49 protein-coding genes and 1 pseudogene (2 of these 50 cut by a window edge) are annotated in these 55831 nt (G+C 70.8%); 22 read left to right on the top strand and 28 right to left on the bottom strand.

All coding sequences use genetic code 11. The annotated features are described in order from the left end of the window. The 6 genes from AB0I43_RS35465 to AB0I43_RS35440 form a co-directional block, all read right to left on the bottom strand. A protein-coding gene (locus AB0I43_RS35465) for an RNA polymerase sigma-70 factor (RefSeq protein WP_356976052.1) crosses the window boundary here: on the bottom strand, positions 1–266 show its 5' portion. The gene continues 631 nt to the left of window position 1, outside the view; only the first 266 of its 897 coding nucleotides appear in the window; its start codon is at positions 264–266; its stop codon lies beyond the left edge, outside the window. A gap of 67 nt (positions 267–333) precedes the next feature. Then, entirely contained in the window at positions 334–714 is a 381-nt protein-coding gene (locus AB0I43_RS35460) for a DoxX family protein (RefSeq protein ID WP_356976051.1), read from the bottom strand. An 89-nt stretch (positions 715–803) separates the two neighbouring features. Beyond that, on the bottom strand, positions 804–1658 hold the full coding sequence (locus AB0I43_RS35455) for an ESX secretion-associated protein EspG (protein WP_356976050.1): 855 nt from the start codon (positions 1656–1658) through the stop codon (positions 804–806). A 29-nt stretch (positions 1659–1687) separates the two neighbouring features. Then, positions 1688–2983 (bottom strand): WXG100 family type VII secretion target, encoded by a 1296-nt coding sequence (locus AB0I43_RS35450; RefSeq protein WP_356976049.1) that lies wholly within the window; start codon positions 2981–2983, stop codon positions 1688–1690. Beyond that, positions 2976–3353: a hypothetical protein gene (locus AB0I43_RS35445; RefSeq protein ID WP_356976048.1), complete on the bottom strand. Its 378-nt coding sequence runs from the start codon at positions 3351–3353 to the stop codon at positions 2976–2978. Before AB0I43_RS35445 ends, AB0I43_RS35450 begins: the two co-directional genes overlap by 8 nt. A 23-nt stretch (positions 3354–3376) precedes the next feature. Beyond that, a complete protein-coding gene (locus AB0I43_RS35440) occupies positions 3377–4111 on the bottom strand; it encodes an alpha/beta fold hydrolase (protein WP_356976047.1) in 735 nt (244 codons plus the stop codon). A gap of 98 nt (positions 4112–4209) precedes the next feature. Here AB0I43_RS35440 and AB0I43_RS35435 point away from each other — a divergent pair, with 98 nt between their 5' ends. After that, positions 4210–5109 (top strand): hypothetical protein, encoded by a 900-nt coding sequence (locus AB0I43_RS35435; protein ID WP_356976046.1) that lies wholly within the window; start codon positions 4210–4212, stop codon positions 5107–5109. Between the two features lie 305 nt (positions 5110–5414). Continuing rightward, positions 5415–5978: a transglycosylase SLT domain-containing protein gene (locus AB0I43_RS35430; protein WP_356976044.1), complete on the top strand. Its 564-nt coding sequence runs from the start codon at positions 5415–5417 to the stop codon at positions 5976–5978. On the opposite strand, the gene AB0I43_RS35425 is transcribed toward AB0I43_RS35430, so the two are convergent. Then, positions 5972–6937 (bottom strand): YafY family protein, encoded by a 966-nt coding sequence (locus tag AB0I43_RS35425; protein ID WP_356976042.1) that lies wholly within the window; start codon positions 6935–6937, stop codon positions 5972–5974. The genes AB0I43_RS35430 and AB0I43_RS35425 overlap by 7 nt on opposite strands. 62 nt (positions 6938–6999) lie before the next feature. Here AB0I43_RS35425 and AB0I43_RS35420 point away from each other — a divergent pair, with 62 nt between their 5' ends. Beyond that, positions 7000–8142, top strand: coding sequence for an epoxide hydrolase (locus AB0I43_RS35420; RefSeq protein WP_356976040.1), 1143 nt, complete (start codon positions 7000–7002; stop codon positions 8140–8142). Between the two features lies 1 nt (position 8143). Here AB0I43_RS35420 and AB0I43_RS35415 read toward each other — a convergent pair whose 3' ends face one another. After that, positions 8144–8950 (bottom strand): hypothetical protein, encoded by an 807-nt coding sequence (locus AB0I43_RS35415; protein ID WP_356976038.1) that lies wholly within the window; start codon positions 8948–8950, stop codon positions 8144–8146. 164 nt (positions 8951–9114) lie between these two features. Between AB0I43_RS35415 and AB0I43_RS35410 the strand changes: the two genes are divergently transcribed. Then, positions 9115–10287, top strand: a complete 1173-nt coding sequence (locus tag AB0I43_RS35410) for an acyl-CoA dehydrogenase family protein (RefSeq protein WP_356976036.1) — start codon at positions 9115–9117, stop codon at positions 10285–10287. Between the two features lie 9 nt (positions 10288–10296). Continuing rightward, on the top strand, positions 10297–11415 hold the full coding sequence (locus AB0I43_RS35405; RefSeq protein ID WP_356976034.1) for an acyl-CoA dehydrogenase family protein: 1119 nt from the start codon (positions 10297–10299) through the stop codon (positions 11413–11415). Positions 11416–11462: 47 nt separating this feature from the next. Here the strand turns inward: AB0I43_RS35405 and AB0I43_RS35400 are convergent, their stop codons facing one another. After that, positions 11463–12113, bottom strand: a complete 651-nt coding sequence (locus AB0I43_RS35400; protein WP_356976032.1) for a hypothetical protein — start codon at positions 12111–12113, stop codon at positions 11463–11465. 309 nt (positions 12114–12422) lie between these two features. On the opposite strand from AB0I43_RS35400, the gene AB0I43_RS35395 reads away from it, so the two are divergent. Further along, entirely contained in the window at positions 12423–12713 is a 291-nt protein-coding gene (locus AB0I43_RS35395; protein ID WP_357433434.1) for a hypothetical protein, read from the top strand. Between the two features lie 58 nt (positions 12714–12771). Further along, a complete protein-coding gene (locus AB0I43_RS35390) occupies positions 12772–13626 on the top strand; it encodes a GNAT family N-acetyltransferase (RefSeq protein WP_356976028.1) in 855 nt (284 codons plus the stop codon). A gap of 1 nt (position 13627) precedes the next feature. Here AB0I43_RS35390 and AB0I43_RS35385 read toward each other — a convergent pair whose 3' ends face one another. The 4 genes from AB0I43_RS35385 to AB0I43_RS35370 form a co-directional block, all read right to left on the bottom strand. Further along, positions 13628–14539, bottom strand: coding sequence for a hydroxymethylglutaryl-CoA lyase (locus AB0I43_RS35385; RefSeq protein ID WP_357433432.1), 912 nt, complete (start codon positions 14537–14539; stop codon positions 13628–13630). A 249-nt stretch (positions 14540–14788) separates the two neighbouring features. Beyond that, positions 14789–16003, bottom strand: coding sequence for a CaiB/BaiF CoA-transferase family protein (locus AB0I43_RS35380; RefSeq protein WP_357433447.1), 1215 nt, complete (start codon positions 16001–16003; stop codon positions 14789–14791). Positions 16004–16163: 160 nt separating this feature from the next. After that, positions 16164–17093 (bottom strand): TauD/TfdA family dioxygenase, encoded by a 930-nt coding sequence (locus tag AB0I43_RS35375; protein WP_357433430.1) that lies wholly within the window; start codon positions 17091–17093, stop codon positions 16164–16166. Between the two features lie 92 nt (positions 17094–17185). Beyond that, on the bottom strand, positions 17186–17956 hold the full coding sequence (locus AB0I43_RS35370; RefSeq protein WP_356976022.1) for a deoxyribonuclease IV: 771 nt from the start codon (positions 17954–17956) through the stop codon (positions 17186–17188). 133 nt (positions 17957–18089) lie between these two features. On the opposite strand from AB0I43_RS35370, the gene AB0I43_RS35365 reads away from it, so the two are divergent. Further along, positions 18090–19733, top strand: a complete 1644-nt coding sequence (locus AB0I43_RS35365; RefSeq protein WP_357433428.1) for a protein kinase — start codon at positions 18090–18092, stop codon at positions 19731–19733. Positions 19734–19920: 187 nt separating this feature from the next. Next, a complete protein-coding gene (locus AB0I43_RS35360; protein WP_357433426.1) occupies positions 19921–21702 on the top strand; it encodes a protein kinase in 1782 nt (593 codons plus the stop codon). 3 nt (positions 21703–21705) lie between these two features. Here the strand turns inward: AB0I43_RS35360 and AB0I43_RS35355 are convergent, their stop codons facing one another. After that, entirely contained in the window at positions 21706–22191 is a 486-nt protein-coding gene (locus AB0I43_RS35355; protein ID WP_356976016.1) for a glutathione peroxidase, read from the bottom strand. A gap of 163 nt (positions 22192–22354) precedes the next feature. On the opposite strand from AB0I43_RS35355, the gene AB0I43_RS35350 reads away from it, so the two are divergent. Both AB0I43_RS35350 and AB0I43_RS35345 read left to right on the top strand, forming a co-directional pair. Beyond that, positions 22355–23131, top strand: a complete 777-nt coding sequence (locus AB0I43_RS35350; protein WP_357433424.1) for an ABC transporter ATP-binding protein — start codon at positions 22355–22357, stop codon at positions 23129–23131. 56 nt (positions 23132–23187) lie between these two features. Then, positions 23188–25746 carry an FtsX-like permease family protein gene (locus tag AB0I43_RS35345; protein ID WP_357433422.1) on the top strand — a complete coding sequence of 853 codons (2559 nt, stop codon included), beginning with the start codon at positions 23188–23190 and terminating at the stop codon, positions 25744–25746. A gap of 45 nt (positions 25747–25791) precedes the next feature. On the opposite strand, the gene AB0I43_RS35340 is transcribed toward AB0I43_RS35345, so the two are convergent. The 5 genes and pseudogenes from AB0I43_RS35340 to AB0I43_RS35320 form a co-directional block, all read right to left on the bottom strand. After that, positions 25792–27843 (bottom strand): ADP-ribosylglycohydrolase family protein, encoded by a 2052-nt coding sequence (locus AB0I43_RS35340; RefSeq protein ID WP_357433420.1) that lies wholly within the window; start codon positions 27841–27843, stop codon positions 25792–25794. Positions 27844–28254: 411 nt separating this feature from the next. Then, positions 28255–29379: pseudogene (locus AB0I43_RS35335) on the bottom strand (VWA domain-containing protein); the annotation flags it as partial. A gap of 210 nt (positions 29380–29589) precedes the next feature. Continuing rightward, positions 29590–31884: a DUF5682 family protein gene (locus AB0I43_RS35330; protein WP_356976006.1), complete on the bottom strand. Its 2295-nt coding sequence runs from the start codon at positions 31882–31884 to the stop codon at positions 29590–29592. Then, the gene (locus tag AB0I43_RS35325; protein WP_356976004.1) at positions 31881–32981 is read right to left on the bottom strand and encodes an AAA family ATPase; all 1101 of its coding nucleotides are present in this window, start codon (positions 32979–32981) and stop codon (positions 31881–31883) included. Before AB0I43_RS35325 ends, AB0I43_RS35330 begins: the two co-directional genes overlap by 4 nt. After that, complete coding sequence (locus AB0I43_RS35320) at positions 32978–35782, bottom strand: DUF5691 domain-containing protein (RefSeq protein ID WP_357433418.1); 2805 nt, start codon at positions 35780–35782, stop codon at positions 32978–32980. The genes AB0I43_RS35325 and AB0I43_RS35320 overlap by 4 nt, the downstream gene beginning before the upstream one ends. Before the next feature lie 395 nt (positions 35783–36177). Between AB0I43_RS35320 and AB0I43_RS35315 the strand changes: the two genes are divergently transcribed. Together AB0I43_RS35315 and AB0I43_RS35310 are read left to right on the top strand one after the other, a co-directional pair. Next, on the top strand, positions 36178–38595 hold the full coding sequence (locus tag AB0I43_RS35315; RefSeq protein ID WP_356976000.1) for an AAA family ATPase: 2418 nt from the start codon (positions 36178–36180) through the stop codon (positions 38593–38595). Beyond that, the gene (locus tag AB0I43_RS35310) at positions 38580–39035 is read left to right on the top strand and encodes a hypothetical protein (RefSeq protein WP_356975998.1); all 456 of its coding nucleotides are present in this window, start codon (positions 38580–38582) and stop codon (positions 39033–39035) included. The genes AB0I43_RS35315 and AB0I43_RS35310 overlap by 16 nt, the downstream gene beginning before the upstream one ends. A gap of 1 nt (position 39036) precedes the next feature. Here the strand turns inward: AB0I43_RS35310 and AB0I43_RS35305 are convergent, their stop codons facing one another. Next, entirely contained in the window at positions 39037–39612 is a 576-nt protein-coding gene (locus tag AB0I43_RS35305; RefSeq protein WP_357433416.1) for an ATP-dependent Clp protease proteolytic subunit, read from the bottom strand. A 134-nt stretch (positions 39613–39746) separates the two neighbouring features. On the opposite strand from AB0I43_RS35305, the gene AB0I43_RS35300 reads away from it, so the two are divergent. Beyond that, on the top strand, positions 39747–40136 hold the full coding sequence (locus tag AB0I43_RS35300) for a YchJ family protein (RefSeq protein WP_357433414.1): 390 nt from the start codon (positions 39747–39749) through the stop codon (positions 40134–40136). A 39-nt stretch (positions 40137–40175) separates the two neighbouring features. Continuing rightward, positions 40176–41480: a cytochrome P450 gene (locus AB0I43_RS35295; protein WP_357433412.1), complete on the top strand. Its 1305-nt coding sequence runs from the start codon at positions 40176–40178 to the stop codon at positions 41478–41480. Here AB0I43_RS35295 and AB0I43_RS35290 read toward each other — a convergent pair. After that, a complete protein-coding gene (locus AB0I43_RS35290; protein WP_357433410.1) occupies positions 41473–43056 on the bottom strand; it encodes a carboxylesterase/lipase family protein in 1584 nt (527 codons plus the stop codon). The two genes, AB0I43_RS35295 and AB0I43_RS35290, sit on opposite strands and share 8 nt — an antisense overlap. A gap of 184 nt (positions 43057–43240) precedes the next feature. Here AB0I43_RS35290 and AB0I43_RS35285 point away from each other — a divergent pair, with 184 nt between their 5' ends. Further along, positions 43241–43465 carry a zinc ribbon domain-containing protein gene (locus tag AB0I43_RS35285; RefSeq protein WP_357433408.1) on the top strand — a complete coding sequence of 75 codons (225 nt, stop codon included), beginning with the start codon at positions 43241–43243 and terminating at the stop codon, positions 43463–43465. Here the strand turns inward: AB0I43_RS35285 and AB0I43_RS35280 are convergent. The 5 genes from AB0I43_RS35280 to AB0I43_RS35260 all read right to left on the bottom strand — a co-directional run bounded on the left by AB0I43_RS35280 (position 43462) and on the right by AB0I43_RS35260 (position 48233). After that, positions 43462–44334, bottom strand: a complete 873-nt coding sequence (locus AB0I43_RS35280) for an NAD(P)-binding domain-containing protein (protein WP_357433406.1) — start codon at positions 44332–44334, stop codon at positions 43462–43464. The two genes, AB0I43_RS35285 and AB0I43_RS35280, sit on opposite strands and share 4 nt — an antisense overlap. 52 nt (positions 44335–44386) lie before the next feature. Further along, positions 44387–44662: a SelT/SelW/SelH family protein gene (locus AB0I43_RS35275; protein ID WP_357433404.1), complete on the bottom strand. Its 276-nt coding sequence runs from the start codon at positions 44660–44662 to the stop codon at positions 44387–44389. 14 nt (positions 44663–44676) lie between these two features. Then, on the bottom strand, positions 44677–45984 hold the full coding sequence (locus AB0I43_RS35270) for a cytochrome P450 (protein ID WP_357433402.1): 1308 nt from the start codon (positions 45982–45984) through the stop codon (positions 44677–44679). Positions 45985–46100: 116 nt separating this feature from the next. Next, positions 46101–46811: a TIGR03089 family protein gene (locus AB0I43_RS35265; protein ID WP_356975981.1), complete on the bottom strand. Its 711-nt coding sequence runs from the start codon at positions 46809–46811 to the stop codon at positions 46101–46103. Between the two features lie 3 nt (positions 46812–46814). After that, a complete protein-coding gene (locus AB0I43_RS35260; protein ID WP_356976198.1) occupies positions 46815–48233 on the bottom strand; it encodes an LCP family protein in 1419 nt (472 codons plus the stop codon). Between the two features lie 187 nt (positions 48234–48420). Here AB0I43_RS35260 and rfbD point away from each other — a divergent pair, with 187 nt between their 5' ends. The 5 genes from rfbD (at position 48421) to AB0I43_RS35235 (ending at position 52137) form a co-directional block, all read left to right on the top strand. Continuing rightward, positions 48421–49275 (top strand): dTDP-4-dehydrorhamnose reductase, encoded by an 855-nt coding sequence (gene rfbD / locus AB0I43_RS35255; protein WP_357433400.1) that lies wholly within the window; start codon positions 48421–48423, stop codon positions 49273–49275. A gap of 107 nt (positions 49276–49382) precedes the next feature. Continuing rightward, the gene (locus tag AB0I43_RS35250; RefSeq protein ID WP_357433446.1) at positions 49383–50282 is read left to right on the top strand and encodes a glycosyltransferase family 2 protein; all 900 of its coding nucleotides are present in this window, start codon (positions 49383–49385) and stop codon (positions 50280–50282) included. 63 nt (positions 50283–50345) lie between these two features. Continuing rightward, positions 50346–51425, top strand: a complete 1080-nt coding sequence (locus AB0I43_RS35245) for an NDP-sugar synthase (protein WP_356975977.1) — start codon at positions 50346–50348, stop codon at positions 51423–51425. A 23-nt stretch (positions 51426–51448) separates the two neighbouring features. Beyond that, the gene (locus AB0I43_RS35240; RefSeq protein ID WP_356975975.1) at positions 51449–51730 is read left to right on the top strand and encodes a hypothetical protein; all 282 of its coding nucleotides are present in this window, start codon (positions 51449–51451) and stop codon (positions 51728–51730) included. After that, positions 51727–52137: a PIN domain-containing protein gene (locus AB0I43_RS35235; RefSeq protein WP_356975973.1), complete on the top strand. Its 411-nt coding sequence runs from the start codon at positions 51727–51729 to the stop codon at positions 52135–52137. The genes AB0I43_RS35240 and AB0I43_RS35235 overlap by 4 nt, the downstream gene beginning before the upstream one ends. Before the next feature lie 8 nt (positions 52138–52145). Here AB0I43_RS35235 and AB0I43_RS35230 read toward each other — a convergent pair whose 3' ends face one another. Then, complete coding sequence (locus tag AB0I43_RS35230; protein ID WP_356975971.1) at positions 52146–52838, bottom strand: response regulator; 693 nt, start codon at positions 52836–52838, stop codon at positions 52146–52148. Then, positions 52835–54469: a sensor histidine kinase gene (locus AB0I43_RS35225; protein ID WP_356975969.1), complete on the bottom strand. Its 1635-nt coding sequence runs from the start codon at positions 54467–54469 to the stop codon at positions 52835–52837. The genes AB0I43_RS35230 and AB0I43_RS35225 overlap by 4 nt, the downstream gene beginning before the upstream one ends. 131 nt (positions 54470–54600) lie before the next feature. Here AB0I43_RS35225 and AB0I43_RS35220 point away from each other — a divergent pair, with 131 nt between their 5' ends. Next, a protein-coding gene (locus tag AB0I43_RS35220) for a cation:dicarboxylase symporter family transporter (protein ID WP_356975968.1) crosses the window boundary here: on the top strand, positions 54601–55831 show its 5' portion. Its footprint extends 158 nt past the window's final position; 1231 of the gene's 1389 nt are visible here — the first part of the coding sequence; the start codon lies at positions 54601–54603; the stop codon falls past the right edge of the window.

Here is a 55831-nt window from a genome sequence, read left to right as displayed (position 1 = left end):
TCGGGCAACCACGGCCCGACGTAGGACTCCCTGCGGCGCTGCATCGTTCGCAGCCGATTCAGCGCCTGCCGGGAGGTGATCCGCACCAGATAGGCGCGCGCGTCGAGCACCTGCTCCTGGTCGACCTCGGACCAGCGCAGCCAGGTCTCCTGCAAGACGTCCTCCGCGTCGGCGGCGGACCCCAGCATCTCGTAGGCGACCGTGAAGAGCAGATTGCGGTGCGCGACGAAACTTTCGGTCGCCGGGTCGGTGCGGTGCTCGCTCATCGGTGGGTCCTTCTCCGTCGCCGCCGGTGGTGTGCCGCCGGCGGCCTTCATGATCTCAGGCGCCGGATCAGGCGAAGGGTTCGAGGGCGAAGCGGCCCCAGGCGATGAAGACCGCGAGCGCGAGGTAGACCAGGTTCACGGCCACCAGCGGGACCTGGTTGTGCCGGTAGTGGGTGATCATCGCGCCGATCATCAGCAGCACCCAGCAAACCGCGGTGATCGGCACCAGGATCGGCGCGATATCGAGCACTGCGGGCAGGATCAGGCCCGCTGCGGCCAGGAGTTCGAGGATGCCCAGGGTGCGGATGGCACCGGCGCTGAAGCCGGCCGTCCACTCACCGCCCTTGGCGTTGCCGAGCTTTTCCTTGGACAGGAACGTCTTGGTCGATCCGCCGCCGAGTGCGACCAGAGCCAGCAGTCCGGCGGCGATCCACAGTGCGATGTTCATGATGCTCTCCTCTGTTTTCCAGGTTCGGCATCAAGACACCGGCGGTCCGGGTGCTGTGACAAGATGTGAGCCAGGTCACCGCGGCGGCACTACCAGGCCTGGGCGTAGGCGGTGGTCTTCTTCTCCGCCGCGGTGAGCATCGGGCGCAGCGCGTCGCGGAAACCCTCCGCGTCGACGGGGGTGATGTCGACGTCGGCGCCGGTGCGGACGGTGTAGCGGCCGTCGCCGCGGACATCGATCCAGCAGAGCACCCCGAACGGCCGCAGATCACCGTCGGGGCGGCGCAGCGAGACGACGATCTGCCCGATGCCGTCGCGCGGATGATTGAGCAGTTTGCGGATCCGCGCGGGGGTGGTGGGGCCCGAGACCGGCATGGTGACCAGATCGCGGCTGTCCTCGGTGACCTTCGGCAGCGGTGCGCTCAGGCGGGCGAGCGTGCCGGGCTCGTTCTTCGGGAGCATCGAAACGATCCGGGACGCCAGGTTTTTCGGGGTGGTGACGAAGATCCGGAGATCACCGCCGCGATCGTCGGTCTCGCCCGGGCGCTGGGCCGCGACCACGGCGATGTTGCCGGAGACGGCGCCGAGAATGCGGACGGGCCGGGCCGATTCGTCCTCCTCGAGCGCCGCGGCCGCCGGGGCGGGCGCGCCGACGGTGCCGGGCAGCGGTTCCGGCCCGGCCGATCGGACGCGGCCGGACGGTTCGCCGGCGCGGCGCTCGCCGAAGACCTCCACCCGCACCGCGGGGTCGGCGAGCGCGCGCAGCGCGGCCGAGAGTTCGGCGTCGAGCACCTGCTCGCACCACTGCTCGAGCGCGGGCAACTGGGCCGCGCGCTCGGCGGTGTCGCGCGCGGAGAGCCGGACCGCGAGCGGGTAGGGGATGCGGTCGCCGTCGGTGCGGGACCAGGCCAGAGCGAACTGGTCGGGCGTCAATGTCCAGTTCATCGCCGAACTCGCGGGTAACACGGGTGGATTCACTCGAGTTCGGTCCATTCACCGACCACCGGCGGGGTGGTCGGGTCCATCGAGCCGATCAGCTCACGCGGTTCGTCGGCGGGTTCGAGGAAGGTGAGTTCGTCGTCGGTCCAGTGCAATTCGTCATCGTCGTCCTCGTCGTCCGAGGTGGCGGGCGCGGGGCGGGCCGAGACGCCGGAGCCGCCGCGCGGCGAATCGCCACCGGCGGCGAGGGCGCCGCCGAGCATGCCGCCCATCGCGCCCACGCCGGCGCCCGCGACCGCGTCGCCGCTGGTGTCGCGGCGGCGCTCCTCGCGCTTGCGCTCGTCGTCGGCGGCGGCGGTGGAGGTGGCGGCGAAGCCACTGGGCACGGTCGGGGCGGCTGGCGCGGGAGCGACCGGTGCGCCCGCCGGCGCGGCAGCGAGGCGCTCGGGTGCGGCTGCGGCGCTCGGCGTGGTCGGCGCGGCCAGGCCGGCCGGCTGCGTGGTCGCCGCCGCGGGCGTGGTGTCGCCGGGCAGCACGACGCCCGGTAGACCGGCGGCCGACAGCACCGAGGCCGGGGCGGTGGCCCCCGGTTCGGCCGCGGGCTCGGGCGTTTCGGCCCCCGGCACTGCCGCCTCCGGCCGCGCGGCCGCGGGCGCGACCGACACCGGTTGCAGCACCGGCTTTTCCGTCTCGGCGACCGGGGCCGCAATTGCGACGCCCGGTGTGCTCGGCGCGGCGGCCGCGACCGGCGCGCCGACCTCGGCCGCGCCCGGGAACGCGGGCACCGCGACACCGCTCTGGATGAAAGCGTTGGTGTAGACGCTCTCCATCGAGGCCACCACGTCCTGGCGGTCGTTCTCGGTGGACTTCTGCGCGGCCACATTGCTGGTGGCCTGGCTCGGATCCAGCAGCGCCGCACCGAGATCCGGCTGCTGATCGGAGGGCCGCCCGACGGCCGAGCGCAAGGTCTCGGCGGCGTCACCGGCTTGGCCGAGCCGCTGCGCCACCGTGGCCATGACGTCGGCGAGCCGGCTGCCCTGCTGTTCGAAGGCGCGCACGGCCTCGGCGGCGGTCTGCGCCGCGCCGCCGCGCCAGCCGTCGGCGATGGTGGCGCGAATCTCGGTGTGCGCGGCCGTGACCGCGTCGGCCAGCCCGGTCGCGCTCTGCTGCCAGGCCTGACGGCCGGCGTCGAGCACCGTCGGATCCATCAGCTGGATGCTGTCGTGGATCTGCTTGTGCGTGATGTTGTCGAAGATTTCCACGCTGGGCACGTAGTCGGGATCGGTGCGGGTGTGCGGCCAGCGTTCGGTGGTGACCTGGATTTCACGCATCGACGGCTCCCGTGTCGAGTTTGCCGACGACGACCGCGAGATCCTCGTCGCTGCGCTGATAGGCCGCCGCGGCGGCGCGGAAAGTCTGGGCGAGTTCGCGGGCGGCGGTCGCGTACGCCTGTAGTTCGGTCAGCGCCGTGCCGGCCTTGTTCTCGAAACCGGCGCGCAGCGCGGCCCCGGACTCGAAGCCGCCGAAGCCGGGCAGCGTCGTCGCCGCGCGCAGCACCTCGATCTGGCCCTCGACCTGTTCGGCGAGCAATTCGTACCGCTGCGCGCACTTCTCGTGCGCGCCGTCGGCGACCAGCACACCGTCGATCCAGAGTTGACCGTCTTGAACGGCCTGGTTCAAGGTTGTCGTATTCGGCTGCACCGCTTCCCCCTCAGGTTGTCACCTCACCGCCGCGCCGGCCCGGCCACACCCGCCGGCCGGACGACGTCCCGCATCCACTCCGCGATGTCGGCGGCGACCCGCGCGTGCACCGGTTCGTGCAGCAGGTCGTGACCGGCATCGTCGTACTCGACCAAACTTACCCAGTTGTGCCGCGCAGTCCAGTCCCGCATCGCATCGATCGGCGCCCGGCGGTCCTCCACGCCGTGCACGGCGCGGATCGGCAAACCGTGCGGCAACGGTGTCCCCAGTGCTCCGGGGGCCCCGCCGCCGAGGGCGCGCTTGGGCACTCCGGACAGCACCAGCCCCGCCAGCGCCGTCGGCTCCACGCTCGGCGTGAGCGGGCAGTTCGCCTCCACCGCGGACAGATCCGCGGCCGAGGCGGTGTCCGGCACGGCCGCCCCGAGCAGGCCGAGCACGGTGACGGCGCCCAGCGAATGCCCCATCAGCAGCAGCGGCGCCCCGGGTAGTTCGGTGCGCACCACCTCGATCAGCCGCAACGCGTCGGCGACCAGTTCGGCCAGGGTGCCCGGGTTGCGCGGGTCGCCCTCGCTGAGCCCGTGCCCGGCGGTGTCCAGCGCCCACATCTCGATGTCCGCGGCCCGCACCGCGCCGGCGAATCGGTGATAGTGGCCGCTGTGCTGGCCGATACCGGGCAACAACACGAGCGCGGCGGCGTGGCCGGGCACCGGCCAGCGCCGATAGTGCATCCGGCCGCGGTCGCCGTCGAAGAATGGCATGCGTCGATAGTGCCAAAAGCGCTGCGTATCAGGGGAGTTCCCTGGGGAAAACGAAACGGTCTAGAATCCGGCAGGTTCGTGCTGCTGGGAGGATCCGGATGTCTGTGCGCAAGCTCGCCGCCGTTGTCGTTGTGAGCTGCGCCGCGGCCCTGGCCGCCGGGCCGGTGGCGAGCGCGGATCCGGCCGCCATGTGCGCGCCGGCGCGCGCCACCACCGCGCTGCCGGGCGGCACCGCGATGCTGGACTGGTCGGAGAATCTGGGCTACGACGCACGCGGCAATCTTTGGGTCTCGCGGTTGTACCGCAACGAGGTACAGCGCTACGACAACACCGGCCGGCGCACCGCGACGATCTCGGTGGCCTTTCCCGGCGCGGTCCGGCTCGGGCCGGACGGCATGCTCTACGTGGTCTACGGTGACGCGCCGAGCAGCGCGGTGATCCCGGGCGGCGTGGTCCGGTTCGATCCGGACGCCGCCGATCCACGCCCGGAGGTGTTCGTCTCCGGGTTCACCATGCCCAACGGCGCGGCCTTCGACGCGGCGGGCAATCTGTACGTCGCGGCCACCGGGTCGGGCGTCGTCAAGGTCGGCCGCGACGGCGTGGTCGATCAGCAGTGGACGGCGCGGGCCGCGGGCGTCGGGGCCAACGGCATCGTGGTCCACGACGGCACCGGCTACCTGACCACCAACGGCAATCCGCTCGGGCGGGTGCTGAGTTTCCCGCTCGACGCGCCCGAGCGGCGGACCGTGCTGGCGGATCTGTCCACCTCCCTGGGCATTCCGGACTTCGCCGACGATCTGCACCTGGATCGGGACGGCGTCCTCTACGTCGCGACGCTGTCCGGGCAGCTGGTCCGGATCGACACCGTGCGCGGCGGGGTCTGCTCGGTGCTGAGCACCGAGCCGTTGACCGCGGTCGCGCCCGTCCTGGGCCGCGCGGACGAGTTGCTGGCGAGCACCGAGGCCGGCGCCGTACTGCGCATCCGCCTGGCGCGCTGATCCCTGCGCGCTGCGCCCTGCGCTGTCGCGCCCCGGCGGCCGGGTGCGCGGGCAGGTCAGCGGTCCGCAGCACCGTCGGCGAGTGGCGGCAGGTACGCCCGGACTGTCCCGCGATGTGATGCGGATCTCAATTCCCTCTGGGAACCGGCCGCTGAGCGGGCGAGCACGGCCGACGGTTTATCTGTTCATCTGGCGTTCAGTTTATGTTCACCTACCGCGATCAGTCTGTGACCTTCCAAATCAGACCGCGCGTTCGGTTATGGCCGCGGATCCTGAACCACATCTGCCAGGAATCCCGGTTCCCCATGTATTTGCGCACAGTGCTTCCCCTCGCCGTCGCCGCCCTCGTGGCGGTCCCCGGCTACGCCTCCGCCGCCGAGATCGCCGGTGTGCCCGAGTCGCTGCAACAGCCCGCCCAGCAACTGCAACAGCAGGCGCAACAGGCGCAGCAGGGTCTGCCGCAAGACCAGCAGGCCCAGGTCCAGGGGCTGGTCCAGCAATTGCCCGCCCCGCTGGCCGGCATGCTGCCCGCGCCCGAACCGCAGTTCTCCGACGACCTCGACGGCTGGATCCACAACGCGCTCTACATGCTGTCCAAGCACGGCATCCCCGGCAGCTTCGAGGGCATCCACCGCAACATCATCCGGGAGTCCGGCGGCAACCCGCGCGCCATCAACCTGTGGGATTCCAACGCGGCCGCGGGCATTCCGTCCAAGGGGCTGCTGCAGGTCATCGATCCGACCTTCGAGCGCTACCACGTCGAGGGCACCTCCTGGGACATCTACGACCCGGTCGCCAATATCGCCGCCGCCTGCAACTACGCCGCGGCGCGCTACGGCTCGATCGACAACGTCTTCGGCGCCTACTGATTCGACGCGGCAGTCGCGCGGGCGATGCGGGCCGCGATCGCGCGCAGCCCGGCCTCGAGCTCGGCCGGCTCGTGCACCTCGAAGTCGACGCCGAGGGCGAGCAGCCGCTGTGCCAGCCACTCCGGCGCGTCCTCGCGGACGCCGTCGAGGCGGCAGCGGCCGGGCCCCAGCGGCGTGATCTCGCCGGGACTGTCGCCGAGGCGGCCCGTGATCTGTTCCGCGGGCGCGTGCACGGTGACCGAGAAGCGCAGTTCCGGTGTGCCCCAGTCGGTGCGCCGCCCCGCCACGTAGGCGGCGGGGTCGGCCGCGGGCAGCGGCGGGGGAGTGCCGCGCGCCCCGGTCGGTTGCGGCCGTTCGATCCGGTCGACCCGGAAGACCCGCCAGCCCGCGCGGTCCAGATCGTGACCGACCAGGTACCAGCGGCGGCGATGGCTGACCAGGCCGACCGGCTCGACGTGGCGGCGCGCGGCCGAGCCGCCCCGATACTCGAAACGCACGCGCTCCCGGTTGGTCACGGCCGCGGCCAGGGTGGTGAGGATCTCCGGCTCGACGACCGGCCCGTCGTCGGCGGGCAGCGCCACGGCGGTGCCGAGCACCTTGACGCGGCGGCGCAGTTTGGCGGGCAGTACCTGGTCGAGCTTGGCCAGGGCGCGCACCGCGGCCTCGTCGACGCCCGCGATGGACGAGCCCGCGGCGGCCCGCAGGCCGACGGCGATGGCGACCGCCTCCTCGTCGTCCAGCAGCAGCGGGGGCATCGCCTTGCCCGCCGCCAACCGGTAGCCGCCGCTCGCGCCCAGGGTGGCCTCCACCGGATAGCCGAGTTCGCGCAGCCGATCGATATCGCGGCGAACGGTGCGGTCGGTGACGCCCAGGCGCTGGGCCAGCTCGCTGCCCGGCCACTCCCGTGGCGTCTGGAGCAGGGAGAGCAGGCGCAGCAACCGAGCCGGGGTGTCGTTCATGATTTCAGTGTCGCAAAAATCTAGGACCTGATCGGTCCTAGATGGGTCCTACCTTGGGCGTTATGACGAACTCGATCACGCCCTTCCGCATCGACATCCCGCAGGCCGACCTGGACGACCTGCACGAGCGCCTGGCGCGCACCCGCTGGTCGGCCCAGCTGCCGGGGAAGGGCGCCGGCCGCGGCGTCCCGGTCGACTACCTGCGCGAGCTCGCCGACCACTGGCGCACCGAATTCGACTGGCGGGCACAGGAGGCGGCGCTCAACGAGCTGCCGCAGTTCCGCACCGAGATCGACGGTCTGAACGTGCATTTCGTGCACGTGCGGTCCGCGGAGCCGGACGCGCTGCCGCTGCTGCTCACGCACGGCTGGCCGAACAGTTTCGTGGAGTTCACGAAAACCGTCGGGCCGCTGACGGATCCGCGCGCACACGGCCTGGACCCGGCACGGGCGTTCCACGTGGTGATTCCCTCGGTGCCCGGTTTCGCCTTCTCGGACGGTCCAGGGGACGAAGGGATGTCGGCGGCCCGGGTGGCGCGCATGTGGGTGCGGCTGATGGACCGGCTCGGATATGAGCGCTACGGCGTCCAAGGCGGCGACCTCGGGGCCTACGTCGCGCCGGAGATGGCGATCGCGGCCCCGGACCGGGTCGTCGGCGTGCATCTGGACGGCGGCATCGGCCTGCCCACCGCGGCCGACGTACCCACCATGACTCCGGACGAGCGGGCGGAGTGGGAGGTGATGCAGCAGTGGATGTCCGGCGGCGTCGACCACCACGCGCTGCTGGGCGCGGCGCCGCAGACCTTCGCGCACGCCTGGACCGATTCACCGGTCGGGCTGCTGGCCTGGTTCACCCAGAAATTCGACGAGTTCACGCCCCTGGCCGACCGGGCCGAGGACGTCATCGAACGCGACCACCTGCTGACCAATCTCAGCCTGTACTGGTTCACCAACACCCTGGCCTCGTCGTCCTGGCCGATGTACGAGGGTCTGGGCGCCGACGGCGGATTCGGTTGGCCGGTCGGACAGAAGCTGGTGCCGACCGGGGTCTACGCCGGCGGGTCCGCGCTGATGCGCCGGCTGGCCGAGCAGGACAACCACATCGCGCACTGGCCCGAGGGCAACACCGGGAACCACTTCCTGGCGATGGAGGTTCCGGACCAGCATGTCGCCGACATCGGCGCGTTCTTCGCGAAGGTGCGCTGAGCTAGGCGCCCGGCTTGCGCAGGTCCTCGTTCACGGCGGCGGGGGCCTGCGGGGCCGGGATGGCGTCGCCGGAGCCGGAATTCGCGCCGGGATCGGCCGGAGCCTGGGGAGCGGGGGCGTCGCCGGAGCCGGTGTTCACGCCGGGATCGGCGGGGTTCGGTGTGGCGGGGGCGGGTGGCGGCGGGAGGTCGGGCACGGAGAACAGGCCGACCGTCGGGGTCATCACGCAGTTCGCGAAGGGGTAGTTGATGACGCCCCACATCGAGGCGAGCACGGTGCCGGGGCCGGTGTTCACCGTCCGGGTCAGCGAGGGCAGGCCGGTCTCGGTGCGGTCGTCGAGGATGTCGAGGCCGCTGGCGCCGTTGTTGACGTTGACCCAGGCCACCACCAGGCCGGAGTTCAGGGGCAGGCCGGTGTGCGCGGGCGAGGCGCTGAACCGCAGCGACCCGGGGGAGGGGTTCGGCAGCTCGGCGACCCGGGGGCCCTCGGCGTTGGCGGCCGCGATGATCGTGGTGATCGGGCCGTTGCTGCCGCAGCCGAAGGTGGGGGCGGCGTAGGCGAACGGAGTCCAGCCGGGGGTGATGGCGCGCAGCTCCGCGACGTTCACGAGCTTGGTGTACTGGGCCAGCGCGCCGACGCCCGCCTGGGCCGTCGGGTCCGGACCCGCCTTGTCGACCAGCTGGGTCACCGCGCCGTCGATGTCGGGAACGCCGGGTTCGGCGGCCGCCGGATGCGTCGTGGACAGCACCGCGCCGATGCTCAGAGCTGTCACTGCCGCCGTGGCCCGCGCGATCGTGCTGCCGTTCACTCAAACACTCCTCGAAGAGAAAACCCGGGTCCCCACACCCGTCCGCCCAGCAACGTACCAGTTCCGCACCCTCCGCGTGTTGCCCGGACGTGATCCCCCTGACAGCGCACGATTACCAAAGGGTAAGTTCGGCTCGGACGTACGAGACATGGACGGAGTCCTGTATGAAAATATCCCTGTCCCCCGACGAAATCGCCTTCCGCGACGAGCTGCGGCAGTTCTATCGGACCGAGATCCCGGCTGAGATCCGCGACCGTGTGCGCTACGGCCGCGAATTGTCCAAGGAGCAGATCGTCACGGCGAACAAGATCCTCAACGACCACGGACTGGCCGTGCCGAACTGGCCGGTGGAGTGGGGCGGCAAGGACTGGACCCCGATGCAGCGCCACATCTGGCAGGACGAGATGCAGCTGGCCTCGGTACCCGAGCCGCTGACCTTCAACGCGCAGATGGTCGGCCCGGTGATCGCGCACTTCGGCTCCCAGGAGATCAAGGAGCGCTTCCTGCCGCCCACCGCGGCGCTGGACATCTGGTGGTGCCAGGGCTTCTCCGAGCCCGACGCCGGCTCCGATCTGGCCTCCTTGCGCACCACCGCGGTGCGCGACGGCGATTCCTACATCGTCAACGGCCAGAAGATCTGGACCACCCTGGGCCAGTACGCCGACTGGATCTTCTGCCTCGTGCGGACCGATCCCAGCGCGCCGAAGAAGCAGGCCGGCATCTCGTTCCTGCTCTTCGACGTCAAGAGCCCCGGCGTCACCATGCGCCCGATCAAGCTGATCGACGGCGGCTACGAGGTCAACGAGGTCTTCTTCGAGAACGTCCGGGTCCCCGCCGATCAGCTGGTCGGTCAGGAGAACATGGGCTGGACCTACGCCAAGTTCCTGCTCGGCAACGAGCGCACCGGCATCACCGGCGTCGGCCGCACCAAGGTCAAGATCGGCGTCGCGAAAGAGTACGCGCGCCAGACCAAGGCGGGCGCGGGCACGCTGCTCGAGGATCCGCTGTTCGCGGCCCGGGTCGCCGAACTGGAGAACGAGCTGCTGGCCCTGGAACTGACCCAGCTGCGCGTGGTCTCCAATTCCGAAGAGGGCAAGCCGAACCCGGCCTCCTCGGTGCTGAAGCTGCGCGGCTCGGAGTTGCAGCAGGCGGCGACCGAGCTGCTGCTCGACATCGCCGGCCCGGACGCCCTGCCCGTCGACGCCGCGGACATCGCGTCGCCGGAGTGGGCCCAGCACAGCGGCCCCGGCTACCTGAACTACCGCAAGACGACCATCTACGGAGGTTCGAGCGAAGTGCAGCGCTCCATCATTTCCTCCACGATCCTGGGATTGTGAGGCGACATCATGGCTTTCGAACTCACCGACGAACAGGTCATGCTCCGGGACACGGTGCGTGAACTGCTGGGCCGCAACTACGATCCGGAGACCCGGCTCAAGGTCACCGACACCGAACTCGGCTGGAGCCGCGAGGTCTGGCGGCAGCTCGCCGAACTGGGCGTGCTGGGCCTGAGTTTCAGCGAGGAAGACGGCGGCATGGGCGCCGGCCCGGTGGAGACCATGGTGGTGCTGGAGGAGGTCGGCCGCCGGCTCGCCCCCGAGCCGCTGCTGGACGCCGTCCTGGTGCCGGGCGGGCTGGTCGCCGCGGTCGGCAGCGCCGACCAGCGGCAGCGCATCCTGCCCGCGGTCGCGAGCGGCGAGAAGCTGCTCGCCTTCGCGCACGGCGAGCCCGGCGTGCGCTGGCCCTCGGCCGAACTCGCCACCAAGGCGGTGGCCCAGGGTGATTCCTACGCCCTGACCGGCACCAAGAACCCGGTCGGCCACGGCGACTGCGCGGACGAACTGGTGGTCAGCGCGGTGCTGCCGGACGGCAGCACGGGGCTGTTCCTGGTGGCCGCCGACGCCACGGGCGTGCGCCGCACGCCCTATCGCACCGTCGACGGGCAGCGCGGCGCGCAGCTCGAATTCGACGGCGCGCCCGGCGAACTGCTCGGTGCCGGCACCGAGGCGATCGCGACCGCGATCGTGGGCGCCCAGGCCCTGCTCTGCGCCGAATCCATCGGCGCGATGGAGGAGGCGCTGCGTCTGACCACCGATTACCTGAAGACGCGCAAGCAGTTCGGGGTCACGCTCTCGAAGTTCCAGACGCTGACCCAGCGGGCGGCCAACATGTACGTGTCGCTGGAACTGGCGCGCAGCATGAGCCTCTACGCCAATGCCTCGCTGGCCGACGGCAACGCCGATCCGGTGATCGCCTCGCGGGCCCGGCTGCAGGTGAGCCGGTCCGCGCGCCACGTCGGGCAGGAAGCGATCCAGATGCACGGCGGCATCGGCGTCACCGCGGAGTACCCGGTGAGCCACTACGTCGCGCGGCTGACCGCCATCGAGCGGAATCTCGGTGGCGCGCTGGAGCATCTGCAGGTGCTGAGCGCGCGGGTCGGGGACTACGACCAGCCGGAGCTGTAGGACCGTGAGCGAAAGGCCGTCGTGCGCGAGCGCGACGGCCTTTTCGTTTATCGGGCCGCGGCCGCCGGGGGCGTGGTCGGCGCGCTGGTGGTCGGCGACGCCGAATCGCTACCGAGCGTGGGCCCCAGGGGAATCGGCTCGTCGATGGGCGCGGCCGGGGACTCGGTGGGCGTCTCGACCGGCGTGACGACCTCGACCGGCGGGACGATCTCGGTGGGGACCGGCGTCTCCTCGACCGGCGGCGGGGCGGCCGCCGTGGTGGTCGGCACCGGCGGACGCCGCGTGGTGGTCGGCTCGTCCGGATCGGTGGTCCGGCGCGGGCGCGTGGTGGTCGGGTCGTCGTCCGCGGTGGGGGCCGGGCGGGTGGTGCGCGTCGGCCGGGTGGTGCTGGTCTCCTCGCCCGGGATGTCGATCTCGCTGTCCGGCGGGGTGGTCATCGGGGTGTAGCCGGCGGGACGGCGCGGCGGACCGGCCGGCGCCACCTTCCAGGTGGGAGACGGCGGGATGACGACCTTCTGCGCCGTCACCGAGGTGCCGTTCTGTACTGCCATCGCGGCCGACGGCCCGGATTTCAGCGGTGGGGGCGGCACGTAGGTGTCGTGCTTGCCTACTCCGCAGGCGCCGATGAGGACGAGCCCGACGGAAACCGCCCCCGCTGCGATCGCCGGACCGGTGATCTTGGCCCTGTTGCTCACCATCGGGACACTCCTGCTGTGTATTCGAATGGGGCTCACCTTAATCGAGGCCTGCCGGTGCGGCTACCGCGGCACGGTCGTTGTGGCGGCCCACACCTTTATCTTAAATACTCGTGATTCAGATATCGAAATGGTCACTATTGCGTGTCGCGGGCACGTGTCGCGCTCTAACGAACCGACGTGGTCGTAGCGTGTGTGAGCAAAGTTACGTGTGCTACGTGTGCGACGCCTGTACCCAGATGAGAGATAGACCGAGGCTCCAGAACCCGGTTGTTACAACAACTCTGATCGAGGTCGGGTTCGAGGGAGTGAATGATGGGAGCTTACTCGACAACTCCGCTGGGAGCCGAGTCCGCGGCCGCTGAACCTGCGGCCACCGCACCATCGCCGCCCCCGGCGCCGAAACCACCACGCAGCCTGCGGACGACCCTGTCGCGGACCTTCGCCTGGCTGTTCTTCGTCGGTGGCGTCGTGGGTGCCGTACTCGGCATCGCCGGGTTGCACGTCGAAATCACGGTCGCCGGTCTGATCCTGGCCTGCACCGCCGGACTGGTGCTGTTGAAGCTGCGCCACGATCGCGGCGCGCAAGCCGAAACAGACTGAGTCGCAAACGAATCCGAGCCTGGTTGCCGAAGCCGCCAGCGCCGTGCAGGATTGGCTGATGGCTGGACGTGATCGTAGGCAGACGGCGATCACCAGTGACGTCACCGAGTTCCTCGCGCGCGCCGAACCGTTTCTCCGGCAGAACGCGCTGCGCAATACGGTGATCGCGACCGCCGTCGGCAATCTGCTCGGTGCGAAATACGCTCCCGGCGAGCAGTCCTGGTTCGTTTCGGTACTCGACGAAGCAGGCGAGGTCGCCGGAGTCGCCGCGCGGTCGGGCCGCAACGACATCTACCTCGGCGATATTCCGGTGGACAGCGCCGGTCAGGTGGCCGAGGCCTTCGCCGGTGCGATCGCCACCGCGGGCGGCGTCGAAGGGCCCTCGGAAGTGGTGTGGCCCTTCGCCGAACGGTGGTGCGCGCTGCGGCGGGTGGGCTACAAGCAGGACTACGCGGTGCGCCTCTACCGCCTCGGGCATCTGCACGCCCCGCAGGAGGTGGCCGGATCACCGCGGCGCGCAACCGAATCCGATCTCGCCCTGTGCCTGGCCTGGACCGAGGCGATGCAGGCCGAGATCGGCGTGTCCGGCAACGGGCTGCCGGCCGAGGCGCTGCGGCGGCGGATCGCCGCGGGCTGGTGGTGGCTGTGGGAGCGCGCGGGCCGTCCGGTCTGCCTGGTCGCCCACCAGGTGCCCGCCTACGGCTGGTCCCGGATCGGGCCGGTCTACACCCCGCCCGAGGAACGCGGCCAGGGCTATGCCGCCGCGCTGTCCGCGCACGTGGCGCGGCTGCTGCGGGCGCAGGGCCTGGACATCTGCCTGTTCGCCGACACCGACAACCCGATCTCCAACCGGATCTACCGCGGCATCGGGTTCGAGCCGGTCCGCGAATTCGTGCACTACCAATTCGGGTAGCTCAGCGCACGACCCACTCGAACGCCTCGGCCTCGGAACGCGCGCCCTCGACCGTGCGCGACCGATTGGGTTCGTCCAGTTCCGCGAGCAACCCCTCGGTGAGTCCGGCCAGGCCCGCGAGCGTCGCGGGGGTGAACCAGCCGGGGCGGGTGGCGAACAGGATGTCCTCGGAGGCGGTATTGCCGCTGGCGCCGGGCGCGAACGGGCAGCCGCCCAGGCCGCCGAGCGAACCATCGACCAGGCCGGCGCCCGCCGCGATCGCCGCCAGGGTGTTGGCCACGCCCATGCCCCAGGTGTCGTGGCCGTGGAAGACGATGCGGCGTCGCGGCGTCCGGGCCGCGACGGCCTCGACCAGCGCGCCGACCTGGGCCGGGTGCGCCTGACCGAGCGTGTCGGCGAGCACGATGTCGGCCGCCCCGGCGGTGCGGGGATCGGCGGCGATGGCCAGGACCCGCTCCGGATCCACCGGGCCGTCGAACGGGCAGGTGAAGCTGGTGGCCAGGCACAGCTGGATCACGCCGCCCACCTCCTGGGCCAGCCGGATCGCCGCGGGCATCGCGGCGACGCTGTCCTCCGCGGTGCGGCCGATGTTGGCCTTGTTGTGCGCGTCCGACACCGAGAGGCAGTACTGAAAGTTGCGTACGCCCGCGGCGGCGGCCTTCTCGACATGGCGCGGTGTCGCTACCCAGAGCCAGCAGCGGCTCAGTTCCTCGGGCGTGAGGGCGGCCACCAAGTCCAGCGTGTTGGCCATCGGCGGCACCAGATCGGGCCGCGCCATCGAGCCGATCTCCAGCTCCGGCACGCCCAGCGCCAGCAGCCGGCGCACGATCTCCACCTTGCGCTCGGTGGGCAGCACCTTGCCGGTCAATTGCAGTCCGTCCCGCAGCGTCACATCGCGCAGGACCGCGGTCATTTGTCGTCTCGTGACCGAGTGGGAACGCACATCACGCCCGCCCAGGATCGTCGATTGGTACCAGCCGGGTTGGGATGCACCGTCGGCCGGCTCGGAGCCGGAGAACGGAGCTCGCCTCTACTGCGTCCTGCCGGGCGTCTGCGTCCACGCCGCCTACTCATGCCCGGCACCCTATCGGCGTCACGGCGGTTAAGCGAGCACCGCCCCCGGCTGCCGGCCGGTAACCTGCCGCCCCGCACACCCCGGCGATCACGCGTCGCCCGAGTTCAGCGCCTCGATTTCGGCGTCGTCCAGACCGAGCAGTTCGCTGAGTACTTCCCGGGTGTGTTCGCCGAGATCGGGGCCGACATTGCGGATCGGCAGCGATTGCCCGCCGATGACCGGGACGATGCCGGTGAAGCCGACCTGCTTGGGTTCGGGCTCGCCGACGTCCACCGAGAAGGGCTGGATCATGTTGCGCGCGCGCAACTGCTCGTCGGCGACCAGATCGGCGGCCGTATAGATCGGGCCGCAGGGGATGGCGGCCTGCTCCAGGATCTTCAGTGCCTCGTCCCGGGTGTGCCGGATAGTCCACTCGCCGATCGCGGCGTCCAGGCGCTCCCGGTTGGTCCAGCGACCCCAGTTGTCCTGCAGGTCCGGATCGGCGGCCAGATCGGGCCGCTCGATCACCCGCATGTAGCGCTGGAAGATGGCGTCGCCGTTGCCGCCGATGATGATGCTGGAGCCGTCGGCGCACGGGTAGGCGTTGCTGGGCGCGATGCCCTCCATCCGGCCGCCGACGCGCTCGCGCTTGATGCCGTAGGCCAGGTAATCCGGGACCAGCGATTCCAGCACCGACAGGATGGATTCGTTCAGGGCGACGTCGATGACGCGCTGCTCCAGCGGAACCCGCTCGACCCGCTCGCGCTGGAACAGCGCCATCACGGTGCCGAAGGCGGCGTAGATGCCGGCGATGGAATCGCCGATCGAGACGCCCACCCGCACCGGCGGCCGATCCGGGTCGCCGACCAGCTCGCGCAGACCACCGACGGCCTCGGCGACTGCGGCGAAGCCGGGGCGCTGGGCCAGCGGGCCGGTCTGGCCGTAGGCCGAGATCCGGGTGATCACCAGGTCGGGGTTGGCCGCCGAGAGCGCCTCGGGCCCCAGGCCCCACTTCTCCAGGATGCCGGGCCGGAAGTTCTCCAGCAGGACATCGCACTGCCGGATCAGATCGAGCACGATCCGCCGCCCGGCCTCGGTCCGCAGGTCCAGGGTGATGGACTTCTTGTTGCGGTTGATGGTCCGGTACAGCATCGAGGTGTCGCCGCCGTAGAGCCGCCAATTGCGCAGCTCGTCACCGGTTTTCGGGCGCTCGACCTTGATCACCTCGGCGCCGAAGTCGCCCAGGATGCGCCCGGCCGTCGGTGCGGCCACGTAGTTGCCCAGTTCCAGTACCCGCACCCCGTCGAGCGGCCGAATCTCCATCGTCACAGGCCCCACCATAGGCGGCGAAGGGGGAGCCGAGTGAGCCGCTTGCTCTGGGAGAGGCGTTCGGGCGCACGGCCCACTCGGCGACGGTGGCGAACGGCGCACGAGCCGCCACCGACATCGGGTGCGGCGGTGACGGTCCGCACCCGACCGGTTCTCAGGCGGCCGCGGCCGTGGGCTCCTCCACGATGGAGTAGTGCTCGGCATTGCCGGCGATGATCGTGCTGGCCTGGCCGTCCACGCCCACCGGGATGTCGCCCGCCAGCGTGATGCGGGTCAGGCGGCGCGCCTGCGCGTCGTAGTCGTCGACGGCGTAGTGCTGGGTGGCGCGGTTGTCCCAGATCGCGACGTCGCCGAGCTGCCAGTTCCAGCGGGTGGTGTTCTCCAGCTTGATGACCCGGTTCTGCAGCAGCTGGAACAGCGCGGCCGATTCGGCAGCGGACAGGCCGACGAAGTTCTTCACGAAATGCCCGAGCAGCAGGGCGCGTTCGCCGGTGACCGGGTGCACGCGCACCACCGGGTGCTCGGTCTCGTAGTAGGTGGACTCGAATTCCTCGCGGTAGGCCTTGCCCTGCTCGTTGGCCGCGTGCCGGTCGGTGCGGTCGGCGGCGTAGTCGTAGGCGTTGGTGTGCCGCGCGCGCAGATTCTCCACCAGCGCCTTCAGCGAATCCGGCAGCGATTCGTAGGCCGCGACGGTGGAGGCCCAGGTGGTGGAGCCGCCGTACTCCGGCAGATGCACCGCGCGCAGGATCGACGCCTTCGGGATCCGGTCCACGAAGGTGACGTCGGTGTGCCAGCTGTTGGCACGGCCGTATTCGGAATCGATGGGCAGCGATTTGACGCCGCGCGAGGTGACCGTCGGGTGCGGGGTGGTGGGCGAGCCCAGCAGCTCCGCGAACTCGTACTGGCCGTCCTCGGTCAGGTGGTCCTGGCCGCGGAAGAAGATCACCTTGTGCTCGTGCAGCGCGTTCTGGATGAGCGCGACGGTATCGGCGTCCAGATCGCCGCCCAGGCGGACGCCATCGATGCGGGCGCCGATCCGGCTGCCGAGTTTCACCACAGTGGCGGTTGCTGAATCGACGGTCATTGGTGTGCCTTTCGCTCGAACATTTGCTGTGTCCGAGCACACCAGCGGGACCGCCGGAGAAACAGGTTTACCCTCAGCCGGATCGAAAGCCGTTACCCGAGCTGCTCGCGCAGATAGGCGATATCGTCGGCGACGCCTTCGGCCGGGGTCTCCAAGATCACCGGCGCGCCGGCGGTGCGGCAGACCTCGGCGAGCAGCTCCGGATCGATGGTGCCCTCGGCGAAGTTGGCGTGCCGGTCGGCGCCGGAATTGAACTCGTCGCGCGAGGAATTCAGGTGCACCAGATCGATGCGGCCGGTGATGGCTTTGATCCGGTCCACCACGCCGACCAGCTCCTCGCCGCCCGCCCAGGCGTGACAGGTGTCCAGGCAGAAGCCGGCGCCGAAATCGCCGACCGCGTCCCAGAGCCGGGCGATGGAATCGAAATGCCGGGCCATGGCGTGATTGCCGCCCGCGGTGTTCTCGATCAGGATCGGCACGGCGAAGCCGCCCTTGTCCTGCTGGCGTTCGAACAGCTTGCGCCAGTTGTCGACCCCGGCCTCGAGCTCCGCGTCGGAGCGGACGTGGCCGCCGTGCACGACGAGCCCGAACGCGCCCAGCTCGGCCGCCGCGGCGGCCTGCAGGGCGACGGCCTGGCGCGACGGCATGCGCAGGCGATTGTTCGTGCTCGCCACGTTGATCTGGTACGTGGAGTGGATCACCACATCGATATCGCTGGCCTTGATCTGCTCGGCCAGCGGGTGCGGTGTCGGTTTGTCCCAGCTCTGCGGATCCACTACGAAGAACTGGATGACCTCGGCGCCGAGCTTCTCACCGAGGCCGATCGGATCGCTGTCTTCGCGGACATGAGCACCCAGTTTCATGGACCAGAGCTTAGGCCGGGGCACCGACAAACCGGCGCGAGCGGGCGATAATCGAACTTGTTGCAGGATCGCGGGCCGGTGCGATACACGGTGCGGTACCGCGTGCTGGGCCCGATGAGGGGGTGTACTCACTGTGTTGCGTGCTGGCGAGGTCTTTGCCGGTTACACCGTCAAGCGTGTGCTCGGTCAGGGCGGTATGGGCACGGTCTATCTGGCTCAGCATCCGCGGCTGCCCCGCCTGACCGCGCTGAAGCTACTGGACCGCGAGCTCTACGCCGACGACGAGATCCGGCAGCGGTTCGAGCGCGAGGCCGATCTGGTCGCCCAGCTCGACCATCCGAACATCGTCACCGTCTACGACCGCGGCGCCGAGGACGATCAGCTCTGGATCTCGATGCAGTTCGTGTCCGGCTCGGACGCCGCCGGCGCGGACGTGGACGCCCTGGCTCCGGCGCGGGCGGTGCACATCATCGCCGACACCGCGGCCGCGCTGGATTTCGCGCACGCCAACGGCGTGCTGCACCGCGACGTGAAGCCGGCCAACATCCTGCTCGCCAAGGCGCCGATCGGGCAGCCGGAACGGGTGCTGCTCACCGACTTCGGCATCGCGGCGATGCGCAACTCCGACAACACGCTGTCCTCGGTAGGCCAGATCACCGCCACCCTCGCCTACGCCGCCCCGGAACAGCTCAGCGGCACCGCGCTCGATCATCGCGCCGATCAGTACTCGCTGGCCTGCACGCTGTTCTGGATGCTCACGGGTGCACCGCCGTTCGGCGGCGGCAATCCCGCGGTCGTGATGAACGGCCACCTCTTCGGCCCGGTGCCGTCGCTGCGCCGGGCCCGCCCCGGCCTGCCACCCGCTCTGGACGGCGTGCTGGCCCGCGCCCTGGCCAAGCGCCCGGACGACCGCTTCCCCAGCTGCGTCGAATTCGCGGTCGCCGCCCGCCGCGCCCTGGCCGCGACGGGTCCGCACCAGCATTCGATGCCGCGCCACGTCCAGCCGGGCCCGCACACCGGCTATCCACCCGGCTATCAGCCGCAAACCGGATACGCGCCACCGCATCCCGGCTACGGGCCGCCGCCGACGCGCGGATACCCGGGCGCCGCACCGCATCCGGGCAATGCGCCACGCCCCACCGGCGCCTACCGGGCAGACGCCCCGCCGACCGGCGCCTACCCAGGCAACCCGCCCTACCCGGTCGGCCCCCATCAAGGGCCGCTGCCGACCGGGTCCTACCAAGGGCCTCCGCCCAACGGCCCCTACCGGGGAGGTTCGCTACCGCCCGGCGGCCCCCATCGAGGCAGCCCGCCGCCGACCGGTGCGTATCCGGGGAATTCGTCGCAGCCGGGCGGCCCGCAATTCAGCAATATGGCGCGTCCCACGGGGGCGTACCAGGGAAACCCGCCGCGCCCGAGTCCTGCGGGATCGCAGGCGAATTCGCATGATCACGGGCAGGCCGGTTCGCCCGGCGCGGAGGGGTCCGGCACGACGGATCGGCCGACGCCCGCGGGCGCCGGGTGGGCGGCGGAGACGCCGCCCACCTCCGGCCGCCCGGATTCGGGCCGAAATCCGCTGCCGCCCAGCGGTACCGAACCGCCGCGTCCGATCGATCTGCGGCGGAGTCCCGAGCGGCGGCCCGACGCTCCCGCCAGCGACTCGGCCCGGCCGCCCTCGGGCACCCGCCGGACCGCCCGGCCCATCACGATCGCGCTGCCGGACGCCCCGATTCGGCGGCCCCGCCCACCTACCGCCGAACCCGGCCGGACGCCATAGCCGGGCGACTCGGAAGTTGCCGAATGGAACGCCGTGGCGTCCCGGCGCGATACCCGTTCGTCGGGCATCGAGGTGTGTGACAACTGCTAGGGTTTTCCGTATTCCGTGGTCAGGCGATGCCCGATCACGATCTCGTGCTGTACGCCTCGCCGGCGGGTCCCGGTGCGGGCGAGAAGTGGAGCAAGACATGCTGGCCAGCGGTGATGTTTTCGCCGGCTATGTCATCGAGCGGCAGCTGGGCCGCGGTGGCATGGGTTCGGTTTATCTGGCGAAACATCCGCGGCTGCCGCGGATGACGGCGTTGAAGCTGTTGAACCGGGAGATGTTCCACGACGACGAGGTGCGGGCGCGGTTCGAACGGGAGGCGGATCTGGTCGCCCGGCTCGATCACCCCAATATCGTCACCGTCTACGACCGCGGCCTCGACGACGAGCAGCTGTGGATCTCCATGCAGTTCATCGACGGGATCGACGCCGCCTCGGCGGAACCGGAGTCGCTACCGCCCGCGCGCGCCGTGCAGATCATCAAGGAGACGGCCGAGGCGCTGGACTACGCGCACGGCATGGGCGTGCTGCACCGCGACGTGAAACCGGCCAACATCCTGCTGGCCAGATCGGGCAGCGGGCGCGGTGAACGCGTCTACCTCACCGACTTCGGCATCGCCCGGCTGCGCGACGACACCGGTCACCTGACCCAGACCGGCACCTTCACCGCGACCCTGGCCTACGCCTCGCCCGAGCAGCTCACCGGATCGCCGCTGGATCACCGCTCGGACCAGTATTCGCTGGCCTGCACGCTGTTCTGGTTGTTCACCGGGTCCGGTCCGTTCGCCGCGACGAATCCGGCGCAGGTGATCCAGGGCCATCTGCAATCCCCGCCGCCCGCGCTGAGCAGCACCCGGCCCGGCCTGCCGTACGCGCTGGACGGGGTGCTGGCCAAGGCGATGGCCAAGCGGCCCGACGATCGGTACAACTCGTGCTCGGAATTCGCCGCGGCCGCCCAGCGCGCCCTGACCGACCGCAGCCAGCCCGTGCTGCCGCTGGCCGGCCCGCGCCCGTCCACGGGCCCGCAGTTCCCGACCGCGCACACCTCCACGCCGCAGCTGCCCACGACCGGCGGTGCGCAGCAGTCACATCCGCAGCTGCCGACCTATCCGGTCGGGCAGGCCAGCGGCCCGCATTCGCTCAGCGGCGCGCCCACGGCGATCACGCCCCCGCCGCGCATGACCCAGCACACCATGCCGGGACCGGCCGCGCCGCACCCGAATCCGTCGAACTCGCCCTATACCCAGCAGAACTCCTACCGCCCGCCGGCGGGCTACAACGCCGTGCCGCGGCCGCCGGTCCCGCCGCGGAAATCCAACGCGGGCCTGATCGTCGGCGTGGTGGTCGGCTCGGTGGTGCTGGTGCTGGTGCTGCTGATGGTCATCGGCGCGGTCGTCGGCGACGACACCGATCCGACCACCACGCCCACCGCCTCGGCGACCACGTCGGCCGCGAGTACCGCGGCCGCCACGAGCGCGAGCGTGGAGGCGATCAGCCGCGAGTTCCCGAGCATGGTCCCCGCCGAGGCCGACGGCAACTCCGGCTACAACGGCGCCACCTGCAGTTCCCACACCGCCAGCGCACCGCCCAGCCCGACCGACGGCACGCCGGACTTCGGCGAGTGGGCGTTCGCGTGGGACTGCTTCGGCGGCGGCGACAACGAGGACCCGTTCTACACGGTCTACATGTTCAACTCGGCGGCCGACGCCCAGGCGGCGTTGCGCAATCTGCCCGCGGACGCCGCCAAGTCCAGCGACAGCAACGGCGGGAAGTCCTACACCAACTACAAATTCAACAACAGCGGGCCGAAGATGGTGACGGCGTTCAGCGGGTCCCGCGGGCAGTACCTGATGTTCACCGACGGGATCGTGGACACCATCTCCATCGACGACGTGCTGCGCTGGTGGCGTTCGGCGCCGCTGTGAGTGCTAGAGAACGGCTTCGACCGCGCCGCGCAGCGCCGGATCCTCGGGGGTGACGGTCGGGCGGAAGCGCCCGGCCACCTTGCCGTCGCGGTCGATCAGGAACTTCTCGAAGTTCCACTGGATGTCGCCCGCGGCGCCCTCGGCGTCGGCGGTCTGCACCAGCTCGGCGTAGAGCGGGTGCCGGCCCTCGCCGTTGACCTCGGTCTTCTCCAGCAGCGGAAAATCCACGCCGTAGGTGGTGGCGCAGAACTGCGCGATCTCCTCGGCCGAGCCCGGCTCCTGCCCCATGAACTGGTTGCACGGCACGCCGACCACGGTGAAACCCTTGGGCCCGTAGGTCTGCTGCAACTCCACCAGCCCCGAATACTGCGGCGTCAAACCACATTTCGACGCGACATTGACCAGCAGCACGGCCTTGTCGCCGGCCAATTCGGTCAGCGTGGTGGGCTCGCCCTCCAGGGTGCGCAGCGCAACGTTGCGAATAGTCACTCGTCTCTACCTACCATTCCGGATTCGGGGGTGATCCCTTCGTCACGCTACCGGAGCCGGCCCGCTCCACCCGTGGTAGGAATTCCGGGGCCGGCCCTACGACCAGGGGTGTCAGGGGAAATCCGGATGGCGCGGGGCCGGATCGCCCGACAGACTGGAGGGCATGACTTCGCACGCTGTGGGTACCGACACCGCCGAGACGGCGGCTCCGGCCGATGTCGCGGCCCGTGCCATCGCTCTGTCCAAGATCTATGGTTCGGGAGATACCCAGGTCAAAGCCCTGGATGAGGTGTCGGCCGAGTTCGCGAAGGGGGAGTTCACCGCGATCATGGGCCCGTCCGGCTCCGGCAAGTCCACCTTGATGCACTGCCTCGCCGGGCTCGACAGCGCGAGCTCGGGCACCGTCCGGATCGGCGACACCGATCTCTCGGGCCTGTCCGACAAACAGATGACGGCCCTGCGGCGCGACCGGATCGGTTTCGTCTTCCAGGCGTTCAACCTGGTGCCCACGCTCACGGCGCTGGAGAACATCACGCTCCCGCTCGACATCGCGGGCCGCAAACCCGACCAGGAATGGCTGGAGACGGTCCTCAAGCGGCTCGGCCTCAACGATCGCCTCAACCACCGCCCCAGCGAGCTCTCCGGCGGTCAGCAGCAGCGGGTGGCGTGTGCCCGCGCCCTGGCCGGCAAACCGGACATCATCTTCGGCGACGAGCCGACCGGCAATCTGGATTCCCGCGCCTCCGGCGAGGTGCTGTCGATCCTGCGCGCGGCGGTGGACGAGTTCGGGCAGACGGTCGTCATCGTCACCCACGAACCGCATGCGGCGGGGTACGCCGATCGGGTGGTCTTCCTCGCCGACGGTCGCATCGTCGACGAATTGCGCGGGCCCACGGCCGATTCGGTGCTGGATCGCATGAAAGCCCTGGAGACCAAATGAATTCCGCATCGCGTCGCGATTCCGTCGGGGGCGGCGGTCGGGCGGCGGGGAGTCCTATGCGCAAGGTGGCCTTGCGCAATCTGGCGGCGCACAAGGTGCGCCTGGCGCTCACCCTGCTCTCGGTGGTGCTCGGTACCGCCTTCATCGCCGGGTCGTTCGTCTTCACCGATACCCTGCAACGCACCTTCGACGGCATCTTCGCCAACGAGGCCAAAGGCGTCGACGTACGCATCAGCCCGAAGGAGATGCGCTCCTTCGGTGTTCCGCTCGCCGTCGTGGATCAGGTCACCAAGACCGAGGGCGTGCGCGCGGTCGAGCCGAGCGTGAACGGTCCGCTGGTCCTGCTGGACGCCAAGGGCAAGGCCGTGCAGACCGGCGGTGCGCCGAGCTGGGGCGAGTCCTACACCCCACCGGAGCAGGCGGTCGCCGAGCCGGAGCGCTTCATCGCGGGCGCGCCCCCGGCCGCACCCGGCGAGGTGGCGCTGAACAGCGGCGGCGCCGAGCGGGCCGGGCTGAAGGTGGGCGACCGCACCAAGGTGCAGATTCCCTCGCGCGCCGCGGGCTCGTCCGAGGCCATCGAGGTCACCATCTCCGGCATCTATCAGATACCCAGCGAGACCGGCGGATTCATCGGATTGCTGTTCGAGGGCAAGCAGGCGCGGGAGCTGTTCTCCGACCCCACACACGTCGCCTACATCGACGTCGCCGCCGCGCCCGGCGTCGACGGCGACGCGCTGCGCGACAAGATCGCCAAGGACGTCCCCGGCTTCAAGGTGCAGAACGGTGAGCAAGTCCGCGCCGACATGAAGGCCCAGGTCTCCCAGGCCCTGAACTTCATCAATTACTTCCTGCTCGCCTTCGGCGCGATCGCGCTGATCGTCGGCACCTTCATCATCTACAACACCTTCTCCATGATCGTCGCGCAGCGGCTGCGCGAGCTGGCGCTGCTGCGTGCGGTCGGCGCCAGCCGGGCGCAGGTCGGCCGCACGGTCGTGGTGGAGGCGCTGGTGATCGGCTTGATCGGCAGCGTGCTCGGTCTGGCCGGCGGCGTGGGCCTGGCCTTCGGGTTGTCCGCGCTGCTCAACGCCTTCGACCTGGGCCTGCCCACCGGCACGCTCACGGTGCTGCCCCGCACGATCATCGTCGGCCTCCTGGTCGGCCTGGTGGTCACCGTGGTCAGCGCCTACGCCCCCGCGCGCCGGGCCGCCAAGATTCCGCCGGTTGAGGCGATGCGCGAGGAGTTCAAGTCGCTCGGTGAGTCCCTGCGGGTGCGCACCCTGGTGGGCGCGGTGCTGGCGGTGGTCGGCGTCGTGCTGGTCGCGATCGGCGCGCAGGGCACCGGCGGCAACGCCGCCCTGACGGTCGGGTTCGGCGCGCTCGCCCTGATTCTCGCGGTCCTGCTGGCGGCGCCCGCGCTGTCGCGGCCGGTGCTGGGTGCGCTCGGAGTCCTGGTCCGGCCGTTCGGGCCGATCGGGCGGATGGCGCGCAACAACGCGGTGCGCAACCCGCGCCGCACGGCCGCGACGGCTTTCGCGCTGACGCTGGGTCTCATGCTCGTCTCCGCGATCGGCATGCTGGGCGCCTCGGCGAAGGCGAGCGTCGGCGTGCTGGTCGACAAGGGCGTCAAGGCCGACTACGTGGTGGCGGGCCCCTCGCAGAGTCAGCTGATCGGGTTGTCCCTCGAGATCCCGGCCAAGGTGCGCGCTTCGGTGCCCGAGGCGGAGAGCGTCGTCGGTATCCGTGGTACCGCGGTGCGCTTCGGCGAGGATCAGGCGAACGGCATCTCGCCGGACGGTGACCTGCGCTCGGCGCTGAACTACACCATGCTCGAGGGCACCGACACCCTCGGCACGGGCAGCATCCTCGTGTCCAAGGACGAGGCGGACGAGCACAGGTGGCGGGCCGGGCAGCAGATCGAACTGACCACCTACGACATCGACCCGGCGAGCCAGGGCAAGCCGAGGAAGGTGCCCGTCACCATCGCGGGCGTCTTCGAGGACACGCCGCTGTTCAACGATTTCGTCCTGTCCCCGGATCTGTTCGCCCAGGTCACCCCGCGCAACTTCCAGAACAACTTCCTGGTGCTGGTCACCGCGCGCCCCGGCGCCGACCTGTCCGCGATGCGGACCGGCCTGGAGGCGGCCACCGAGAACTTCGCGCTGACCCAGGTGCAGGATCGGGAGCAGTTCAAGGGGGCGCAGGGGCAGCAGATCAATACGATGCTCGCCATCCTGTACGGCCTGCTCGCCCTGGCCGTGGTGATCGCGATCCTGGGCATCATGAACACCCTGGCGCTCTCGGTGGTGGAGCGCCGCCGCGAGATCGGCATGCTCCGCGCGGTCGGCACCGAGCGGGCCCAGATCCGCCGCACCATCTATCTGGAATCGGCGTTGATCGCGGTGTTCGGCGCGATCGTCGGGGTGATCCTCGGCATCGGTCTCGGGTACGGATTCCTGCGCACGCTCAGCGATCTCGGCCTGGACCAGATCGCCATCCCGTGGACGCAACTGGTGCTGGTGCTGGTGTCCTCCGGCGTGGTGGGTGTTCTCGCCGCGCTGTGGCCCGGCATCCGGGCCGCGCGCACACCTCCGCTGGCCGCGATCGCGGATCTGTAAGGAAGGCAACCGGTTCCGGGTGGCCGCCAGGCGGCCCGGAACCGTTCAGCCGAGGTACCGGCGGTGCCAGTCCGCGCTGGGCTCACCGTAATCGTTGCTCGGCGGGTTCGGCCCGAACTCGGTGCAGTAGTCGGAGGCGAGTTCCTCGATGACGGCGCGCACGTCGACCGCGTGCCAGGGCCGGGGGACGGCCGACGCGCCGTAGCAGGCGCCGAGGATGCTGCCGCTGATCGCGCCGGTGGCGTCGCTGTCACCGGAGTGGTTGACGGCCAGCAGGATTCCGTGGCGCACGATCTGCTCGGCCGGGCCGCCGGCGGCCTGTGCGGCCAGGGCCGCGTAGACGGCGATGGCCAGGGCTTCCGGGCCGATCCAGCCGCGGCCCAGCGTTTCCAGATCTTCCGGCCGGGGCAAGCGGGGCCCGGCCCGGTCGGCGAGGCGCAGTGCGGCGTCCAGGGCGGCCGAGGTTTCCTCGTGCCGTCCGTATTTGCGGAGTTCGGTGCGGGCGCGATCGACGGCGGCTCGCAGTTCGGCGCCGCGGACCAGCTCGTAGACGATGACGGCCAGCGTGCCCGCGGGCAGCCAGCCGCTGGGATGGCCGTGCGTGAGCGCGGCCGCGTCACAGCCCAGTTCGAACACGATCTCTACGGCCAGCCCGGTGCGGTCGGCCAGATAGCCGAAACCGCACGGGGCGGACCGGGCCAGAGCGGCGCAGCCCTTGGAATCGTTGATCGGTTCGCCCCGGGTGCCCAGCGGCTGGAACGGTTTTCCGCGTTCGGCGGCCCGGCGTAGCGCGCCGATGGCGGCCCGCCCGGTGCCGCGCAGCTCGACCAGCTCGGGGTGCGCCGCGAGCCGGCTGCGCAGCGGTGCGGGCTGTTCCGGGAGTTCGATGCCCTGGCCTCGCAGCCACACCAGGAAACCCTGCTGCATCATCCCCAGCGTCGCGCCGCCGCTGCCTTTCGCGCGGGCCCGCACCGAGCCTTTGATCAAGGCTTCGGCGGTGAACAGTGCCAGCTGGGTCTCCTCCGAGACCAGTCCGGCGAACGGCTCGCCCGTGACGCCGTGCGAGCCGTAGCGCTGGCGGATCTCGCTCAGCAGCAGATTCTCCACGGGTGCGCCGAGCGCGTCTCCGGCCGCGCCGCCGAGCAGGCAGCCGCGCACGCGGTCGGCCGCGTCCCGCAGTGGATCGGGCCGGGGCGGTTCGGCTTTGGGGTGCCGGGCGGGGGTGGGCGGCCGGTGCGCGTCCCGGGCGGGTTCCGGTTTCCGCCAGGCCGCCAGCGCCGCCTCGGCGAATTCGCAGCAACTGCGGAAACGCTGGTCCGGGTCCTTGGCCATGGCCTTGGCGAACACCGGATCCAGCGCGGCGGGCAGGTCCGGGCGGGCGGCGCGCAGCGAAGGCGGCGGCGACTGCACGTGGCCCCACAGCACCGCGGCGACATTCGACGCGTCGAACGGCGCGAAGCCGGTCAGGATCCGGAACATGGTGCAGGCCAGCGAGTACTGGTCGGCGCGGTGGTCCACCGGCGCGGCGGTGAGCTGTTCGGGGGAGGCGTAGGCCAGGGTCGCGACCAGCGTGCCGGTGCGGGTGAGCCCGCCGGAATCGCCGAGCAGTTTCGCGATCCCGAAGTCGGTGAGCAGCACGCGCTCGGTGAAACCGGGGCCCACGCCGGCGGAGCGGGAGAGCAGGATGTTGGCGGGCTTCACATCCCGGTGCAGCACGCCGTTGCTGTGCGCGTAGTCGAGCGCGCCCGCGGTCTGGTGCAGGATCTGCATCGCGCGGGCGGGCGGCATGGCGTTCACCGGAACGGCCGCGGTGTCGACGCCGTCGACGTACTGCATCGTGATCCAGAGGTGCTCGTCCTCGACGCCGCGGTCGAAGACGGTGATGATGTTGGGGTGGTCCAGCCGGGACACCAGATCGGCTTCGCGCTCGAACCTGGCGCGGACCTCGTTGTCGCCGAACAACTCTCGGTGCAGCAGTTTGAGCGCGAGCAGTTTCGGCAGCCGCGGATGCCGGGCGGCGTACACCGCGCCCATGCCGCCGCGGCCCAGCTCGCGTTCGATCACGAAGCCGGCGAATACCTCACCACGGCGCAACATCCGTGCCCCCCAATCCCAGCGAGCCCTACAGCTGGCAGCCTAGTCACCTTCGATCCGGGCTCGGGTGCTGCCGGGAACCCGGCGTCAAAATCCCACGTCAGTGGACTCCCCGGCCCTACCATCAGTTAGCTGAAGGTTAGCCATACCCCTCGACAAGGAGTACCGCACATGGAAATCCTGGAAACGGTTCTGACTCTCGTCACCTCCGTGCTCGATCTCGCGAGCCAGCTGTCGACCTTCGGGTCCTGACATGGACTCCGCACTGGCGGCGCTGTCGCTCGTGTCCACCGCGCTCAATGCCCTGTTCACCGTGGCCGATCTGGTGAGTGCGCTCATCTGACCCCCGGTGCGCCACCGAGGTCCCCCGGGCGCCTGCCCCCGGGGGGACCTCGTCTTCTCCACCCAGGCCCGGACGTCGCCGCGATCGATCGCGAGCGCCAGGAGCTCGGGAAAGGCGTCGGGGGTGCAGGCGAAGGCGGGAACGCCGAGACCGGCCAGCGCGGCGGCGTTGTCGTGATCGAAGGCCGGGGCGCCGTCGTCGGAGAGCGCGAGCAGCACCAGCACCTGAACGCCGGATTCGCGCATGGCGTTGATCCGGCGCAGCATTTCCGCGCGGATGCCGCCCTCGTAGAGGTCGGAGATCAGGATGAACAGCGTGTCCGCGGGCCGGGTGATCAGGGACTGGCAGTAGGCCAGGGCCCGATTGATGTCGGTGCCGCCGCCGAGCTGGGTGCCGAACAGGACCTCGACCGGGTCGTCGAGGTGGTCGGTCAGATCGGCGATCTCGGTGTCGAAGACGACCAGCGAGGTCCGCAGCGCCCGCATCGAGGCGAGCACCGCGCCGAACACCGACGCGTACACGACACTGGCCGCCATCGAGCCCGACTGATCGATCGCCAGCACCACATCCCGGCGCACCGCCTGCGCGGTCCGGCCGTATCCGACCAGCCGCTCGGGCACCACGGTCCGATGCTCGGGCAGGTAGTGCGCGAGATTCTTGCGAATGGTCTTGTCCCAGTCGATATCGCGGGGCTTGGGCCGGGCCGTGCGGGCGGCACGGTTCAGCGCGCCGGAAACCGCCGCGCGGGTGTGCGCCGCGATGCGCTCCTCGATGTCGCGCACCACCTTCGTCACCACGGCACGCGCCGTCGTCCTGGTGGTCTCGGGCAGCACCGAGTTCAAACCGAGCAGGGTGCCGACCAGGTGCACGTCCGGCTGCACCGCCTCCAGCAGCTCCGGCTCCAGCAGCAGTTGCGTCAGTTCCAGCCGATCCACCGCGTCGCGCTGCAACACCTCCACCACCTGTGCGGGGAAGTAGCGCCGAATATCGCCCAGCCACCGCGCCACCCGCGGCGCCGACCCGCCGAGCCCACCGGTCCGCTTCCCGGCCCGCTCCTCCTCCGCGTTGTACAGACTCCCGAGCGCCTGGTCCATCGCCACGTCCTCGGCGTCCCCGAGCGCTCCGGTCTCTGCTTCCGCGGCGGAACCCAAGACCAATCGCCACCGCCTGGCCTGTGCGTCATCCACTGATCGCACCTTTCCGATCGATCCGAAGCGGCATCCGCCCGCCGCGCGCCGCAGACGAGGACGCCCGCACCTCCTCGATCGGCCCGAAGCGCCTGCCGCCGGCTCTGCGCCGAATCCGAGCCGGTGTGCCCCGGATCGACTGCGCGAGAGCTATTCCAGGCGTGGTGCTTTCGGCGGAAGGCGCCTGCGCGCTCGGGTGCTTCGTCTGAAGGCTGATCCTCATGCTGTGACTCCGAGGATTTCGGCTACGGCGAGGAGAGCCGGGGTCCCGCGGGACGGATCGACGGTGAAAGCTCCGGGGGCGCTGGCCGCGGGGGTGCGCAGGGCGTGGGCGATGGCACGCCGCTCGGGCGGTTCGAAGGTGGCGAAGGTGCGGCGCAGCAGGGGGAGGGTCTCGGTGAATTGCTGATCGGTGAGGGCGTGCAGCCAGGTGTCGATCAGGTGCAGCAGGTGGCGGTCGTGCACCAGCAGCAGGCCGCGGCCGCCCAGGAAGCCGTCGATCCAGGCCGCCTTGGCGGCCGGGGTGTGGCCGAGGGAGAGGGCGGCCGAGAGGCGGCGCGCGGATTCCGCTTCGGGGATGCGCCCGGCGTCGGCGAGCAGGCGGACGGCGCGGCCCGCGAGTGCGCCGTGCACGTCGTCGCGGTCGGCGAGGCGGTGCAGCGCGGCCAGCCATTCGCCGGTGGCCCAGGGGTTGTCGCGGGTGTGGATGGCGGTGTGCGCGGCGTCGAGCAGGGTGCGCAGCTGTTCGGCGGCGGGGGTGTCCAGGCCGGTGACCGCGCCGGGCAGACCCGCGCAGATGCGGATCAGCAGACTGTCGGCGACGTGTTGCAGCGCGGTCAGGTCGGTGCCGCGCACATCGCCGTAGCGCAGCGTGCCGACCAGATCGGGCAGCGCGGCGAGCAGGTGCGTGACGTCGTGGTCCAGCGCCGCAACGGTTTCCACGCGGGTGACCAGGCCGGTCACCGCCGGTCCGAGATCGGCGAGCAGCGCGGATTCCAGCGCGCCGGTGAGGTCGGCCAAGCCGAGGCCGGGGCGGGCGGCCGTGTCGAGCACCTTGGTGGTGGCCGCGGTGGCGAGGGTGGTGCCCCAGCGCGACGCCTCGATGACGGCGACCGCGAACTCGGGTCGCCAGCGCAGCGTCCAGCTCTCCCGGAAGGTCCCGGTGCCTCGGATATCACTGGAAACCGGGGTGCCCCAGGCGATGTCGAGCAAGCGCAGCCGGTGCAGCAGGTGCGAGCGCTCGCGTTCCCGGTCCTTGCGCAGATCCAGGTCGAGCGCCTTCGCCTGCGGTTCCTGTTTCAGCCGCAGCGTCCGGATCTGTTTCCGCAGGTCGGCATCCAGTGGCACCGCGGGCACGCCCACCGGGACCGAACCCAGCGCCTCCCCGACGACCAGCTCGGAGTTCACCACCCGCACCAGGGCTTCCGATCCGCCCGCCAGCACCGCCCGCACCGCCTCGGTCACCTCCGCCAGCCCGGCCAGCGGCCGGCCGCGCAGCACCGCCAGCGTCTCCGCCAGCCGCACCGCCTCGATGACGTGCGCGCTCGACACCGGCAGATCGTGCGCGCGCAGCACGCCCGCGACCTTGGTCAGCCAGCGCGCCACCGGCTGCTCGGTCGCGCTGAACAGATGGTGATACCACCCGGGCGAATCGATCCCCGCCCCGTACCCGGACGCGGTCGCCAGCCGGGAATGCGTCCACGGCACCCACGTCACCGTGGCCTTCACCTTCGGTAAACCCTTGAGCAGCCGCGCGTCCGGCGCGGCTGGACCGAGTTCACCGCTCAGGGCGGGCGCGTGCCACGCCCCGCACACCACCGCGATCCTGCGTGCCCCACCCTTTCTCGCCTTCCGCAGTATCTGCCGCATGTACGCCTCCCGCACCAGCGTGTGCGCGTCCACCCGCGCCGGTGGCCGGTCGCTGTCCAGGCGGCCCAGGTTGTCGGGAGTCGCGTTGTCGGGGGCGGCGTCGGAGGGCGAGTGCCGCGGTGCCGGAATCGCGGATTGGTGGCGTAGCTCGGCCATCGCCTCGGTGATGGCGTCGAAAGCCGTGTGGTGCGGGGCGGATTCGAGCAGGGTGTCCCACCAGCGTTCGGGATCGTCGTGCCCCGCGGCGGCGGCCAGATCCGCGAGGGGGTCGACACCGCCCTCGGGGGAGTCCTTTTCGAGGGCGAGGACCGTGCCGGCGGGGAGATCACAGAAAGCCACGGGGACAGCGTGTTCGGCGGCATAGCGCATGGCCTGCCACTCCGGGGAGAAAACGGCGAAGGGCCAGAAGGCCGCGCGGGCCGGCTGATCCGGAACGTAGGCGAGCAGGGCGACCGGGGGCGCCATGCCCTCGGCGGCGACTAAACCGACCAGGGGATCGGCGTCGGCGGGGCCTTCGATCAGGATGGTGTCAGGCGCGAAGTCGGTGAGTGCCGACAGCAGTGAACGCGCCGAACCAGGGCCGTGATGCCGGATTCCGAAAACGCGGGTCGCGGCCGGGCCGAGCGCTTCCGCGGCCGGTGTCATTGCCCGGAGATCTCGCGGCAGGCGCGGTAGAAATCGGACCAGTCCGGGCGTTCGCGCACCACGGCTTCCAGATATTCGGTCCAGATCGCCGCGTCGGAGACCGGATCCTTGACCACCGCGCCCAGGATCGACCCGGCGACATCGGCGGCCCGCAGGGTGCCGTCGCCGAAATGCGCGGACAGGGCGATGCCGTTCGTGATCACCGAGATGGCCTCGGCGGTGGACAGCGTGCCCGACGGCGATTTCAGGGCGGTGCGACCGTCGGCGGTGCTCCCGGAGCGCAGCTCGCGGAAGACCCGCACCACGCGGCGCACCTCGTCGGCGGCCGGGACCGCGGGCAGTTCCAGTGCGGCGCCGAGCTGTTCGACCCGCCGGGTGACGATCGCGACCTCGTCCTCCTCGCTGGCGGGCAGCGGCAGCACCACGGTATTGAAGCGCCGGCGCAGCGCCGAGGACAGTTCGTTGACCCCGCGATCGCGATCATTGGCGGTGGCGATCACGTTGAAACCCTTGGCGGCCTGCACCTGGATGCCTAGTTCGGGCACCGGCAGCGTCTTCTCCGACAGCACCGTGATCAGCGCGTCCTGCACGTCGGACGGGATCCGGGTGAGCTCCTCGATCCGGGCGATCGCGCCGGTGCGCATAGCGCTCATCACCGGCGAGGCGACCAGCGCGCCCTCGCTCGGGCCTTCGGCCAGCAGCCGGGCGTAGTTCCAGCCGTACCGGATCGATTCCTCCGCCGTGCCGGAGGTGCCCTGCACCAGTAGCGTCGACGCGCCGCTGATCGCGGCCGAAAGATGTTCCGACACCCAGGTCTTGGCGGTGCCGGGCACGCCGAGCAGCAGCAGCGCGCGGTCGGTGGCCAGGGTCGCCACCGCGACCTCCATCAGCCGGCGCGGCCCGACGTACTTCGGGCTGATGACGGTGCCGTCGCCGAGCGACCCGCCGAGCAGATAGGTCACCACCGCCCACGGCGAGAGCCGCCATCCGGGCGGGCGGGGCTTGTCGTCGGCGGCGGCGAGCGCGGCGAGTTCGCCGGCGTAGGCCTGTTCGGCATGCGGGCGCAGCAGCTCCGGCACGAGATCGGTAGTGGTCACTGCAACTCCTCGAGCATCATCGAGCGGTGGGTGAGATCGCGGGCGAGCCGGTCGAATGCTCGCTCCCAGGCGGGGTCTTCGCAACGCCGGGCCACGACGGCGGCCGTGGCGGCCGCGCCGACCGGCAGGTGCGCGGCCGCGGCCTGCAGCAGCGCGCGGTGCGCCGCCGGGCCCGACCCGTGCGCGCCGGCGCGCTGCGCCGCCACGCGTGAGCGTTCGAACAGCAGCAGGATCAGGTGCTGGGCCAGCGGTTCCGGCCACGGATGCCCCATGGCCGGCAGCAGCGCCTCGATCTCGGAGAACCAGGCGCCGTCCAAGCGCAGCAGGTGGCGCACCCGATCCGCCTCCGGCAGCAGCGCGAACAGTTCGCGCCGCCGCAGCAGCGCCACGTCCGAGGGGACGCCGGCCTCGAACAGCGCTCGCGCCCAGGCGGAATCGTGCTGGGCGAGCGCGGCGTCCACCCAGCCGTCGAACAGCGGCTGCCGGAAGCGTTCCTCGACGCCGACGCGCACCACCGCCGCCGGATCGCCGCCGGCCAGTGCCTGCCAGTGCGGCAGCGGCGTGGCGGCGACCAGCTGGCGCAATCGGCCCGCGGTGGGGTCCGGTGCGCCGTTCCAGCGGTAGGTGAATTCGACGGGGCGGTCGAAGATTCCGTCTCGGCGCGCCTCGGCGTCGAGCGGGTTGGGCAGGTCGATGACGAAAGCCGGTGCGCCGAGCTCGATACCGACCCAATCCCGGGCGCGCGCGGTCATGCGCTGGGTGAAGGCGGAATCGGGGAGTAGGGCGAGCAGCCCGCTCGCGGTGCGCCGGACATCGGCGCGGCGATCGTCCAGCGCGGTTTCCAGCAGCGGCTCGTCCTTGGTGGACAGATCCTGCGAGAGCACCGCCAGCAGTTCGGCTTTCAGCGCACCCGATTCCCGAGGCCAAGCGAGGGTGAGTGCTTCGCGGGCCGCATCGGGCTCCCGGTGGCGAAGCCGGGTGAGCCAGGCGAGTCGCTCGGCAGGCTTCCCCGATTCCCAGCCGTCCGTATCCTCCTCGGTGCTGCTCGGCCACTCCAGTTTTCGCCATTCCGGATGCTGCGCCGCGAGCCAGCGTCCCCGTTCCCCGGCCAGTCGCAGTAGCAGGGGCCGCAATCCCGCGTGGGCGCTGGCCTGCTCCAGCAGCAGGGCGCACCACGCCTCGGGCGCCCGGAAGTCATGTGGTGCGGCGGCTTCGAACCACTCCGGGAGGAACACCGACCGTTCGCGCAGCATCGCCGCCAACCGGAGCGCAGCGGCCACCGGCAACTGCCGCCGCGGGTCGTCGGCCGCCGGAACAGGCAACTCGGCCCGCTCGGCGCGCACCCCGGCGCGTGCGAAAGCCTCGTGCAGCGCCACCGATTCGAGCAGAAGCCGCGCCGGTTCGGCGGACAACCGCGTCGCCACGGCACCCACTGCCGGGTTCAGGGCACTGAGGTCCACCGCGCGCCGCGCGGTGCCCAGCAGCGCGACCGACGTCAGATGCCCGCCTGTCGCCGGAGCCGCGGCAGCTTCCATCCGCTGCGGCTCGAGGTCGACGACCGTGCCCGCCGTGAACACCGAAATCGGCACCAGCCCACCGGTTGTCCACTCGCCGATCACCGTCACCGGATGGCCGCCGGAAATGCCCAGCAGCTGCCACGGCGACTCACCCGGGCTCAGCGGCAACGCCGTGCCCCCGATCTCGGCCACCTGCCACCCCTGCGCCCCGAGCACCGGCACGATGTCGGTGAGCAGCACCGGCCACGCCCGCAGCCAGGGATCGGCGGCCAGCGCCCGCGCATGCCCAGCCAGAGCGCTGTCGATCACGCCGGCGAAACCTTGCCGATCGCTCGACAGCGCGGGTTCGTCGGAATCGCCGTCGGCCACACGCAGTTCGGGCTCGCCGGAGCCGCCGATGGTCGCGGGCTGTGTGGGCTCGTCGGGACCGGCGATGGTCGTGGGCTGTGTGGCCTTGTCGGGACCGCCGACGGTCGCGTGCTGGGTGGGCTCGTAGGAATTGCCCACACCTGGCCGATCGGTCGACAGCGCGGGCTCGCGGGACTCGCCGACCGACGCAGGTACGGGCTCGTGTGAGTCCGGGGTTTCGAGGAACTTGCCCCCGACCCCGGACACCGCGAGTGGCAAGGTCGTGAACGGTTCATCCGCCCCGAATCGCTCGCCCCACAACGCTCGCAGCGGTGCCGCCCCCGGATAGAAATGCACCTCCGCCTCGGCCATCATGCCCAGCCCGGGCACGTCTTTCGGGAATTCGGGTGTGCCGAAATGGTGTTCGACCAGCAGCGCCCAGCGCCCGGTCCGGCGGCCGTACAGCCAGGTTCGGCGGGTGTGCAGCCGCTCCTCCTCGCTGAGCCGGACACCGAGCACCTGCCAGGCATCGCGCAGCGCGGGCTGTTCGCGGACCTCGGCGGCGCGGGTCGGGTAGCCGACGTGCGTGCGCACGCTGGCCCGCAGCTCGGGGGTGAGTTCGTCGAGGCGGCGGTGCGCGGCGATGAGCAGGTGCAGCCGGGCGTATTCGCGCAGCAGCAGGTCCGGCCACTCCTCGCGGCCCGCGACGAGCTCCGGCAGCCGGCGCAGCACCGCCGCGACGCCGGGCGCCTGCGCGTCGACCATGCGCGCCGCCATGGTCGCGAACACGCGGCCGGAGCGCTCGGCCTGGGCGAGCCCCGTGCGCACCTGATCGCCGAGCCAGACATCGAGCTCCGCCAGCCCGGCGCTCACCCGGACCGCGCGCTGTCGCGCGGCCGCGGACTCGGGCGTGGCGCTGACCTGCGTCTCGCTCATCGGCCGTCTCCTCCCTCCGGTGTGCCGCGCCCGGCCCCCAATCTCGTCTGTTGCCCGAATTCCTACCGCACGCCACCGACAAGCGACACCGTGCCCGCCAACCCCGCTGCGCACCCGCCGGATTCGGACCAAAAGACACTCTTGCGCTGAATGTCCGATATCTGGCATCCTGTTCTGTTCGGCTCCGTCCGAGCCACCCATATCGGGTGCCACACTTCGAGCTGCCCGCGTGGGTTGGCGAGGGGTGGACATCGAGTGTGGGGGGTGCATTCGATGGCCATACCATCCCCGCGGGCAGATTCGGACTTCCTCTGCCTCCGGCCGCCGGTGGGCGAAAATCCCGCTGTCGGGTAGCGTTTCGCTCGAAATTTCCGATCGGGGTGGAGGGTTTTCGTATGGCGGATGCGGCCACCGAGGCAGTCCCGCGCCTCACCGAGGTGGTGGCCCGCCGCCTTGCCGACGATCCCGCGGTCACCCCCGATGTCACGCACGCCGTGCTCCAAGCGCTGGGCGGCGCCGAATCCGAGGACCGGACCATCGGTTTTGCGGATACCGGGATCTTCCTGCGGGCCATCCGGGTGCGCGGCTTCCGCGGCATCGGTCCGGAAACGAGTCTGGAACTGCCGCCCGGACCGGGCCTGACCTTGGTCGTGGGCCGCAACGGCAGCGGCAAATCGAGTTTCGCCGAGGCCGCCGAACTCGCGCTGACCGGCGGAAATCGGCGCTGGGACGGTCGATCCGCGGCGTGGCGGGAAGGCTGGCGCAATCTGCACGCCGGCGATTCCACCCGCATCGAACTGGATTTGCTCACCGCGGGAACAGATCCCGAGATCAGCATCGTGAAGGAGTGGGAGTCCGGCGCACAGCTGGCCGAGGCGCGCTGGACCGAAAACCGCGCCACGCAGCGCGATTCGCGGTTCGATCCGACCCGCTGGGCGCCCGTGCTGGAGCTGTACCGCCCGTTCCTGTCCTACAGCGAACTCGGCGCGCTGGTCGACGGCAAGCCCAGCGATCTGTTCGACGCGCTGCACCAGCTGCTGGGCCTGGACGAGCTCACCGTCGCGCAGGAGCGGATCCGTTCCCGCCGACTGGCTTTGGAGCGGGCCGCCCGCGATTCCCGCGTGGAGCGCGTCGCGCTGGTCGACGCGCTGGACGCGCTCGCCGACGATCGCGCGACCCGGATGGCCAAGCTGCTGCGCCCGGCCCAGCCCGACCTGACGGCGGTGTCGCGCTACATGTCCGGCCGCGCGGACGACGCCGACGGCCCCGACGGCCTGCGGGCCATCGTCCGGCTCGCGCTGCCCAGCGCCGAGCAGGTGGCGGAGATCGCCGAGCGGCTGGCGGCCTGCGGAGCGGCGCTGGAACGCGACACCACCGCCGACGCCGAAGCGGATCTGCGCGTGCTGGAGTTGTTGCGGCGCGCCCGGATACACGCCGAGGCGAGCGGCGACTGCGCCTGCCCGGTCTGCGGCCGCGGCACCCTGGACGCGACCTGGGCGCGGGCCGCCGACGCCGAGATCGCCCAGCTGGCGGCCCGCGTGGACGCGCTCACCACCGCGCAGACCCGACTACGCGAGGCCACCCGCGCCGCGCGCGCCCTGCCCGACCAGGTGCCCCCCGAACTGGATTTCGACCCGCGCAACCCGCCGACCGTAGACACCACCGCGGTGCACCGGGCCTGGTCGGACTGGTCCGCGCTGGCGGGCGCCGACTACACGCCCGATCTCCCGGAACGCCTGCGCGGCGCGCACGCCCGCCTGGTCGACGAACTCGCCCTGCTGCAGCAGGGCACCCGCAAGGAACTGGACCGCCTCGACGAGGTGTGGGCGCCGCTGGTGCCGCGCATCGCGAGCTGGCTGGACAACGCCCGCCAGGTCGCCGTGCGCGCGGGTGAACTGCGCACCGTCAAACGCGCCGAGGACTGGCTGAAATCGGCCACCTCCGGGCTGCGGGACGAGCGCATGTCCCCGCTGGAGACCACGGCTCGCTGGGTGTGGCGCACGCTGCGCCAGCAGAGCAACGTCGAGCTCGGCGGAATTCGCTTGCAGGGCAACGCCGGTACCGCGCGCCGGGTCCTGCTCGACGTCACCGTGGACGAGGTGGAGAGCGCCGCGCTGGGCGTGATGAGCCAGGGCGAGCTGCACGCGCTGGGCCTGTCGCTGTTCCTGCCGCGCGCCACCGTCGAGCACAGCCCGTTCCGCTTCGTGATGATCGACGATCCGGTGCAGGCGATGGATCCGGCGAAGGTGGACGGGCTGGCCCGGGTGCTGGCCGCGGTAGCCGCGACGCGGCAGGTCATCGTGTTCACCCACGACGAGCGGCTGGCCGAGGCCGTGCGGCGGATGCAGCTCTCGGCGCGGGTGGTGGAGGTGCAGCGGCGCGAGCGGTCGGTGGTGGAGGTGCGGGTCTCCAGCGATCCGGTGCGCCGCTACCTCGACGACGCCCGCTCGCTGGTGCGCACCCCGCAGCTGCCGCCCGCCATCGCCGACGAATTGGTCGCCACCTGTTGCCGTTCCGCGGTGGAGGCGGCCAGTCAGGCGCGGGCGCGGCGCAATCTGCTGGCCGCGGGCATGCACCACCGGGACGTGGAACGCCATGTGGAGACCGCGCACACCACCCGGGCCATGGTGGCGCTGGCGGTCATGGGCGTGACCTACAACGTCGACCATCTGAACCAGCACCTCGCGGGCGAGGCGAAATGGCTGGTGCCGGCCCTGCGGGACGTCACCGCGGCCGCGCACGTGCCCATCGACCGCACCATGCGCGAGTTGATCACGAGCACCGAGCGGCTGATCGCGTGGCTGAGCAAGTGAACGGCCCGCGCCGCGGCCGTTCGCCGAACGCACCGCGCCGCCGCCCGAAGTCGCGGGCCCCGCGGGATCGGCCGCCGCGACCCACCGTCGAGGAACGTTTCGAGGCGGTCGACCGGCTGCTGGAGGGCGATGTCTCGGACGCGGGCGGCGTGTGGTCGCGGGCGACCGCGTGGATTCTGCGGCTGGCCCTGGAGCAGTCGGTGGACCTGCTGTGGTTGCGCACCACGCCGGAACTGGTCCGCTGCCCGATGCGCGCGCAACTGCTGGCGCTGCGCGTCTACGCCGGCCCGGAAACGGCCGCGCAGGTCGCCACGGTCTGGGCCGCCCTCTCCCGCGCCGCCCATCACCACGACTACGAACTCGCCCCCAGCGTCACCGAACTGCGCCGCTGGCGCGAGCAAACCGAGGCCGTCGCCGCCGTCCTCGCCCGCATTCCGTGACTCACCGCGCTCCGCTCGCGCGCGGACCGGTGATGACGTGGTCGATCATCCCGTACTCCTTGGCCTGCGACGCGGTGAACCAGCGGTCGCGATCCCAGTCGGCGATGATCTGCGCATAGGTCTGGCCGGTGTGCTGGGCGATGAGCTCGCCCATCCGCTGCTTCAACAGCACCTGCTGCTCGGCCATGATCATGATGTCGGCCGCGGAGCCGCCGAGGCCCGCCGAGGGCTGGTGCATGATGATCCGGGTGTGCGCCAGGGCGTGCCGCTTGCCCGGAGTGCCGCAGGTGAGCAGAAATTGGCCCATGGATCCCGCCAGGCCGAACGCGTAGGTGGCGACATCGCAGCTGATGTAGTTCATCGTGTCGTAGATGGCCATGCCCGCGTCCACCGAGCCGCCCGGTGAGTTGATGTAGAGGCTGATGTCCTTGTCCGGATCCGCGGCGGCGAGCAGCAGTAGTTGTGCGGTGATCCGGTTGGCGATGGCGTCGTCCACCTGTGTGCCGAGGAAGACCACGCGCTCGCGCAGCAGTCGTTCTTGGACCGAATCGTCGAGGGTGAGTCCGCTGGAAGCCATGGCCCGAGCGTATGACCGGTGTTCGCGGCGGACCCGGTTTCGCTGCTGTGAGCGGATTTGCTGTCGGCGAACGACTTTCGCCGTGCCCGGCACCGGGCGGCCGGTGCGCGGTGGCGCGCTGGGACAATCGCGGCATGGCTGAATCGCAGATGTGCCCGTGCAAGCGTGGGGAGCCGTTCGGCGAGTGCTGTGGGCCCGTGCTGGCCGGGCAGCGGAAGGCGGCGACGGCCGAGGCGCTGATGCGGTCCCGCTACACGGCATTCGCCGTCGGCGACGCGGATTATCTGCGGCGGTCCTGGCATTCGAGCCGGCGCCCCGCGAACCTGGCGCTGGATCCGGAGCAGCGCTGGCTGTTCCTGGAGATCGTGCGCACCGAACGCGGCGGCCCCTTCGACGACACCGGCGTCGTCGAATTCGTCGCCCACTACCGCGCCGCGGGCCGGCGCGGTCAGCTGCACGAGGTCAGCCGGTTCGCCCGCGAGGACGGTAGCTGGGTCTACCTCGACGGCGTTGTCGAACCGTGAAATCCGGGTAGGGTGGCAGCGGATGGATTGGGGTGGGATATGAAGCCGCAGTATTGGTTTCGCTGGTTGACCATGCAGGGGATCCTGCGTCTGACGATGCGCAGATACGCGCGGTCCGGGGATCCGTTCGCGCTCCTGCTCGGTGGCGCCGAACGCCCAGCCGACCCGTTCGCGCTGATCGATCGGTTGCGCGCCGAGGGCCGGGTGGCCCGCACGCCGCTGGCGCGCTTCACCGCCGATCACGAACTGGGCCGGATCATCCTGCGCGACAACCGCTTCGGCAAGGTCCCGCCCGGCAACGCGGCCAACTGGATCGCCAGGCTCTCCGCCGCGACGGCACGCCGCTTCCCGCTGCCGGCCAACCCGATCGAACCGCCGTCGATGCTGGTCCTCGACCCGCCCGAGCACACTCGGATGCGCCGCCCCGTCACCTCGGCCTTCACCCCGCGCGCCATCGCCCGGCTGCGCGAACGCGTGGAAGGCGTGACAGCCGAACTGCTCGACACGCTCCCCGCCGACGGCTCGATCGACCTGGTCACCGCCTACGCCGCCCAGGTGCCCAGCGCGATCATCACCGACATCCTGGGCTTCGCCCAGCGCGACCGGGCGATGTTCCTGGAGTGGGGCGATCGCATCGCCCCGCTGCTCGACCTCGGCCTGGACTGGCGCCGCTTCCGGCTCGGCTTCGCCGCACAGGACCGGATGGACGCCTACCTCGACGCGCACCTGGACCGGCTGCGCCGCGAGCCCGGCGAGGACATCCTGTCCAGCCTGGTCACCGCCGGCGATCTCGACGACCGGGAGCTGAAGGCGACGGCCGGGCTGCTGATGGCCGCGGGCTTCGAAACCACGGTCAATCTGATCGGCAACTGCGTGGTCCGGTTGCTGCGCAACCCCGACCAGCTGGCCCGCCTGCGCGCCGAACCGGACCTGTGGCCCAACGCGATCGAGGAATCGCTGCGCCTGGACGCGCCGGTGCAGTCCACCGCCCGCCTCGCGCTCGAACCGCTGGAGCTGGGCGGGCACAGGCTGCGGGCGAACCGGCTGGTGCTGGTTCACCTGGCCGGGGCCAATCGCGATCCCGCGGTCTTCCCGGATCCGCACCGCTTCGACGTGGCCCGCGAAAACGCCAAGGATCACCTGTCCTTCTCCAGCGGCGTGCACGTCTGCCTGGGGGCGAGCCTGGCCCGCATGGAGGCCGTGCACGCCGTGCGGGCGCTGTTCGAGCGCTTCCCGGATCTGTGCCTGACCGGAGAACCGACGCGGCGCGACACCTACACGCTGCACGGCTTCGAGCGGCTGCCGGTGCGGCTCGGCCGCCCGGCCGAAACGCCGGTCAGCTGAACCCGACCGCCTGATCGCCCCAGGCCGCGTGCAGGTCGCGGTCCGGATTGTCCACCACCCGATCGATGGTGTCGATCAGCAGCGTGGTGCGGCTGGCCGGTTGATAGGGCGGCCAGTGCTTGGACCCGTCCAGCGCCGCGGGCACGCTGTGCGCGGCGAAGGCCAGCCAGCGGCGCATGGTGCGCCCGGAGACCTCGCCCGCCACCTTGCGCCCGCCCAGCCAGAAGGTCGGATCGTGGTTCAGGGTGCCGAAATTGCCGAAGACATAAGGTAATTCGGTGGCGTGTCCGGCGCCCACCCGGGCCGCGCGCAGCATCGGGGTGGCGTAGTCGAACCGGTAGGTCCAGGTGGGTGAGTGCCGGGCGTGCGCGTCGGCCACCCAGTGCGCGGGCATCCGGAACGCCGCGTCGGTCGACATCGCCAGCGCACCACGGGTTTTCGCGAGATCCGGGTAGGCCGAGGTGATCTCGGCGATGCGTTCGGGCGACATGCCGGGGTGACCGGCGGCGACGTCGTGCAGCATGACGTTCACCGCGTCCGGGGTGACCGGCATGATCGGCGACTTGAACAGCCGGAACAGCGAGGCCTCGTCCTTGTTGGTGCCGATCATCAACGGCATCCGGTGCGAGCGGCCGAGCTGGAACCGATGGATCGGGTACTCCGGCAGCAGATCGCCGTCGACCACGGGAGCGGCCGCCAGCCGGCCGGGTTCCTTCATCGGGACCTCGTCCATCAGCACCCCGGCCGCCTGCACCAGCCGGTCGATGGGCAGGTCGATCAGATCCATGGTCTGGGCGGGGCTGAGTTCCAGCAGTTCCAGATAGCGCTGGGCGACGCCCGCGGCGCGCTCCTGGCTCAGCACGGTCGTCGCGGGCGGGCTCTGCGCGATCGCCTTGTGGAACAGCCCGCTGGTGCGCGGCGAAGTCATCAGCGCCGTCACGCAGCCGGCGCCCGAGGATTCGCCGAACAGCGTCACATTGCCCGGATCACCGCCGAACGCGGCGATATTGTCGCGCACCCACTCCAGAGCGGCGATCTGGTCGTGCAGACCGAGATTTGGGGTGAAACCGTGGAACAGCGAGGACAGATCGAGGAAGCCGAGCGCCCCGATGCGGTAGTTGACGCCGACCACCACCACGTCGCCGGTCTCGGCGAGCTTGCGGCCGTCGTAGATGGCCTGGGCGGCGGTGCCGAGGCAGTACGCGCCGCCGTGCAGCCACACCATGACCGGGCGCGGCTCGCCGCCGGCCTGCTCGCCGACGCTGTTCGGCGGCGACCACACGTTCAGCCAGAGACAGTCCTCGCCCATCTTCAGCACCGAGTCGACCGGCACCATATTGCCCATGGTCTGCGGGGCGATCTCGCCGAACAGCGCGCAGTCGCGGACGCCGTCCCAGCGTTCCGGGGGTGTGGGCGGGCGGAAGCGTTTCGCGCCGGTGACCGGGGCGGCGTAGGGGATGGACCGCCAGACCGCGACCGGCCCGTCCCAGTGCCCGCGTACCCGGCCCGCGGTGGTCGGGACGACCGGACCGTCCTCGACCTGTTCGGCGGTGTCGGTCTCCGATTGCGTGGTCATAGTCGCACCTCGCTCGACCTGCGCTTACTCATGGTCCGCACCTCCTGCTCGCGACCCCGCGCATGCGCTGAAAGTTAGCGGTAACCGGGGTCGGCGACACGTGATCCCTGCGTCGAGGGTACTTCCAGTCGGTGAACGTGGCCGGGAGCGGCGCGGAGCGTCACCGAGGCGATACGCTGACGCGATGCCGAGCTACAACTTCCGGTGCCGAACCTGCGGTGACACTTTCGAGGTCACCCGGCCCATGGCCGAAGCGTCGAATCCCGCGGGCTGCCCGAGCGGCCACGACGACACGGTCAAGCTGCTGACCACCTTCGGCACGGTGAGCCGCGGCGGCGCCGTGCCCGCCGCGGCCCCCGCACCGCGCGCCACCGGTGGCGGCTGCTGCGGCGGTGGCGGCTGCTGCTAGCGCGGCTTGCCGAATTCCTCGATCAGCACCGGGTATTGCTCGTCGCCGTGCCCCGCGGCGATCGCCCGATCCGCCATCGCCTTGATCAATCTCGGCAGTTCGGCGTTCACCCCGAGCGCCTCGCTCTCTTCGACCAGATGAACCATCGCCCGGGCGTCGGTGGCCAGGGCCGACACCTCGGCCGGATAGGCGCCGCGATCGATCTGCTCGGCGTAGCCCGGTAGCCATTCGGCGACCCCCGCCGCGATCTGCCGGGCGAAGGGGGCGAAGGTCGCCGCGTCGACCCCGGCGGTGCGCAGCATGGCGGTGCCCTGCAACCAGGCGTTCAGCACGCTCCACATCATGGCCAGCCCGGCCACGTCGTACAGCGACGCCAGGCCGTGGTCGTCGCCGAGGTGGCTCGCGGTGCCGAGCGCGGCCAGCGTGGGCTCATGGGTCTCGAAATCGGCGCGCGGGCCGCTGTAGAGCAGCACCGCCTCGGCGGTGCCGATGACCGGCGGGACGGCCATGATCGCGCCATCCAGGTAGCGCGCACCGCGCTGCTCGGCCCAGCGCGCGGCGGTGCGGGCCTGGGCGGAGTCGCCGGAGGTCAGATTGATCAGCGTGCGGTCGGTCAGGTCGGCGGTGTCGAGCAGGTCGTACACGGCCGGGTAGTCGGTGAGGCAGACGATCGTCAGCGCGCTCGCCCGCACCGCCGCCGCGGCCGTGGCGGCCGGACGGGCGCCCGCGGCCACCAGCTCGCCGGCCTTGCCGGGCGTGCGATTCCAGACGGTGGTGGTGTGCCCGGCGGCCAGCAGTGCCGCGGCCAGGGCCCGGCCCATCAGGCCCAGCCCGAGAACGGTGACGGCGGTATCGGTTTCGTTGGTCATGGCACCATCGTCAACGTTGACACTTACGTCAAGGTCAAGCCCGGATGCGCGGTCAGCCCTTGCGGTCGGCGTGCCCGAGGTCGCGCTCGGGCGCGACGCGATCGCGCACCCGCTGCTTGAGCACCGCGATGTCGGGGAACCCGCCGTCGGCCTTGCGTTCCCAGATCTGCTCGTCGTCCACGGTGATGCGGAAGACGCCGCCCTCGCTGGGCACCAGCGCGACCTCGCGGAGGTCGGTGCCGAAGGTGTTCAGCAGTTCCTGCGCCATCCAGCCCGCGCGCAGCAGCCAGCGGCATTGGGTGCAGTACTCGATCGCGACGCGTGCCATAGGGCAACGGTAGATCAGACCACCGTCGCCTGCGGCGCACGGACACTGCGGCCGAGGCGGACCGGGAGCTGCTCGTAACCGTGCAGTGTGAACAGCTCGCGGCGGCGCGGCGTACCGGCCAGCCGCATATCGGGGAACCGCTCGAACAGGGCCCGCAGCGCGTAGGTGGCCTCCATGCGGGCCAGGCTGGCGCCCAGGCAGACGTGCACGCCGCTGCTGAAGGTCAGATGGTCCTTGGCATTCGCGCGCCCGACGTCGAAGCGGGCCGGGTCCTCGAACACCTTCGGGTCGCGGTTCGCGCCCGCGAGCGAGACCACCACCGTGTTGCCCTTGCGCAGCGGGATTCCGGCGATCTCGACATCCTCCAGCGCGGAGCGGGCGGTGGTCTGCACGGGGGCGTCGATGCGCAGCACCTCCTCCACGGCGTTCGGCCACAGCTCCGGTTCGGCGCGCAGCCGCTCGAGCTGGTCGGGGTGCGAGAGCAGTTGCACCACACCGTTTCCGATCAGGTTGACGGTGGTCTCGAAGCCTGCGCCCATGAGCAGGCTGGCGGTGGCCTTGAGGCCGTAGGTGTCGAGCTCGCCGGCGGTGACGAGGCTGGAGAGGATGTTCTCCCCGGGCTCGCGGCGCAGCCGTTCGATGTGCCCGTCGAGGTAGTCGTTCATCACCTCCATGGCGTCCAGCGCGGTGCGGTGCGCGCGGCGCGAGATGCCGATGTCCAGCAGCGGGGTGGCGGCGTCGCCCCAGTTCAGGAACATCTGCTTGTCTTCGCGCGGGAAGCCGAGCATCTCGGAGATGATCGCGATCGGCACCTGGGCGGCGAAGGCGGTGATCAGGTCGGCGGAGCCGCCCGAGGGCAGCTCCTCGAGCAGTTCCTCGGTCACCGATTCCACGCGGTCGCGCAGCCGGGCGACGGCGCGCGGGGTGAACGCCGCCGCGACCGGGCGGCGCATCCTGGTGTGCTCGGGTGGATCGATCACGAGCATGGACGGGGGCTCGACCGGGTTGGGCGGCAGCGGGAAGCGCTCCACCAGCCGCACCAGCGGGCCGGGCAGATCGAGGTTCTTGTTGGCGCGCACCCCGAACCGGTTGTCCCGCAGAATGGTCCGGACCAGCTCGTGATCGGCGCTGGCCCAGGCGATCGGGGTCTTCACCAGCCGGCCCTGCGCGCGCAACTGCTCGATCAGCGGGTACGGGTCGGTGAAGCCCTGGCGACCACCCATCAGCTGCGCGAACGGATGCCCGCGCCGGGCCTGACTGCGGAGCACCAGCCGTGGCAGGCCCTGCACCGAGAACCATCGGAACCAATACTGCGGCTTCATCGCTCACCAACCTCGTCGTTGTGGATAGCTCCACCGTACGGATCGTCGCCGGGCGTGAGAACGTTCTCGGGTTGGACGATTGACCTATACCTGGGTAGGAGGCTTTACCGCCGCCGTCAGCGCTGCGCGGTGACCCGTTCCGAGGTGATCCGCCGATCCTGCGCGGCCGGATCCGGATTCACGACCTGCACCAGCGACGCGCCCGCCGCCAGCACCGCCACGAAGCCCTCGATCAGCTCCGCCGCGGTGTCCCACGGCGTGCTCGACAGCACCCGGTCGCCCTCGCCGAACCCCTGGCGCATGGCTGAACGCTTGGCCTCGGCGAACACCTCGGCGACCGGCATGCCGTCCAGCGCGACACCCGCGCCGCGCGGCATGAACTGATCGCCGTGCACCCGCACGTGCGTGGCGAAATCGGTGACGCCCAGCGGCAGGTCGCGCACCGGCGCGCCGAGCGGATCCAGCGACAGCGCCGCGACCTCGGCGATCTCGTCCGTCTCGGGCAGCCGCGCCGCCGTCACCAGGGCGAGTTCGGCGTCGGGGTCCGGATGCAGCACCACCTCCGCGCCCGCCCACCAGCAACCGAGCAGCACCGCCGCCGTCTGCCAGTGCGCCGGGAGCAGCACGGCCACCCGGGCGCCCGGGGTCAGGCCGAATTCGTCGCGAATCAGGTTGGCGGTCTTGGCCGCCCAGTTCGCCAGGGTCAGGCCCGACAGTTCGATCCGGGCGCCGGTGGCGTCGTCGTAGTAGGTCACGCGGGGCGCGGCGGGTTCGCGCGCGAGGATCGGATCGAGCACCAACTCGGTGAGGGTCGTGTGCTCACGCATTGTTCAGTTCACGCATTTCGGTCCGTTCTGGCCTGCGGAGATCGGTGGGGCGGGTGGCACCGGCGTCGCCGACGTCGAGGACGAGCCGGTGAAATCGAACATGGAGTTCGCGGATGAGCCCGGACCAGAATAGTCGCTCGCCAGCACCACGCTGATCGCTTCCGGCGACATCATCGGATCGGCCACCACCGTGAGCCCGCCGAGGGCCCGCGCCACCTCCTTGGCCTTCGGGTTCGACGAACTCGCCGCCAGTACCCGGGTGCTGATCACGCTGCCGCCGTTGTAATTGCCGACCTGCCCGGGCTGGTAGCCCTTCATGGCCAGCGCCTGGGACACCTTGGCGGCCAAGCCGCCCACGCCGCCGGCGTTGAGCACGTTCACCGTCACCGTGGCCGGATCGAACCCGATGTCCTCGGGCTCGTCGGTCTTGCCGTCGACCAGCGAGGACACGAACGCCTTCACCATCTTCGGCTCCACCCGGACCACGGATTCGCCGTTGTTGGTCATGCCGTTCAGGTCGGCGACCGGGATGGTCTCGAAGCGCACGTGCCCGCCCGACAGGTCCTTCAGCTGCTTCAGGAACGCGAGCACGTCCCAGCTGCCGTCCAGCACCACCGTGCGGCCGACCGCCTCGCTGAGCTCTTGCAGCCGGATGGGGTTGCTGAGCGTCTTCGCGCTGAGCATCTGAGTGGTCAACTGGGCCAGGAACACCTGCTGGCGCACGATCCGGTCGATGTCGCCGCGCGGCAGGTTATGGCGCTGGCGCACGAAACTCAGCGCCTGCGCGCCGTCGAGCCGCTGCTCCCCGGCGCGGAAATCCGCGCCCGACATCCATTCGTCCACCGGCGCGTTCAGGCATACGTCCACGCCGCCGACGGCGTCGGTGAGCAGCACGAAGCCGAGGAAACTGATCTCCGCGTAGTGGTCGACGGTGAGGCCGGTGAGCGCGCCGACGGACTTGATCAGCGCCTGCCGCCCGGCCTGCACGGACTGGGTCTCGGCCGCGGATTGCGAGAGGCCCTGCGCCAGCAGTTTCTCGTGCGTGGCCAGCTTGGTGGCGCCGTAGGCGGAGTTGATCTTGCTGGGCCCGATGCCGGGCACGTCCACGTAGCTGTCGCGGGGGATGGAGATGGCGGTGGCGGAGCGGCCGTCGTTGGGGACCCGCACCAGCATGATCGTGTCGGTGTTCATGCCGACCTCGTCGCCGGCGTGCAGCATGGCGCGTTCCTCGTCGCTCAGCGGATTGCCGTGCGCGTCGGTGCGGCTGTCCACGCCGACCAGCAGGATGTCGGTGGCGCCGTCGCGCTGGCCGCCCAGCCCGAGGTCGCTGATCCGTTCGATGCCCGAGACCAGCGAATCCATGCTGTGCCAGGCGAATCCGGTCAGCACCAGCACGGCCGCGGCCACGCCCGCGACCAGCATGCGGCCTCTGCCCGCCGATCTTTCTGCTGTCACTCTCAGCGTCCTTCCAACCGACCCGATGCCTGGTTCTTGCTGCCCCCGCAACCACCCGAACGCCTGTCCCCGGACCACTTGGGGCTCAAGGCTAACCGGCGGCTACCGCACCGGAGCGCACCTGCGGGTATCACGGCGTGCCAGACTGCACACCGTGCCCGCACCTTTTGCTCACCTCGTCGTGACCGGCGCGCGCGGTCAAGTCGGCCGCGAGCTGCTGCGCCTGGCGCCCGGCGCGCGCGCCTACGGCCGCACCGACCTCGACATCACCGACGCCGCCGCGGTCGCGGCCGTGCTCACCCCGGACACCGTGGTGCTCAACTGCGCCGCCTACACCGCCGTCGACGCCGCCGAATCCGACCCCGACGCCGCCTTCGCCGCCAACGCGACCGGGCCCGCCGTCCTCGCCGCCGCCTGCGCACGGGCCCGGGCCCGGCTCATCCATCTCTCCACCGACTATGTTTTCGGTGGTACCCACGATCGGCCCTACGACACGGGCGATACGACCGCACCCGCAACGGTTTACGGCCGCAGCAAACTGGCGGGGGAGCAGGCGATCCTGGCGTCCGGCGCCGCCGCCCACATCGTGCGCACCGCGTGGGTATACGCCGGCGGCACAGGAGATTTCGTGGGCACCATGCGCCGGCTGGAACGCGAGCGCGACACCGTCGACGTGGTCCGCGACCAGCTCGGTTCGCCCACCTACGCCGCCGACCTCGCCGCGGGCCTGCTCGAACTCGCCGCCCGGCCCGACGCCCCCCGCCTGCTGCACGCCGCGAACTCCGGCGAGGCCACCTGGTTCGACCTGGCCCGGGCGGTCTTCGAGGAGGTCGGAGCGGACCCGGAACGGGTCCGGCCGTGCACCTCGGCGGCCTTCCCGAGACCCGCACCGCGCCCGCCCTATTCGGTGCTGTCCACGCGCTCCTGGACCGCCGCCGGGCTCACCCCGCTGCGCCCCTGGCGGTCCGCCCTGCACGCCGCCGTCCAGCGAAAGATCCACGCCACGTAGGCGATTCGCCGACCACCCCGGTATCCCCCTGGACTCGGGGGCGCGCGGTCGCGGGTCGGCGACTAGGCTTCGGGCCTGTGAGCGAGCGCAGCGAGGGAACCGACAACATGACCGCGTCCGATTCGTTGGCCCCGGGGGGCCTGGCCGTCGTCACGGTGACCTATTCACCCGGCGAACACCTCGAGCACTTCATCTCCACCCTGGCCACCGCCACCGGCGAGAAACCGCAGGTGATCCTGGCCGACAACGGCTCGACCGACGGGACACCCGAACTGGCCGCCGAGGCCAACGCGCACGTGCGCCTGCTGCGCACCGGCGGCAACATCGGCTACGGCGGCGCGATCAACCGCGCGGTCGCCGAGATCGACCCCGACATCGAATTCATCGTCATCGCCAACCCGGACATCCGGTGGGGCACCGACTCCATCGACCAGCTGCTCACCGCCGCCAAGCGCTGGCCGCGCGCGGGCGCGCTGGGCCCGCTGGTGCGTGAACCCGACGGCAGCGTCTACCCGTCGGCCCGGTCGGTGCCCGGCCTGCTCGACGGCGCCGGCCACGCCATCCTCGGCTCGGTCTGGCCGGGCAACCCGTGGACGCAGCGCTACCGCCGCGACAACGAGCAGATCGCCGAGCGCACCGTCGGCTGGCTGTCCGGCTCGTGCCTGCTGGTGCGCCGCAAAGCCTTCGACTCCATCGACGGCTTCGACTCCCGCTACTTCATGTACATGGAGGACGTCGACTTCGGCGATCGCATGGGCAAGGCCGGCTGGCACAACGTGTTCGTGCCGACCGCGGAGGTCACCCACGCCAAGGGCCACGCCGCCGGCAAGCTCCCCGAACTCATGCTGCCCGCGCACCACGCCAGTGCCTACCGCTTCCAGGCCGACCGGCATCCGCACTGGTGGCAGGCCCCGCTGCGCCTGGCCCTCAAGGCCGGACTTGCCATCCGCGAGCGGATTGCGGTTCGATCGGCGCTGCGCCAGCAGGCGCGCGAAGCAGCTCAGTAGCCGCACAGCAAGCTAGCCTGGTTCAGGCATATGCCCTGGCGGAACGATGAACAGGGGAACTCGATGGGAAACGCAGGCAGCACCGACGCGGTGATCCTGGTCGGCGGCCAGGGCACGCGGCTGCGTCCGCTCACCCTCTCGGCGCCCAAGCCGATGTTGCCGACCGCCGGTCTGCCGTTCCTCACCCATCTGCTGGCGCGTATCGCCGAGGCCGGGATCACCCACGTCGTGCTCGGCACCTCGTTCAAAGCGGAGGTGTTCGAGGAGCACTTCGGCGACGGCGCGGAGCTCGGCCTGGAACTGGAGTACGTCACCGAGACCGAGCCGCTGGGCACCGGCGGCGGCATCCGCAACGTGCTGCCGAAGCTGCGCGCCGACAACGTCATGGTGTTCAACGGTGACGTGCTCGGCGGCACCGATCTCGGGGCCGTGCTCGACACCCACGAGAAGAGCAACGCCGACGTCACCCTGCACCTGGTCCGGGTCAGCGATCCGCGCGCGTTCGGCTGCGTGCCCACCGACGAGAACGGCCGCGTCACCGCGTTCCTGGAGAAGACCCAGGATCCGCCGACCGACCAGATCAACGCGGGCTGCTACGTCTTCCGCCGCGAATACATCGAGAAGATCCCGCCCGGCCGCCCGGTCTCGGTGGAGCGCGAGGTGTTCCCCGCGCTGCTCACCGAGGGCGCGCGGGTGCAGGGGCACGTCGACTCGGCCTACTGGCGGGACATGGGCACCCCCGAGGATTTCGTGCGCGGCTCCGCCGACCTGGTCCGCGGCATCGCACCCTCCCCGGCCCTGCCGGGCCAGCGCGGTGAATCCCTGGTGCATCCGGGCGCGGGCGTGGCGCCCGGCGCACTGCTCATCGGCGGCACCGTCGTCGGCCGCGGTGCCGAGATCGGCGCCGGCGCCCGCCTGGACGGCGCCGTCATCTTCGACGGCGCGGTCATCGAGGCCGGGGCCACCGTCGAGCGCTCCATCATCGGCTTCGGCGCCCGCATCGGCCCCCGCGCCCTGGTCCGCGACGGCGTCATCGGCGACGGCGCCAACGTCGGCGCCCGCTGCGAACTCCTGCGCGGCGCCCGCATCTGGCCCGGGGTGGAGATCCCCGACGGCGGCATCCGCTTCTCCACCGACGTCTGACCCGAACTCAGTAGACTCGGGCTATGACAGCCGCACGCAACGAGTACGAAGCAGTGCACCGCTTTGTGGACAGCCTGTCGTCGACTCAGGTGCGGCGATTGCGGCTCCTGGTCAACGACGATCCCGAGCTGGGCGAAGTTGCCCGTGCCCTCTGCGACGACGCCGGCCACGCGCCGGGCGAGGCAGCGGACGCCGCTCGACCGCGTCGGCGATCGCTGGGTTTCATCGGAGCCCTCGACGCCGAACCCGAGCTAGCCGAGCGATCGGCCGAGCTGGTGCGAAGGGGCCTTGGCGGCACTGAATGATCGTGCTGGACACAGGTCCGATCGTCGCCGCGATCAACAAGCGCGACAACCGGCACAGCGAATGCGCGAAACTGCTGGAGACCGCCGCGGGGCCGCTCGTCGTCCCCGCGCCGGTGCTCACCGAGGTGAGCTACCTCTTGGAGAAGCGCAGCGGAACCCACGCCGAAGCTCTGTTCCTGACCGCCTTGATCGACGGCGAAATCGAACTCGAAGCCCTGACCCGCGCTGACTTGGTGCGCGTGCGGCAGTTGGTGATTCAATACGCCGATCTGCCCCTCGGTTCGGTAGACGCCTCGGTCGTCGCGGTGGCCGAGCGTCTCGGCGTAACCGAGGTCGCGACATTGGATCTGGCGCATTTCCGGGTGATCAAACCGCAGCACTGCGCGGCGTTCGCGTTGTTGCCGTAGAACTCCGATCAGCTCTTCCAGAGGTAGCGGGTTTTGGGGCGGCCGGCGCGACCGTAGTCGGAGCGGCGCAGCACGAGTCCGTCGTCGGCGAGTTTCTCCAGGTAGCGCCAGGCGGTGATGCGGGAGACGCCGATGGAGGTGGCGGTGTCGGCGGCGGTCATGCCGTCGGCGGCCGCGCGCACTACGCGCGAGATCTCCTCCAGGGTTTGCGGCGCAACGCCTTTGGGGGCGCTGGCACGCTGGTCGGTGGTGCGCAGCGCGGCCAGGGCGCGGTCGATGTCGTGCTGGGTGATCGCGGATTCGCCCGCGGGCAGCGCGGACCGGAATTCGCGGTAGCGCTCGAGCTTCTCCCGGAACGCGGCGAAGGTGAAGGGCTTGAGCAGATAGAGCACGACGCCGTGCGAGACCGCGGTGCGCACCATGGTGAGATCGCGCGCCGAGGTGATGGCGATGACGTCGGGCCGCGGCGCAAGCCCGGAGAGCGCGGCGGCGACCTCCAGGCCGCTGGTGTCGGGCAGCCCGATGTCCATGAGCACCAGATCGATCGGTGTTCCCTCGGCGGCGGCCTCGGCGGCGGCGCGCATGGCGTCCCGCCCGGTGTGTGCGATGCCGACCGGGGTGAAACCCTCGATGCGGGCCACATAGGCGCGGTGCGCCTCGGCGATCAAGGGTTCGTCCTCGACGATGAGCACTCGGATCACGACTGTTCCTGTCTACCTTCGATATTCGCGGTGTCCCGTGGGATTGCCACGGTCACCGCACTTTCCGGGTCCCGCTCGGTGCCGATGACACCGTCGTGACGTCCGACCAGCCGGTGCACCAGCGCCAGACCGAGGCCATGGTGATCGGATTTGGTCGTATAACCGCGTTCGGAGGCCCGCGCGAAGGCCTCCGGCGACATGCCGGGCCCGCTGTCGGCGACCCGCACCAATAGTGCGGAACGTTCCCGGGCCGCCGCGTCATCCCCGGCGGCGCGATCCTGGTGCCGGACAGTCACTTCCACCCAGCCGCCGGCCCCATCCGGTCCCTTCACGTCGCCGGTGGCGGCGGCGTCGATGGCGTTGTCGATGAGATTGCCGACCAGGGTGACCGCCTCGTGCGCGGACAGCGGTGCCGTCGAGTCCAGCGCGGTGTCCTCGGAGATGGTGAGTTCGACACCGCGTTCGGCGGCCTGGTTCACCTTGCCCAGCAGCAGCGCGGCCAAGGCCGCGTCGCCGACGTCGGAGAGCAGGCGATCGATCAGATTCTGCGAGAGTTCGAGTTCGGCGGTGGCGAACTGCACGGCTTCGTCGTGCTTGCCGAGTTCCACCATGGTGACCACCGTGTGCAGCCGGTTCGCCGACTCGTGCGCCTGCGCGCGCAGCGACTCGGCGAAGCCGCGCACGGAGTCGAGTTCGCCCATGACCGTGCGCAATTCGGTGTGGTCGCGGATGGTCATGACGGTGCCGAGCGGCCGCCGCCCGGACTGCACGATGTCCTGGTTGACGAGCAGGATCCGGTCGCCGGTGACGTGCATCTCGTCGCGCACCACGTCCCGGCTCATGCGCTGCATCGAGACCGGCAGATCCGTGCGCCGCACCGGCCCGTCGGGCAGGTCGAGCAGGCGGCGGGCCTCGTCGTTGACCACCTCGGCGGCTTCGCCGTCGCCGAACACCACCAGCCCCTCGTGGATGGAGTGCAGGACCGCGTCGTGCTGCTCGTACATCACGCGCAGTTCGTCGGGCGCGAGCCCGTGGGTCTGGCGGCGCAGCCGGCGGCTCAGCAGGAACGACCCGGCCGCCGCGACCAGCAGCCCGGCCACGGCCACCCCGATGATCTTCGGCAGCTGATTGCCCACCTCGTCGCTGATCCGGGCCCGGGTCACCCCGGCCGACACCAGCGCGATGATCCGGCCGGATTCGTCCCGGACGGGGGTGACCGCGCGGATCGACGGACCCAGGGTGCCGGTGAAGGTCTCGGTGAACGTCTCCCCGGCCAGCGCGCGATCGATGTTGCCGCTGAACGGCAGGCCGATCTGCTGAGGATTGGTGTGGGTGAACCGGGTGCGGTCCGGCGCCATCACGACGATGAAGTCCATGCCGGTCTGGCGGCGCACGGCCTCGGTCACCGGTTGCAGCCGTCCGGTGGGGTCGGGGGAGCGGACCGCGTCGGCGGTCGAGGGGACCTGCGCCAGGGTCGCCGCGACGTCGACGACCTCCTGCTCGGTGGTCAGGTCGCTGGTGTGCCGGGCGTCCAGGACGGCGAGCACCGCGCCGATCCCGATCAGCAGCGCGAGCACCACCAGTTGCAGCACGAATGCCTGCCCGGCGAGGGATAGCCGGCCATTTCTCATCAGCCGACCTCCGAACGCACGAGCTGAACGTTATGCAATAAACCGTGACCCAGGTCACGCGGGTCGCCATCATTTTGCACGTGGGTCCACAGACCCGTTCACGCCGGTACCTTCGGAAGGCAATCCTCGCCATGAGCGACACAACTCAACAGGGGACGACCGCGCCCAAGCGCGACCGCACCCACTGGCTATATCTAGGTGTTCTGGCGGCGGTTGTCGCGGGCGTCATCGTCGGCAAGGTGGCCCCGGATTTCGCGGTCTCTCTGGAGCCGCTGGGCAAGATCTTCGTCAATCTGATCAAGATGATGATCGCGCCGGTGATCTTCTGCACGATCGTGCTCGGTATCGGTTCGGTGCGCGCCGCGGCCACCGTCGGCAAGGTCGGCGGCCTGGCCTTCGGCTACTTCCTCGTCATGTCGACCGCCGCGCTCGGCATCGGCCTGCTGGTCGGCAACCTGCTCGAGCCCGGTGACGGCCTCAACATCAGCAAGGCGGCCGCCAGCCAGGGCGCCAAGTACGCCGATCAGGCGCACGCCGCGGGCGGGACCTGGGAGTTCATCCAGGGCATCGTGCCGACCACGCTGGTGTCGTCGCTGACCTCCGGTTCCGTGCTGCAGGCGTTGTTCGTGGCGCTGCTGGTCGGGTTCGCGCTGCAGGCCATGGGCAAGACCGGCGAGCCGATCCTGCGCGGCATCGCGGCCATGCAGAAGCTGGTGTTCCGGGTTCTGGTGATGATTCTGTGGCTGGCCCCGATCGGCGCCTTCGGCGCGATCGCGACCGTGGTCGGCAAGACCGGCTGGTCCGCGGTGGTGCAGCTGGCGACGCTGATGCTCGCGTTCTACCTGACCTGCCTGGTGTTCGTGTTCGGTGTGCTCGGCGTGCTGATCCGGGTGGTCTCCAAGGTCTCGATCTTCAAGCTGGTGCGTTACCTGGCGCGCGAATACATGCTGATCGTGGGCACCTCGTCCTCGGAGTCGGCGCTGCCGCGCCTGATCGCGAAGATGGAGCACCTGGGCGTGGAGAAGACGACCGTGGGTGTCGTTGTGCCGACCGGGTATTCGTTCAATCTCGACGGCACCGCCATCTACCTGACGATGGCCTCGATCTTCATCGCCGACGCGATGGGCAAGCCGCTGAGCATCGGTGAGCAGATCGGCCTGCTGGTCTTCATGATCGTGGCCTCCAAGGGTGCGGCCGGCGTGACCGGCGCTGGCCTGGCGACGCTGGCCGGCGGCCTGCAGAGCCATCGCCCCGAACTGCTCGACGGCGTCGGCCTGATCGTCGGCATCGACCGCTTCATGTCCGAGGCCCGCGCCGTCACCAACTTCTCCGGCAACGCCGTCGCCACCGTGCTCGTCGGCA

The organism is Nocardia sp. NPDC050435 (assembly GCF_040655395.1).
Classification (GTDB): Bacteria; Actinomycetota; Actinomycetes; order Mycobacteriales; family Mycobacteriaceae; genus Nocardia.
The sequence above is the reverse complement of the archived record's forward strand: the minus strand, read 5'-3'. Positions and strand labels throughout refer to the sequence as shown.

What these genes read in the sequence shown, in the direction of transcription:
- AB0I43_RS35375 (WP_357433430.1), bottom strand. Translation starts at nt 17,093, where the DNA reads ATGACCGTCGATTCAGCAACCGCCACTGTGGTGAAACTCGGCAGCCGG.
- AB0I43_RS35295 (WP_357433412.1), top strand. Translation starts at nt 40,176, where the DNA reads ATGAAGCCGCAGTATTGGTTTCGCTGGTTGACCATGCAGGGGATCCTG.
- AB0I43_RS35390 (WP_356976028.1), top strand. Translation starts at nt 12,772, where the DNA reads ATGGCTGGACGTGATCGTAGGCAGACGGCGATCACCAGTGACGTCACC.
- AB0I43_RS35380 (WP_357433447.1), bottom strand. Translation starts at nt 16,003, where the DNA reads ATGGAGATTCGGCCGCTCGACGGGGTGCGGGTACTGGAACTGGGCAAC.
- AB0I43_RS35260 (WP_356976198.1), bottom strand. Translation starts at nt 48,233, where the DNA reads ATGCTGGTCGCGGGCGTGGCCGCGGCCGTGCTGGTGCTGACCGGATTC.
- AB0I43_RS35305 (WP_357433416.1), bottom strand. Translation starts at nt 39,612, where the DNA reads ATGGCTTCCAGCGGACTCACCCTCGACGATTCGGTCCAAGAACGACTG.
- AB0I43_RS35300 (WP_357433414.1), top strand. Translation starts at nt 39,747, where the DNA reads ATGGCTGAATCGCAGATGTGCCCGTGCAAGCGTGGGGAGCCGTTCGGC.
- AB0I43_RS35405 (WP_356976034.1), top strand. Translation starts at nt 10,297, where the DNA reads ATGGCTTTCGAACTCACCGACGAACAGGTCATGCTCCGGGACACGGTG.
- AB0I43_RS35345 (WP_357433422.1), top strand. Translation starts at nt 23,188, where the DNA reads ATGCGCAAGGTGGCCTTGCGCAATCTGGCGGCGCACAAGGTGCGCCTG.
- AB0I43_RS35250 (WP_357433446.1), top strand. Translation starts at nt 49,383, where the DNA reads ATGACCGCGTCCGATTCGTTGGCCCCGGGGGGCCTGGCCGTCGTCACG.
- AB0I43_RS35320 (WP_357433418.1), bottom strand. Translation starts at nt 35,782, where the DNA reads ATGAGCGAGACGCAGGTCAGCGCCACGCCCGAGTCCGCGGCCGCGCGA.
- AB0I43_RS35340 (WP_357433420.1), bottom strand. Translation starts at nt 27,843, where the DNA reads ATGTTGCGCCGTGGTGAGGTATTCGCCGGCTTCGTGATCGAACGCGAG.
- AB0I43_RS35400 (WP_356976032.1), bottom strand. Translation starts at nt 12,113, where the DNA reads ATGGTGAGCAACAGGGCCAAGATCACCGGTCCGGCGATCGCAGCGGGG.
- AB0I43_RS35410 (WP_356976036.1), top strand. Translation starts at nt 9,115, where the DNA reads ATGAAAATATCCCTGTCCCCCGACGAAATCGCCTTCCGCGACGAGCTG.
- AB0I43_RS35270 (WP_357433402.1), bottom strand. Translation starts at nt 45,984, where the DNA reads ATGAAGCCGCAGTATTGGTTCCGATGGTTCTCGGTGCAGGGCCTGCCA.
- AB0I43_RS35225 (WP_356975969.1), bottom strand. Translation starts at nt 54,469, where the DNA reads ATGAGAAATGGCCGGCTATCCCTCGCCGGGCAGGCATTCGTGCTGCAA.
- AB0I43_RS35285 (WP_357433408.1), top strand. Translation starts at nt 43,241, where the DNA reads ATGCCGAGCTACAACTTCCGGTGCCGAACCTGCGGTGACACTTTCGAG.
- AB0I43_RS35440 (WP_356976047.1), bottom strand. Translation starts at nt 4,111, where the DNA reads ATGCCATTCTTCGACGGCGACCGCGGCCGGATGCACTATCGGCGCTGG.
- AB0I43_RS35280 (WP_357433406.1), bottom strand. Translation starts at nt 44,334, where the DNA reads ATGACCAACGAAACCGATACCGCCGTCACCGTTCTCGGGCTGGGCCTG.
- AB0I43_RS35275 (WP_357433404.1), bottom strand. Translation starts at nt 44,662, where the DNA reads ATGGCACGCGTCGCGATCGAGTACTGCACCCAATGCCGCTGGCTGCTG.
- AB0I43_RS35235 (WP_356975973.1), top strand. Translation starts at nt 51,727, where the DNA reads ATGATCGTGCTGGACACAGGTCCGATCGTCGCCGCGATCAACAAGCGC.
- AB0I43_RS35435 (WP_356976046.1), top strand. Translation starts at nt 4,210, where the DNA reads ATGTCTGTGCGCAAGCTCGCCGCCGTTGTCGTTGTGAGCTGCGCCGCG.
- AB0I43_RS35420 (WP_356976040.1), top strand. Translation starts at nt 7,000, where the DNA reads ATGACGAACTCGATCACGCCCTTCCGCATCGACATCCCGCAGGCCGAC.
- AB0I43_RS35395 (WP_357433434.1), top strand. Translation starts at nt 12,423, where the DNA reads ATGATGGGAGCTTACTCGACAACTCCGCTGGGAGCCGAGTCCGCGGCC.
- AB0I43_RS35455 (WP_356976050.1), bottom strand. Translation starts at nt 1,658, where the DNA reads ATGAACTGGACATTGACGCCCGACCAGTTCGCTCTGGCCTGGTCCCGC.
- AB0I43_RS35315 (WP_356976000.1), top strand. Translation starts at nt 36,178, where the DNA reads ATGGCGGATGCGGCCACCGAGGCAGTCCCGCGCCTCACCGAGGTGGTG.
- AB0I43_RS35350 (WP_357433424.1), top strand. Translation starts at nt 22,355, where the DNA reads ATGACTTCGCACGCTGTGGGTACCGACACCGCCGAGACGGCGGCTCCG.
- AB0I43_RS35460 (WP_356976051.1), bottom strand. Translation starts at nt 714, where the DNA reads ATGAACATCGCACTGTGGATCGCCGCCGGACTGCTGGCTCTGGTCGCA.
- AB0I43_RS35430 (WP_356976044.1), top strand. Translation starts at nt 5,415, where the DNA reads ATGTATTTGCGCACAGTGCTTCCCCTCGCCGTCGCCGCCCTCGTGGCG.
- AB0I43_RS35425 (WP_356976042.1), bottom strand. Translation starts at nt 6,937, where the DNA reads ATGAACGACACCCCGGCTCGGTTGCTGCGCCTGCTCTCCCTGCTCCAG.
- AB0I43_RS35290 (WP_357433410.1), bottom strand. Translation starts at nt 43,056, where the DNA reads ATGACCACGCAATCGGAGACCGACACCGCCGAACAGGTCGAGGACGGT.
- AB0I43_RS35370 (WP_356976022.1), bottom strand. Translation starts at nt 17,956, where the DNA reads ATGAAACTGGGTGCTCATGTCCGCGAAGACAGCGATCCGATCGGCCTC.
- AB0I43_RS35240 (WP_356975975.1), top strand. Translation starts at nt 51,449, where the DNA reads ATGACAGCCGCACGCAACGAGTACGAAGCAGTGCACCGCTTTGTGGAC.
- AB0I43_RS35265 (WP_356975981.1), bottom strand. Translation starts at nt 46,811, where the DNA reads ATGCGTGAGCACACGACCCTCACCGAGTTGGTGCTCGATCCGATCCTC.
- AB0I43_RS35360 (WP_357433426.1), top strand. Translation starts at nt 19,921, where the DNA reads ATGCTGGCCAGCGGTGATGTTTTCGCCGGCTATGTCATCGAGCGGCAG.
- AB0I43_RS35245 (WP_356975977.1), top strand. Translation starts at nt 50,346, where the DNA reads ATGGGAAACGCAGGCAGCACCGACGCGGTGATCCTGGTCGGCGGCCAG.
- AB0I43_RS35450 (WP_356976049.1), bottom strand. Translation starts at nt 2,983, where the DNA reads ATGCGTGAAATCCAGGTCACCACCGAACGCTGGCCGCACACCCGCACC.
- AB0I43_RS35330 (WP_356976006.1), bottom strand. Translation starts at nt 31,884, where the DNA reads ATGACACCGGCCGCGGAAGCGCTCGGCCCGGCCGCGACCCGCGTTTTC.
- AB0I43_RS35385 (WP_357433432.1), bottom strand. Translation starts at nt 14,539, where the DNA reads ATGACCGCGGTCCTGCGCGATGTGACGCTGCGGGACGGACTGCAATTG.